The organism is Herbaspirillum sp. WKF16 (assembly GCF_028993615.1).
Taxonomy (GTDB): domain Bacteria; phylum Pseudomonadota; class Gammaproteobacteria; order Burkholderiales; family Burkholderiaceae_D; genus Herbaspirillum.
Genome location: NZ_CP118632.1, coordinates 2,942,319 through 2,998,013, shown reverse-complemented (window position 1 = coordinate 2,998,013; position 55,695 = coordinate 2,942,319). Strand labels below are relative to the sequence as shown.

The following is a 55,695-nucleotide window of genomic DNA, read 5'->3' as shown; positions in this document are numbered from 1 at the left end:
CTGCTCCTGCTGATGGCGCGCCTGCTCCTGTTGTTGACGGGCTTGTTCCTGTTGCTGGCGCTGCTGCTGTTGTTGCTGTTGCTGCTGCACCTGCCGTTGCTGGTCGCGCGCCTGCTGGGCCTGCTGCATCTGCATCTCATGCATCTGCTGCTGGCGTTGCTGCACCTGGCGCTCCTGGTTCTGCTGTTGCTGGCGCTGCTCATTGGCCATCTGTTCGCGCTGACGCTGCTGGTCGTTGATCATCTGCTCACGCTGTCGTTGCTGCTGCTGCGCCTGTTGTTCCCGCTGGCGCTGCTGCGTCTGGACTTCGCGCACCTGGGCCACCTGCTGCTCGCGCGCATCCTCCCTGCGTTCGCGATCCTGCTGCATGACGCGCTGCTGCTGCGCCGGCATCGGCGCCGGTGGAGCAGGGCGCGCCTGCGGCGCTTGCGCAACCGGCGGGGCGACGTGCGCCTGGGCTGGAGGCGGTGCGCCGCGCGGCGCTTCCGGGCGGCCGCCGGCCTGCTGGGCGTTCTGCGGCGCCTGCGGACGCGGATTGCCATGGCGGGCATCGTGATGCCACACCACCGGCCGCTGGTTGACGGTCACGTTGCGGTTGACCGTCACGTTGTTGTTGGTGACGTTGGTGATGCGGGTCTGCGTCACCATCACCTGGCGCTGGCGCCAATCGGGACGCGCATCGCCGAAGGCCGCGCGCATCACGCCGATGCCGCTGCCGAAGGTGATGCCGACGGTCACGCCCGGGTTATAGTGCGGCGGGCGATAGCGGGGCGGCGGCGCCCAGTAGACCGGCTGCGCCGCCGGCCACCACCAGCTGCCATACGCCACCACCGGGTTGTAGTAAGGCACGTAGACCACCTGCGAGTTGATCGGCTCGATCATGATCAGGCCCTCATCGGCCACCACCCGCTGCTGCGGGCTGGACTGCAGCGTGCCCGCCACCTGCGCGCGCTCGCGCAGGTTCTGCACGGTATCCATCACCGCGCCCTGCTGCGAGAGGAAGGCCTGGCCCATCTGCTGCATCCAGTCCAGGCGATCGTTCATCATCGCCAGCACCGAAGGAAACTGCACCAGCGCCTTCACGCTGGGATCCCACGGCATCGGCGCCACCGACCTCGCCAGGCCATCGCCCTGCAGGCCGGGACGAGCCTCGACGAAGCGCTGCGCCTGCACCACCTCCAGCGGATAGGTCGACGCCATCAGCACCTGCGCCAGCAGCGAATCGGGATACAGCGCCACCGGCGCCAGCATCTGGTCCAGCTGCTCCTGCGTGTAAGAGGCGGGCGGCGGCGGATAAGCGGGGTAATTGGATTGGGCCTGCGCGGCGGGCATGCCCGACACCAGCGAAAACACCAGGCAAGCGGCCCAGGCCAGCGTCTTCTTGTTCATGTCGTCTCTCCTGAATTATTTGCCGCGCCGGAAAAATAACGAAACCTCGGCGCAGGAACGGTGATCTTATGGTCGGCCAGGACGGCCGCGCGAGGTGTAACGGAATTGCAAGCGATGTTTCAATCGGCGGGCAGCCGGCACCGAAGTTGCCAGCGCGGCAATAATGGAAGGTGCATGCGGCCGGTCAGGTGCTGGCGCATCGCCGGAGCAAAAGTTAAACTGTTTCCACAACGACATTCAAACATTCTTTGACGCAAGGGAAGAGCATGAGCCAACACCTGATCTGGCGGCGCGATGACTACCTCATCGACACCGATCCCGACCGGCTGGATATTCCACTGATCCACAGCGTGCTGACGGCCTCCAGCTGGTCGCCCGGCATCGACTTCAACACCGTGCGCACGGCCGTCGCCAACAGCCTGTGCTTCGGCGTCTACCGCGGCAGCCAGCAAATCGGCTTCGCCCGCGTCGTCACCGACCACGCCACCTTCGGCTACCTGTGCGACGTCTTCATGGTTGAAGACCAGCGTGGCCAGGGCCTGGGCCGCTGGCTGATCGAATCCTGCAACCAGCACCCCACGCTGCAAAAGCTGCGCCGCGTGATGCTCACCACTTCAACTGCGCCGTGGCTGTACGCGCGCTGCGGGTTCGAAGCGATCAATCGCGGGGATTTCGTCTGGCACATTTCGCGGCCGGATATCTACCAGCAGGGCGGGCAGGGGAATTGAGTACGTCGGGGGAGAGGTGGCCTGCCCTAAGGGAATCGAACCCCTAACCTACGGCTTAGAAGGCCGTTGCTCTATCCGGTTGAGCTAAGGGCAGAGACGGAAGCCGCTTTTGTCGTGGGACTCTTTCGGTGTGGCTGAAAGAGCGGCAAAACAAAACGATTCCGGAAAAGAAAAACGGGCTGTCATCGACAGCCCGTTTCATGTGTGGTCGGAGTACAAGGATTCGAACCTTGGACCCCCTGGTCCCAAACCAGGTGCGCTACCGGGCTGCGCTACACTCCGAGAGGCGAGATAATAACAGCATACGTTCGCCCAGGTCAACTTACTCTTTGCGCAAGCTTGTTCGCCTCATGCGGCGGGAGCCGTTTCGGGCGTTTCCGCTGCGGCCAGCACCTTGATCTCGACCAGCAGCTTCTTGATCTCGGGTACGCAGGAGCCGCAGTTGCCGCCGGCCTTCAGGCAGGCTGTCACTTCGCCGACTTCCTTCAGCTTGCGCGCGCGGATGGCGTCGCAGATGGTGTTGCGGCCAACGCCGAAGCAGGAGCAGACGGTGGGGCCGGCGTCGGCGCCTTTCTCGATCGGTTGGCCGACCAGGAGGCCCACGCGGTCGGCGTCTTCCAGCTTGTCCTTGGCGAACAGCCCGGCCAGCCACGAGCGCGAGGGCAGGTCGGGGCGGGCCGAGATGAAGAGGCACATGTCGATGCGATCATCCACCACATGCACGGCGCGGTAGCTGCCGTCGCTGAGGTCTTCGTATTCCAGCCAGTCGGCTTCGAGGTCTTCCACACCCAGCAGCTTGCGCGCCCAGGCGGCGTGATCGCCGATGTGATTGCGCCCGGCCAGCTCGAAGCGGGTGAAGTCGCGGCCCTGCACGCGGGTCCAGTGCGTGATCTGATCCAACGCCAGGTCGTGGCGGGTGAGGATGAAGCCGTGCCAGGCCACGCGGAATTCTTCGATCGCCACCGGCGTGTGCTTGAACTCCGGCTCGCCCGAGACCGGGTCCACCACCGGGTTGACCAGTGCGCCCACGCGCGCGTCCGAGGCCGACTGGCCGTTCCAGTGGATCGGCACGAACACGCTGCCGCGGGGGATACCGCCGCCGTGCTGCACGCGCGCCACCATCGCGCCCCAGCGGCTGGAGATGCGCGCCAGGCCGCCTTCGCGCACGCCATACAGCAGCGCGTCCTGCGGGTGGATGTCGATGAAGGCTTCGGGAATGTGGCTGGCCAGCGTGGCCGACTTGCCGGTGCGCGTCATGGTGTGCCAGTGGTCGCGCACGCGGCCGGTGTTGAGGATCAGCGGATAGTCTTCGCAGGCCAGGTTGGCCGGGCCGCGCGGCGCGGTCGGGACGAAGCGGGCGCGGCCGTCGGGGTGGCTGAAGCGCAGGTCTTCCAGCACCCGCGCGGCGCCGGCCACGCTGCCGTCGGACAGGCGCTGAACCGGCCACTGGATCGGCTGCAGGGCGTCGTACTGCGGTCTGTCCATGCCGGTCAGGCCCGAGAGCTTGAACACGCGGCGCGCGCCGCTCTCGTCGTTGCGGTGGACGGAGAGCCGCGCATGCTCGTCGAAGATGGCGTGCGGGCCGTCGAAATCGAAGCCGTCGAAGCCCATGCTGCGCGCCACGTCGCAGATGATGCGCCAGTCGCCGCGCGCCTCGCCGGGGGCGGTGAGGAAGGCGCGCTGGCGCGAGATGCGGCGCTCGGAATTGGTGACCGTGCCGTCCTTCTCGCCCCAGGCCAGCGCCGGCAGCAGCACGTGGGCCAGGGCGTTGGTGTCGGTCTGTTCGACCACGTCCGACGAGACCACCAACTCGCACTTCTGCAGCGCGCGCCGCACCAGGTCGGCGTCGGGCAGGCTGACCATGGGATTGGTGGCCATCACCCATACCGCCTTGACGCTGCCGTCCTCGATCGCGCGGAACAGGTCGACCGCCTTCAGGCCGACCTTGTCGGCCATGCGCGGCGAATGCCAGAAGCCCTGCACGATCTCGCGATGGGCGGCGTTGTCCAGCTCCATGTGCGCGGCCAGCATGTTGGCCAGGCCGCCGACTTCGCGTCCGCCCATGGCGTTGGGCTGGCCGGTGATGGAGAACGGCCCCATGCCCGGCCGGCCGATGCGGCCGGTCACCAGGTGGCAGTTGATGATGCTGTTGACCTTGTCGGTGCCGGCCGAGGATTGGTTCACGCCCATCGAGAAGCCGGTGACCACCTTCTCGGTATCGGCGAAGGCTTCGTAGAAGGCCAGCAGGTCGACCAGGTCGACCTTGCAGATGCGCGCCACCGTGGCCGGGTCGGCGCATTCGGCGTCGGCCGTGGCCAGCGCTTCGTCGAAACCGCTGGTGTGCGCCTCGATGAAGCCGTTGTCGCGCCGGCCGCGGTGCGCGAGATAGCTCAGCAAGCCGTTGAACAGCCAGACGTCGGTGCCGGCCTTCACCGGCAGGTGCAGGTCGGCCAGTTCGCAGGTGGCGGTGCGGCGCGGGTCGATCACCACCAGTTTGGCGTTGGGGCGGGTTTCCCTGATCCTGGCGATGCGCTGGAACAGGATGGGATGGCACCACGCTGCGTTGGAGCCGACCAGCACCACCATGTCGGCCAGTTCCAGGTCTTCATAGCAGACCGGCACCAGGTCCTCGCCGAAGGCGCGCTTGTGGCCGGCCACCGCCGACGACATGCACAGGCGCGAGTTGGTGTCGATGTTGGCGCTGCCGATGTAACCCTTCATCAGCTTGTTGGCGATGTAGTAGTCCTCGGTCAGCAACTGGCCGGAGACGTACAGCGCCACTGCATCCGGGCCGTGCTCGGCGATGATGGCGGAGAATTTCGCGGCCACGGTGTCGATGGCCTCGTCCCACGCCACCCGCCGCATGTTGCCCTGGGCGTCGCGCATCTTGGGGTGCAGCAGGCGGCCGTCGAGGTCCACCGTTTCGCCCAGCGCCGAGCCCTTCACGCACAGCCGCCCCTTGTTGGCGGGATGCGCATCGTCGCCCTTGACGCCGATGCTGCCGTCTTCCTTCATCGAGGCCGACACGCCGCAGCCCACGCCGCAATAGGGGCAGGTGGTGCGGGTGGTCGCCACGGCGATCGCGATGGGGGTGTGGGACAGGTTCACGTTGCGTTTCCTCTTATGCGGCCTTCTGGCACATTGCTTCCCCGAAGGGCAGCTCGCGGCGGAAGCCTGAGATATCGCGGCCAGCCTGGATCAGCTCGAAGTACCACGGGCCGTCCTTGACGTCGCCGTACAGCACCGCGCCCACCAGCCGGTTGCCGCGCAGCACCAGGCGCTTGTAGACGCCGCGGCGCGGGTCGCGCACCACAAGGTCTTCGGTGTCGTCGCCGCCGATGAAGTCGCCCGCCGAATAGAGATCCACGCCGGTCACCTTCAGCTTGGTGGCGGTGGCCTGCTGCACGTAGCGGCGATGGCCGGCGCCGGCCAGGTGCGCGCCGGCCACCCGCGCCTGGTCCCAGATCGGCGCCACCAGGCCGAAGGTGGCTTTGCGGTGTTGCACGCATTCGCCCACGGCATAGACGCGCGGGTCAAAGGTCTGCAGCGTATCGTCGACGATGATGGCGCGTTCGCAATGCAGGCCGGCCGACTTGGCCAGCGCGATGTTGGGGCGCACGCCGGCGGTCATCACCACCAGGTCGGCCGGGATCTCCGAGCCATCCTTGAAGCGCACCGCGGCGACGCGGTCGGAGCCGGCGATTTCAGCAGTGTCGGCATTGAGCAGGAAGCGCAGGCCCTTGGCCTCCAGCGCCTTCTTGAGCAGGGCGGCGGCGGGCTTGTCCAGCTGCTGGTTCATCAGCGTATCGGAGACGTGCACCACGGTCACTTCCATGCCCTGGCGCATCAGGCCGTTGGCCGCTTCCAGGCCGAGCAGGCCGCCGCCGATCACCACCGCGTGGCGATGCCTGCGCGCCGCCTCCAGCATGGCGTCGACGTCCTGGATGTCGCGGAAGGCGATCACGCCCGGCAGCTCGTGGCCAGGCACCGGGATGATGAAGGGCGTGGAGCCGGTGGCCAGCAACAGGCGGTCGTACTTCACCTCGACGCCGCTCCTGGACTTCACCGTGCGGCGGCGGCGGTCGATGTGTTGCACCGGATCGCCGGCGTGCAGCGCGATGTTGTTCTCGGCGTACCACTCGCGGGTGTTGAGCATGATGTCGTCGATGCCCTTGTCGCCCGCCAGCACCGGCGAAAGCATGATGCGGTTGTAGTTGCCGTGCGGCTCGGCGCCGAACACGGTGATGTCGTAGAGCTCCGGCGCCAGCTTGAGCAATTCCTCGACCGTGCGCATGCCGGCCATGCCGTTGCCGATCACCACCAGCGAAGGCTTGCGCGCGTTGTCGGCCGGGGCGTGCATGTCAGGCGCCGATCCAGACGCGGCCGGCGTCGATGCGCGCCGGCCAGGCATGCACCGAGTTGGCCGGCTCTTCCAGGCACTCGCCGGTCTGCAGGTCGAAGTGGTGCTTGTAGATCGGAGAGGCCACCACAATGCGCTCGCCCAGGCTGCCGACCAGCCCGCGCGAGAGCACCGAGGCTTCCGAGTTGGGGTCGTAGTTGCCGATGGCGAATACGCGCGCTTCCTTGCCCGCGTCGGCGCCGTCGATGACGTGGAACACCGCTACCTGCTGGCCGCCGATCAGCGCGCAGACGCCGGTGTTGGGCACGATGTCATCCAGGTCGCAGATGGGGATCCAGTTCTTGATTTGTTGGTCGCTGTGCATTTTTTCTCCTTGGCGTCTTGCGTCTTGCAACTGTGCGTCTTCGATACGCCGCTTGCGCGGCTACTCAGTCCGAACGGGGCTCTGTCCATCGACGGTGTTCGGATCCTGGCTCGCCCAATCCGAATGGGACTCTGTTTATCAAGAGTGTTCAAATCCAGGTTGATCCAACCCCGTTCGGACTGAGTAGCGGCGCAGCCGCGTATCGAAGGCGCGCCGATACCTCATCTCAAACCGCTTCGGCCACTACCGCAATCTCCAGCAGCTTCTTCTCCGCCAGCGTCGCCGGGCGGATCTGGCCACGCTCTTCGACGAAGCGGATGTTGCCGTCGGCCGCGCGGCTGTTGACGAAGTGGCGGAAGCGCTTGCGCGTCTCGGGATCGGTCACGGCCTTCTTCCATTCGCACTCGTAGGTGTCGACCACGCGCTGCATCTCGGCCTCCAGTTCGGCGGCGATGCCCAGCTTGTCGTCGATCACCACGCTCTTCAGGTAGTCGATGCCGCCTTCCAGGTTCTCGCGCCAGGTGCTGGTGCGTTGCAGGCGGTCGGCGGTGCGCACGTAGAACATCAGGAAGCGGTCCACGTAGCGCGTCAGCGTTGCCTCATCGAGGTCGGAGGCGATCAGCTCGGCGTGGCGCGGCTTCATGCCGCCGTTGCCGCACACGTACAGGTTCCAGCCCTTGTCGGTGGCGATGATGCCGACGTCCTTGCCTTGCGCCTCGGCGCATTCGCGGGTGCAGCCGGAGACGCCGAACTTGATCTTGTGCGGCGAGCGCAGGCCCTTGTAGCGGTTCTCCAGGCGGACCGCGAAGCCGACGCTGTCGCCCACGCCGTAGCGGCACCAGGTCGAGCCCACGCAGGATTTCACCGTGCGCAAGGACTTGCCGTAGGCGTGGCCGGTCTCGAAGCCGGCGGCGATCAGCTCCTCCCAGATGTCGGGCAGCTGGTCCACGCGCGCGCCGAACAGGTCCACCCGCTGGCCGCCGGTGATCTTGGTGTAGAGGCCATATTTCTTGGCGATCTGGCCCACCGCGATCAGGCCGTCGGGCGTGACTTCGCCGCCGGCCATGCGCGGCACCACCGAGTAGGTGCCGTCCTTCTGGATGTTGCCCAGGAAGTAGTCGTTCGAGTCCTGCAGGCTGGCGTGCTCTTTCTTCAGCACGAAGTCGTTCCACAAAGAAGCCAGCACGTTGGCGGCCAGCGGCTTGCAGATGTCGCAGCCCAGCCCCTTGCCGTGCTTGGCCAGCAGTTCATCGAAGCTCTTGATCTGGCCCACGCGCACCAGGTGATGGATCTCCTGGCGCGAGTAGGGGAAGTGTTCGCAGACGTGGTTGTTGACGGCCAGGCCTTGCTTCTTCATCTCGGCCTTCATCACCTGCGTCACCAGCGGCACGCAGCCGCCGCAGGCGGTGCCGGCCTTGGTGCAGGCCTTGAGCTCGCCGATGCCGGTCACGCCCGCGGCCACCGCCGCGCACAACTGGCCCTTGGAGACATTGTTGCAGGAGCAGATCTGCGCCGACTCCGGCAGCGCGTCCACGCCCAGGCCGGGCTTGGACTTGCCATCCGATTGCGGCAGGATCAGGAACTCCGGCGACTCCGGCAGCTCGATCTTGTTCAACATCATCTGCAGCAGCGTGCCGTACTCGGCGGCATCGCCCACCATCACCGCGCCCAGCAGGTGCTTGCCGGATTCGGAGACCACGATCTTCTTGTAGATCTGGCGACGCTCGTCGGTGAACTGGAAGGAGCGGCTGCCGGCTTCCTTTCCATGCGCGTCGCCGATGCTGGCCACGTCCACGCCCATGAGCTTCAACTTGGTGCTCATGTCGGCGCCGTTGAACTGCGGCAGCTCGGCCGCCTCATCCATGTGCGACAGCAGGTGGCGCGCGGCGGTGCGCGCCATGTCGTAGCCGGGCGCCACCAGGCCGAAGATCTTGCCGTTCCACAGCGCGCACTCGCCCACGGCGTAGATGCTGGGATCCGAGGTCAGGCAGCTGTTGTCGATCACGATGCCGCCGCGGTCGCCCACCTTCAGTCCGGCCTCGCGCGCCAGCTCGTCGCGCGGACGGATGCCGGCGGAGAACACGATCATGTCGGTCTCCAGGTGCGAGCCGTCTTCGAAGTTCATGCGGTGCGTGTGGGCCTTGCCGTCGACGATTTCCACGGTGTTCTTCTGCGTGTGCGCGGTTACGCCCAGCTCTTCCATCTTCCGGCTCAGGATGCGGCCGCCGCTCTCGTCGATCTGCACCGCCATCAGGCGCGGCGCGAACTCCACCACGTGGGTGTCCAGCTGCATGTCGCGCAGGGCCTTGGCGCACTCCAGCCCCAGCAGGCCGCCGCCGATCACCACGCCGCTCTTGGAGCGCCGGCCGCATTCCAGCATCGCTTCCAGGTCTTCGATGGTGCGGTAGACGAAGCAATCACGACGCTGGTTGCCCGCCACCGTCGGCACAAAAGGGTAGGAGCCGGTGGCCAGGATCAGCTTGTCGTAGGCCAGCGTCTGCGCCACGCCGTCCACATTCACCAGCACGCTCTTGTTCACGCAGTCGATGTGCTGGGCCTTGGCGTTCAACTTGAGATCGAACTCGACCGGGCTCTTGCCCGCCTCGAAGAAACCGGGCGCCACCAACGACAGGTCGTCCGCGCTCTTGCCCGAGAAGAATTCGGAGAGGTGCACGCGGTCGTAGGCCGGGCGCGGCTCTTCGCACAGGATGGTGACCTTGAGCTTGGCCGCGCCGCTCTCGGCCAGGCATTCCAGGAATTTGTGGCCGACCATGCCGTGGCCGATGACGATGATGTTCATGGGTAATCTCCTCAGGCCGCTACTTTGTTGTCCACGAGCACCGGCTCGTCGTTCTTGTCCGTCGTGGTGAAACGCACCGCCGCCGCGCACAGCGCCGAGACGGTCACCAGCACGCCCAGCGCCGACAGGGTCTGCTGGGTATCGCCCAGGCCCTTCATCAGGAAGCCCGCCAGCACCGCGCCCACGTTGCCGCCGGCGCCGATGATGCCGGCCACGCCGCCCAGCGCGCGGCGGTCGATGAAGGGCACCAGCGCATAGGTGGCGCCGCAGGCCATGTGGGTGAACAGGCCGAAGCACAGCATGGCGACCACCGCGCCGGCGACGCTGCCGGCATGGGCGAACCACAGCAGGCCCAGGCCTTCGCCCAGCATCAGCACGAACAGCAGGGTGGCGCGGCGGTTCAGGCCGCCGGCCGCGGCCACCTTGTCGGAGATGAAGCCGCCCAGGGCGCGGGCGAAGAGCGCCAGCAAGCCGAAGCTGGCAGCGGCGATGCCGGCCGATTCCAGCGACAGCCCGAAGTGGTCAACGTAATAGATGGCGGCGATGTTGTGGATGAAGATCTCCACGCCGAAGCAGGCGCCGTAGGTCACGAACAGCATCCATACGCGGTAGTTGGCGGCGGCTGCCTTGAAGCTGCCCCAGCCGCCTTTCTTGCCGCTCTCGATGGTCACGCCGGAGGCGCGCAGTTCGTCGAAATTGCCTTCCGGGCAGTCCTGGGTAAAGCGCCAGTACACTGCGGCCATGACGATCATCAGTACGCCCGGCACCAGCAGCGCCGCGCGCCAGCCCCAGCCGTGCGACACGCCGAGCATGACCAGCGCCGCCATCAGCAGCGGCATCAGGCCCTGCGCCACGCCGCCGCCGGCATTGCCCCAACCGGCGGTAGCCGCATTGGCGGTGCCCACCACATTGGGCGCGAACATCACGGAGGTGTGGTACTGGGTGATCACGAAGCTGGCGCCGACCGCGCCGATCAGCAGGCGGAAGAACAGGAAGCTCTCATAGCTCTGGGCGAAGGCCACGCCGATCACCGGCACGGCGCCGGCCAGCAGCAGGCCGGTGTAGGTCTTGCGCGGGCCGAAGCGGTCGCACATGGGACCGATGACCAGGCGCACCAGGATGGTCACGGCCACCGCGGCGATATTGATGTTGGCGATCTGCCCGGCCGTCAGGTTGAACTCGCCCTTGATCACCGGCATCAGGGGCGCGCAGGCGAACCAGGCGAAGAAGCAGACGAAGAAAGCCATCCAGGTCAGATGGAAGGCGCGCATCTGCGGCGTGCGCAGCGAAAACAACGCGATACGGTTTGCTTTGCTCATGTCCCGTTTCCTAAAAAGCAAAAAGGCGCCCGCTCGATTCCGGGCATTACCCCGGGTCAAGCGGACGCCATTGTCCTTGTGCGTTGCAGATCCATCGTTAGATCGGCATCAGAATTGGTTGGATCGCCTTTGATCCTGATGCGATATGAGCAAAGCCCGTGCCAGCAATGCTTGCAAGCCGCAAAGCCTTGCCGGCAGCGGATTTTGGCTAAAAGGGATGGGGCGGTGCGGCAGCGGGGCTCACGGGCTGTGCCCGGATATATATCACCGCATGATGTATTGAAGTGCATGCTGCGCGCAGATGGTGCAGTGCATTGCACCAGTGCGGGCGCGGCGGTTTCTTGCCGGCAAGGCAAGCCTGCCGCCGGATGTTAGTCTTCTTCGCGGGAGCTGATGTCGGCGCGTTCGTGGTCGCTCTTGCGCATCCACTGGCGGTGCAGGGAGTTCTCGATCTTGCGGCCCACGGTAAACAAGATGAGGATCAGGGCGGTCGCCATCAGCGCCACCGGCCACCAGCCCACGCCGCACACGATGCCGACCGCGGCCGTGACCCAGATCGACGCCGCGGTGGTCAGGCCGCGCACTTTTTCGGTGGCCTGCTCGTGGATGATGACGCCGGCGCCGAGGAAGCCGATGCCGGTGATCACGCCCTGGATGGCGCGGCTCACCGCGTCATGGCTGTAGCCGTTGGCGTCGAGCGCGAAGTTCATGCTGGCCATGGTGGCCAGGGCCGAGCCCAGCGCCACCAGTCCCAGCGTCTTCATGCCGGTGGGCTTGCCGCGCAGGTTGCGGTCGATGCCGATGGCGCAGCCGATCAGCATGGCGATGAGGAGGCGGTAAAAGATTTCCAGGAGATCGGTCATGGCCCAGGGGAGGTTGCCGGCGCGCGCGCCGTGTGGGCCAGATTGTAACCTCCGCCGCGGCGGGCACAAAAAAGCCCCGTCGCTTCAGGACGGGGCAATCAGGCATGGCGGGAGTATTGGAGGCTGCGCCATGCCTCGCTCAATCAATCGTTCATCATGTCCGGCCGTTTAGCGGCCGCCCGTGCCGGAGCCGCCGGCTCCAGCGCCGCCTGCGGCGCCACCCGACGCGCCGCCTGAGGCGCCGCCGCTATTGCCTCCGCTATTGCCGCCAGGCGAGGTGCCCATCGGCCCATCCTTCATGTCGCGGGCGTTGGGATTGGACTGTGTGCTGCGGTCCTTTTCGGCCTTGCTCTTCTTCGGGGTCTTGTGGGAAGACTTGGCGCCGTCCTTGTTGTTGGACATGCCGCCCGAAGTCGGCGGCGCGCTGTCGGGCGGCGCGCCCGGCGTCGCTGTGGCCTGCGCCAGGGCGCCGGTGCTGAAGGCCGCCGCCACGATGGCGGCGGCCAGGAATTTCAGGTTCGGTTGCAATGTCATGCCGGTCTCCTTGTTGGTTGCTGGCGTCCCGCGTTGTGCGGATCGTTGAGACCATGCTAGGCCTTGCGGCCGCTGCCCGCAGTCGGACGCAGTTCGAAACGCATGTCGGCGCTTTCGTACCCGGATGACGGTGCTTGCCGCTGAGCTCGCGGGCAGGCGGCGGTCGCAAGCCGGTGCATTCCGGCCGCGCGGGGCGCCATTTTGAATCCCGGCGCCCGCAATCCGGGCGCGGCCGGATCCGGCATCGCCCCCGGCCCGCGTGCGGGAGTGGGCCTGAAACCCGCACGGGGAGCGCCTGTTGGCACTACTGGCTTAGCCCGGCATGGGGTCGGGAGGGCTTGGCACGAGTCATGCTTAATCGATGCATTATGCATTATGCATAATCTGATCAAGCAATTGCCTCATCCCGCCGCCAGGCCGGACCGGGCCCTTCCAGGAGCGCATGTTGGAGAACCGTCTTGAAGTCAGCAACCTCAGTCATTCCTTCATCAAGTCCAACGATGAAGAGATCCGCATCTTCCAGCATCTCAATTTCAGCGTCGGCAAGGCCGAGATCGTCGCGATCGTCGGCCGCAGCGGCGCCGGCAAGAGCACGCTGTTCAACCTGATCTCGGGCTTGCTCAAGCCGACGGCCGGCAAGATCTCGCTGGGCGTGCGCGACGACGGCCGTCCCGGCAGCATCGCCTACATGCTGCAGAAGGACTTGCTGCTGCCCTGGCGCACCATCATGGATAACGCCGTGCTGGGCATCGAACTGCACCGCAAGGTAACCGAGGCCGACCGCACCCGCGCCAGCGCCATGCTGGCGCGCTATGGCCTGGAGTCGGTGGCCAACGCCTATCCCCATTCGCTCTCGGGCGGCATGAAGCAGCGCGTGGCGCTGTGTCGCACGCTGCTCTCCGACCCCACCGTGGTGCTGCTGGACGAACCCTTCTCCGCGCTCGACTACGAGACCCGCCTGATGCTGGAGAACGACGTCATCAGCCTGACCCGCAGCGAGGGCACCAGCGTGATCCTGGTGACGCACGACATCGACGAGGCCATCGCCATGAGCAACCGCATCGTGGTGCTGGGCGGTCGGCCGGCGAAGATCATGCGCGAGGAACACATCGAACTGACGGTGGAGGGCAGCAACGGCGAACGCGACGCCATCACCGCGCGCGGCGCGCCGGAGTTCCCGCGCTACCACAAGGAAATCTGGAACGCGCTGCGCGCCAGCGACGTGGCCAACGCCGCCGTGAACGCCTGAGCGGGAGAGAACCTATGAAAACCAAAAATACCGGCGCCACCGCCATCGTCGCCACTATCCTGGTGGTGGCCGTGGTGCTGTGGCAGATGGCCGCGCAGGCCAACCTGATCAACGGCCAGCTGCTCGGCTCGCCGCTGGGCATCTACCGCTCGGCCGTGATCGGCTTCACGCAAGGCCAGCTGCTGTTCGACACCTGGGTCACCCTGGTCGAGACCCTGCTCGGGCTGGTGGTGGGCAGCGGCCTTGGCATCGCGCTGGGACTGGTGCTGTGGTTCTACCCGCGCACCTCGTCCATCGTCGAGCAGTTCTCCATCCTGTTGAACAGCATCCCCAAGATCGCGCTGGGGCCGCTGATCATCATCTGGTTCGGCTCCGGCATGGTGTCGAAGATCTGGCTGGCCGGCATCTCGACCTTCGCGGTGGCCATCATCTCCGCCTGCGCCGCGGCGCAGGAGGTCGACCGCGACCTGCTGAACCTGTTCAAGTCCTTCAAGGCGCAGCGCGCCAAGATCTTCAGCAAGCTGATCCTGCCGGCCTCGGTGCCGTGGATCTTCTCCATCTTCCGCATCAACATCGGTTTCGCGCTGATCGGCGCGGTCGTGGGCGAGTTCATCGCCTCCGAAAACGGTCTCGGACACGCCGTGTTCGTGGCCGGTTCTCTGTTTGACCTCAATACCGTCTGGCTGGGGGTGATCATCCTCACGCTCATGGCGGCCTTGCTCACCTGGGTTGTACAACTGACAGAAGAAAGGGTTATTTCATGGAAAGGCGAACAATGAAGTCCATCCGCAATACACTGGGCACCGCGCTCCTGGCTATCGGCTGCGCCGCGGCGGCGCCATCGATGGCGGCCGAGAAGGCAGTGATCTACCAGGCCTTCCAATCGATCCAGTACCTGCCGCTGTACGTGGCGATCAACGAGGGCCTGTTCACCAAGCGCGGCCTGGAGGTGCAGAAGGTCACCGCCGGCAGCGGCGCCCAGGGCGTGGCGGCGGTCATCGGCGGGCATGCCGACTTCTCTCTGCAGGATCCGATGACGGCGGTGCTGGCCAACCTGAAGGGCGCCTCGCTGATCAACGTCGCCATGGTGGTGGCCGGCGTGCCGGTGTGGACGGTCGCGCCGGGCAATTCGCCGGTAAAGTCGATCACCGACCTGAAGGACCAGACCATCTCCACCGCCATCCCGCCCACCACCAGCACCTACCTGCTGCAAAGCCTGCTCAAGCAGAAGGGGCTGGACGCCTCGGTGAAGCTCAACACGGTCGCCATCGGCACCGAGATCTCACCGGTCACGGCCGGGCGCGCGGCCGCGGCCACGCTGTACCAGCCGCAGGTCGAGCAGGCCCTGGCCAACGGCTACAAGATCGTGCACGACTTCGCCAAGCAGTATGACGGCGTGTATGCCTTCTCCACCATCGACACGCTGAAGTCGACCATCGAGAAGAAGCCGCAAATGGTGCAGAGCTTCGTCTCCGGCATCGCCGACGCCGAGAAGCTGATGCAGGCTTCGCCCGAGGTCGCCTACAAGGTCGCCATCGCCGAGTTCCCGCAGCTGGAGCAAAGCGTGGTGCGCGCGGCGGTCAAGCGCATGCTGGACCAGAAGATCTATCCGGCCACGCCGTCGATCTCGAAGGAAGCCTTCCAGGCCGGCCTCGACCTGCAGATCTCGATCGGCAACATCAAGGCCGGACAGGTAAGCTACGACAGCGCGGTCGACAACAGCTTCGCCGAGAAGGCCGGCAAGTAAGCGTGCAGTATCCACGGCGCGGCGGCCGCGACGGTCGCTGCGCCCCATGAGCGAACAGGAAACAGCATGAGCACATCCCAGCAAGACCACGGCGCGCAAGCTTCACCGCTGGCCGCCGCCATCGCCGCCGCCGAGCGGATCGACGGCCTCCTCAAGTCCTTCGTCTTCAGGCCCGCGGCCTACGCGGCGCCGGTCGACGCCACCGGGCCGCTGGCCGGCATCCCGGTCGCGGTCAAGGACCTGATCGACACCGCCGACATGCCCACCGCCTACGGCTCCAAGGTGTTCGAGGGACGCCAGCCGGGCAAGGACGCGTGGATCGTCGCCAAATTGCGCGCCGCCGGCGCCGTCATCTTCGGCAAGACCGTCACCACCGAATTCGCCTGGCGCGACCCCGGCGCCACCGTCAACCCGTGGAATACGGCGCATACGCCGGGCGGCTCCTCCAGCGGCTCGGCTGCGGCGGTCGGCGCCGGCATCGTCGACATCGCGCTGGGCACGCAGACGGTCGGCTCCATCATCCGCCCGGCCGCATACTGCGGCGCCTGCGGCTACAAGCCCACCTATGGCCTGATTCCCACCGAGGGCACGCACGAGTTGGCAGGCTCGCTCGACCACCTCGGCTTCATCACCTCCAGCGTTTACTGGGCCGCAGTGGCCCACGCCGTCATCGCGCGCGACGGCAAGGTGGCGCCGCCGGCCTCGCCCAATGCCTTTGCCGCCGGCGTCAAGCCGCGCAAGCTGGGCGTGTACCGCTCGTCGAAATGGCCCGGCGTGCAGGCCGAAGTGCAGCGCAACTTCGACGGTGCGGTGCGCCGCCTGGAAGCCCATGGCGTGCAGTGCGTGCCGGTGGAGCTGGGCGCCGACATCGCTGAATTGCACACCCTGATCAACGGCATCCTGGCCTACGAGGCGCGCGCCGCCATCGCCGGCGAGATTGCCGGCCGGGAGTCGCTGGCGGGGCAGAACATCCGCGAGCTGATCGCCATCGGCGCCGGCATCAGCCAGGCGCAGCACCTGGAGATGCTGGCCCGGCTGGCGGCCCTGCGCGGTGCGCGCGACCAGGCCTTCGGCGATCTCGACGCCATCGTCACGATCACCTCGCCGACCACCGCCTTGCCCGGTCTTGAGAAGACCGGCGACGCCATCTTCTGCACGCCGGCGACCTTGCTCGGCTTGCCGGCGGTGACGGTGCCGTCGGGTTTCTCGGACGACTTCCTGCCGTTCGGCCTGCAGCTGATCGGCCGCGGCGACCAGGACCAGGCCTTGCTCGACACCGCGCAGTGGGTCAGCACCATCCTGCCGGCCTCGCGTCCCGCGGCGCTGGCATAGGCGGCACAATCCGGCAGCAGGCTTGCGCGGCAATCCCATGCAAGCCACAATGTCGGCGCAGGCCCGGTCGCCCGGGCCACCAGACCAGAGCGGACGGGGCGGCCGGCATCGGCCGGCGCCCCAGTCCGCCGCCAGAGACAACTCCCGGTAGCCGCGCATGCCAAAAGCCTTCAAAACCATCGAGCAGCAGGTCCTGAGCCTGCTGCGCAACGACATCCTCTCCGGCAAGTACCGCCCCGGCGACAAGCTGCGGCAAGACGAGGTCGCGCGCCGCTTCGAGGTCAGCACCACGCCGGTGCGCGAGGCCTTCCGCGGCTTGCGCTCCGAGGGCCTGGTCACCATCGACGCCAACAAAGGCGTGGTGGTCAAGGGCCTGTCGGTGCAGGACGTGGCCGAGATCTACGAGCTGCGCATCGTGCTCGAGCCGCTGCTGGCCAGGAAGTCGGTGGCCACCATCAGCGAGCAATCCTTCCAGGCGGCCGCCGACATCCACGAGCGCATGTGCGCTGCCAGCGACCCGCACGAATGGGCGGCGCTGAACTGCGATTTCCATATCAAGCTGATGAAGAGCGAAGAGCATTCGCGGCTCTACGAGATGGTCAAGACCCTGCTGGTGGTGGCGGCGCCCTATGTCTCGCTGTCGATCTACATGCACCCGCAGATCCAGCAGACCGACAACGAGGAGCACGCCATGATCCTCGATGGCTACCGCAAGAAGAACGGCCGGCTGGTGGAGAAGATCGTGCGCCAGCACCTGCAGCAGACGCTGGAGACCATCGAGGATTCGGTCAGCGAGCAGACCCTGGGCCAGGCATTTTCATGATGGCAAGCTGATCAGCAACAGGCCTCGGGCGAGGCCGTTCCTTGCGTCCCGATCGCTCAGGACGGGGGGGCGACATGTTTCCTTTTTGTCATAAAAATCCTGCCTGTTCAGCTAAAAACAGGAACCTGGCGATCTTTTTCCGGAAACCCCTGTCTCATCAGCAACGATGGCGCAAAGACATCTTTTTGCGCCGCACCAATCAGCGGAGACTGCCCATGATCCTTCCCCAGAACGCAAACAGCAATTCCTTTCTCTCGACCGGCGTGGCCGGGCTCGACGACGTCCTGCGCGGCGGCCTGACCCGCGATCGCTTGTTCCTGATCGAAGGCTCGCCGGGCGCCGGCAAGACCACCCTCGCATTGCAGTTCCTCATGGAGGGCGCGCGGCAGGGCGAGCCGGTCCTCTACATCACCTTGTCCGAAACCTCGGTGGAGCTGCAGGCGGTGGCGCAGGCGCACGGCTGGTCGCTGGAAGGGATCAGCATCCACGAGGTGCTGCCCTCCGAAAGCATCCTCAATCCGGACGAGCAATACAGCATCTTCGCGCCCAGCGACGTTGAAATGGGCACCACCACCAAGGAGATCCTGTCGGTGGTGGAGCGCCTCAAGCCGACGCGGGTGGTGCTCGATTCGCTGTCCGAGCTGCAACTGCTGGCCTCCAACCCGCTGGTGTATCGCCGGCAGGTGCTGGCTTTCAAGCAGTTCTTCGCCAGCCGCGCCTGCACCACGCTGTTCCTGGACGACCGCACCGCCAGCGACGGCGACCTGCAGGTGCGCAGCATCGCCCACGGCGTCATTTCGCTGGAGCGCATGGCGACCGACTACGGCGGCACGCGCCGCCGCCTGGAGATCATCAAGTACCGCGGCATCGCCTTCCGCGAAGGCCTGCACGACTACAAGATCCAGTATGGCGGCCTGCTGGTGTTCCCGCGGCTGATTGCGGCCGAGACGCGCGAGAGCCTGGTGCCGGTGCAGTTCTCCAGCGGCATTGCAGAGCTGGACCAGATGCTGGGCGGCGGCATCGAGGAGGGCAGCAGCACCTTGATCGCAGGGCCGCCGGGCGTGGGCAAATCCACGCTGGCGGCGCAGTTCATCGACTCCTGCCTGAAGCGGGGCTTGCAATCCTCGTTGTTCCTGTTCGAAGAGTCGACCTCCAACCTGCTCAATCGCGCCGACAGCCTCGGCTTCTCGCTGCGCGCCGGCGTCCAGGATGGAAGAATGAACGTGCACCAGATCGACCCGGCCCAACTGACGCCGGGCGAGTTCGTCCACCTCGTGTGCCGCGCCGCCGACGCCGGCGCCAAGGTCGTGGTGATCGACAGCCTGAACGGCTTCATGCAGTCGATGCCCAATGAAAAGCTGCTGGCCATCCACATGCATGAGTTGCTCACCTACCTGGGCCAGCGCGGCGTGGTGACCATCCTCATCGGCGTGCAGCAGGGCATGCTGGGCAGCAACATGTCGACCTCGATGGACGCCACCTACCTGTCCGATAACGTGCTGCTGCTGCGCTACTTCGAATCGCAGGGCGAAGTGCAGCAGGCGCTGTCGGTATTCAAGAAACGGGGCAGCGCGCATGAGCGCACCATCCGTCGCATGACCATCTCGTCTCAGGGCGTGCATATCGGCCCCGTGCTCAAGCAGTTCCACGGCATCCTGACCGGTGTTCCCAAGCTTACCGCGCCCATCGGCACAGGCTCCCAGTGAGGGCGCGCATCGGCGCGCAGGCGCAACGCGTATTGATCTGCGCACCCTTCGGACGCGATGCCGAGCTTTCCGCCTCGGTGTTGAAAAAGGCTGGCCTGGAATGCTGCATCTGCAAGAACATCGCCGAGGTGGTGAGGGAGCTGGCCGCCGGCGCCGGCATGCTGCTGACGATGGAAGATGTCGTGGCGCCGGGGCGCGCCGCCGCGCTGGAGGATTTCATCGCCAGGCAACCGACCTGGTCCGATTTGCCGGTGTTGGTGCTGACGCGGGTGGCCAATGACGGCCACTGGAACAATGACGCCTACCGGCGCCTGCGCAATCTCACCCTGCTGGAAAGCCCGATTCGTCCCTTCACCCTGGTCAGCGCGGTGCGCGCCGCAATGCGCGCGCGCGAGCGGCAATACGAGGTGTTCGAGGCCGATCGCCGCAAGGACGAATTCCTCGCCATGCTGGGCCACGAGCTGCGCAATCCGCTGGCGCCGATCGGCGCGGCGGCGCAACTGCTCGGGCTGACCGCCGACAACGCCGGCAAGGTGCGCAGCACCAGCCAGATCATCGCGCGCCAGGTCAAGCACATGACCAGCCTGATCGACGACCTGCTGGATGTGGCGCGGGTCACGCGCGGCCTGATCACGTTGGACCGCGAGGTGGTCGGGATCGGGCAGATCCTGACCGAGGCGGCCGAGCAGGTCGAGCCGATGCTGCGCGCCAAGGGGCAGGAGCTGACGCTCAACCCGCCGGCCGAGAGGTTCAATGTCGAAGGCGACCGCAAGCGCCTGGTCCAGGTATTCGCCAATGTGCTGCAGAACGCCGTGAAGTACACGCCCAATGGCGGCCGGATCGACGTCTCGGCGCAGGCCGACGCGAACGAGGGATGCGTCCGGATCACCGACAACGGCATCGGCATGGCGCCAGAGATGGTGGATCACGTGTTCGACCTGTTCGCCCAGGCCGAGCGTTCCGCCGACCGCTCCCAGGGCGGCCTCGGGCTGGGCCTGTCGATCGTCGAGAGCCTGGTCAGGTCGCACGGCGGCGGCGTCGAGGCGCACAGCGATGGGCTGGGTAAGGGCAGCACGTTCACTATCAGGCTGCCGGTGCATGCCGGCGAGAGCCTGGCTGCCCGGGCGAGCGACGGCGAGGCCGGCGCGGCCGATGCCGCAGTGTCGTTACGCGCCATGGTGGTCGACGACAACCAGGACGCGGCCGACACCCTGGCCATGCTGCTGGAAGCCGGCGGTTACCAGGTCGGCGTCCACTACACCGCGCGCGAAGCGCTCGCCGCAGTCGGCGCGAGCCGTCCGCACATCTGCCTGCTCGACATCGGCCTGCCCGACATGAACGGCAACGAGCTGGCAAGGGAGTTGCGCCAGCTGCCTGAAACGGCGTCGGCGGTCCTCATCGCAGTGACCGGCTACGGGCAGCAAGAGGATAGGGACAACAGCCGCGCGGCCGGTTTCGACCATCACCTGGTCAAGCCGGTCGATGTGGATCAGTTGATGAGGATGCTGTCGCGGGTGCAGATTGCCCCGGCGTGAAAGCTGTGGCGCTCGCCACCGTAGTGGAGATGAAAAGGGCCTCGCAGATGAGGCCCTTTTTTTGATCTCTTGCGGGGCGCTTCCGAGGGCTTTCTCCATTGCATGCGCGCAGTCTCACGTGGCTCGCACCATGGGTGGCGAGAAGAACTCGCGATTGAAGATTCTTGTGCGGCGGTGGGCGTTTCTTCCATCTCGTGTCGCATCCGAAGTGGGGCTCCGGCTTGCACGGATACTGACAAATTGCTGACGCAATGCTGACGCTCAACGGCATTTTCTCTTATTTTTCTGGTAACAGGTCTTGCTCGTCTTGTTGCGAGCGGACAGGTGTGAGACATTTGCCGGAAGAGGAACCGCCGCATGTTGACAGGGGGTGAGCGGTTCTTGCGGATGATGCGAAGAAAGTGGGGGTGTCATCCGCTTCAATAATGCCGTCAGGAAAATTGATTAATATAATTTTTGACTCGCATTTTTACCGGCGTGGATGAGCGGTATAGAGAGCCAGCCAAGGCTCGCTCAAGTCATTGCCATAGTGGAAAAATATCCATCAAAGGGGGCGGGGAATGAACAAGAACGCAATGGGCGCGCTCGGGCTATCCGCAGCGCTGTTCGTCATATCCGGTACGGCTGCGGCTTATTGCCCGCCGACCAAGCCGGCGTCGCTGCAGCAGCAATGCCTGGATCGCGAAGAGCGGGAGCGGCAACGCGAACAAGAGGCCGCCGCCCGGGAACGCCAGCGCGAACAGGAGGCCGCGCGCGAACGTGAGCGCCAGCGCGAGCAGGAGGCGGCGCGCGAGCGGGAGCGCCAGCGTGAGCAAGAGGCCGTCCGGGGACGCGATCGCCAGCGCCAGCAACAGCAACAGCAGCAGCAGCAACAGCAACAGCAACAGCAACAGCAGCAACAGCAACAGCAGCAACAGCAGCAACATCAACAGAACGCCGCCAACGAGCGCCAGCGGGTGCTCGAACAACAGCGCCAGCAGCAGGACGCGCAAGAACGCCAGCGCAGGCAGCAGGAGGCCGAGCGGCAACGCGCCGCAGCCGAGCGCCAGGCGCCTCGGCCGTCCTCGACCGGTCCGGCGTCGCCCGTTCCCCAGCAGACGCAGCAGCACATGCCACAGCAAGCCGCTCCCGCAGCGCCGACCTTGCCTGCGCAGCCGGCGCGGCCTCCAGGCGCGGTAGTGCCGACGATCAATGCGCCGGCCGCCCAGCAGCATCCTGTGCCGCCGCCCTCGGCTGCGGGCGGCTCGCAGGCGCAATTGCTGCAACAACAGCGCACCGCGCAGACCGCATCCCCGGCGTCGCCGCCCGCTGCGCAAACGCGGCCGCCGGCTCCGGTGACGCTGCCTTCCACCAATGCCCCCGTCCAGCAGCGCCAGGCGGGCCAAGGGACGGCGACGCCGGTTTCGCAATCGCAACTGCTCCAGCAGCAGCGCAGCGCGCAGACCATTCCCATCGCGTCGACGTTGCCGGTCAATGGGACGAGCGCGCCGGCAGCCGCGCCGCCCCCTCCGGTCGATAAGCCGCCGGCCAAGGGCGGCGGCAAGGACAAGAAGGTCGAGTGGGGGCCGGTCCAGAAGGAAGCGGTGGCGATCTGCCGGCAACAGAAGAAGGGAACATGGCAATGCTTTGGCCCCCTGGACAACGACGTCCTGGGCGGCGACGCCACCCTGGAGGTCGCGCTGGCCCGGCAACACTGCGCGGGCGGGACCTGGGCCGCCGGCGGACCGACCTTGCACGACGAGCAGTTCGAGGCCTACCGCTGCGGGCATGCGCTGGGCGCCGGCGACTACGACCTGGTCAAGCGCTACAACCTCATCACGGCGCAACGCAGCTACATCTGCCCGAAGTACGCGCTGGGCGACGGACGTTGCACCACGCCCTACGATGGCCAGGACAAGCGCTGACCCGCGCCCGACGCCGAGAACGCCGACATGAAGGAACGATCGAACATGAATCCTCTACGCACATGGAACGCGGCCGGCCACGGCCGTTGGTTCACCCTCGCAGCCGGCCTGGTGCTGGCGGCGTTGCTGGGCTCGCTGGCGGGCTGCGCAACGCCGCCGACCGCGGCCGACACGCTCAACACCTATCGCGGCTTCAGCTGCGACACGCTGGACACCCTGGACAAGAACTTCAGCGCATCGATGGAGAAGGCGGCCAGCACGGCGGAAAAGGCCGTGTGGCTCCAATACCTCGGCTGGATACGCCAGGTGCAGACGGAGAAAAGCTGCCCCCGGAAGGCGATGCTGGGCGTGCGCCTGAATCCCATCGATCCCGTGCTGGTCAAGCAATTGGGCCTGGAGTCGGCGCGCGGCGCCGTCATCGCAGAGGTGGTCAAGGGAACGCCGGCCGAACGCGCCAGCCTGTTTGCGGGCGACATCATCCTCGGCTTCAACGGCGAAGGCATGGCGACACCTGCGGAGGTGACCGCGGCCATTGGCAAGCTCCCGCCCAACAGCAAGGCGGAAGTGCTGGTCTGGCGCAGCGGCAAGAAAGACATCATCGTGGTGGACTTCGCGCCCGAGTCCGCCAGTAAGGCCGCGCCTGCCGCTACCAGCCTGATGGATGCCGCCACCGCCGACTTCGACGCCGGCAAGTACGCCGACGCCGCGCGCAAGTACCAGCAGATCCTGCAGCAGTCTCCCGACGACGCATTGACCTGGTATTTTTACGGACAAACGATGGAAAAACTGGGCGACGTCATCGGTGCGCAAGAGGCCTATCGCCGCGTGCTGACGATCCAGCCCAAGGGGCAGGTGGCCGATTACGCGCGCCAGGCCTTGGCCCGGCTGGCGCCGGCCGCCGGCGGCAAGAAGGCGGCGAAGAAGAAATAAGGGCAGGGCGGGAGGATGCGGCGAGGGAGCGGGACTTGACCATGTTTTGGGCCTCCTGCTGCTCTCGCCGGGTCCCAAAGAAAGATGGGGCCGGGTTTGGCGACTCGAATTGAGAAGGTAGACGACCGCCCCAGGCGGTATTTTTACTTAAGATTATTCATGCCAGCTAAATCCGCCATCGATTATCTTTCCCTGCCATCATTCCGTCCATTCACGTGGCATCGCGCCAACGTCCTGCGCACCAATCAAATCGTGCTGGCCGAACACACCCACGACATCGGCAACGGCATCGCCACGCTGCTGGCGCTGATCGAATTCCACGAGTCGGAAGAGCAGGACGACGCGCCGTTGCTGTCGCCGCTGGACAAGGGCACGCTGCTGCGGCTGGCCATCGCCTCCAGCTGCTCCTATGTGCAGATTTCGAAGACGAATCGCGCCCAGCTGAAGAAGGACGCGGCGGGCGATTCGTGAGCCGCGCCATGCGGCGCGATCAACCGCGGCAAGCGTTCATTTCCGCGCGCTGATTTCCCTGATCGCGGCATCCAGGCTGGCGACGTAGTCGGCCCGGTTCCTGGCCGCCAATGCCGGCCACTCTTCGCGCGGCAGGCTCATCGGCGTATTTCCGGTGACCGCATCGGACGCGCCGGAATCAACGCCGCCGCCCTGCAGGTTGATCCAGCGCTGGTCGTAGTTGTAGGGCGTGGTCTCGTCCCATCGCACTGCCTGGCTGACGATCTTGCGCAGCCTGGGCAAGTCATCGAACTGCGCTCGCAACAGCTCGCGCGGCACCACGCTCATGATCGCCCGCGCCGCCGGCCGCGCCCCGGCATCGGCGCACCGCGCCGCATCGTAATTGGCTCGCAGCCGCGCCGCGCTCAACCAGAAGATCGCCTCGTCCGTCTTGCCCTGCTGGTAAAGCACCAGCGTCAGCGCCACCAGCGCCGGCGGCTGATAACTGCCGGCGTTCTTCTGGATTTCCACGATCAAGGCATCGTTCTCATGCCCGGTGGTCGAGGCCAGCTTCTCCAGCGCCAGCTGGGTACGGGCAGTGTCGATGGGGGAGCGGTCGTCTTGCGGAGTCGCTTGCGCCGCAGGAGCAGGAGCAGGAGCAGGAGCAGGAGCAGGGATCTCCGGTGCTGGCGGGACCGATGCTGCCGGCTTGCCGGCCTCGCACGGATAAGCGGCCTTGAATGCGGCAAGCGCGCTTTGTCCGCCGATCACGCCTTCCAGTTCCGGATGCGCTTGCTTGTACTGCGAGATCGCGGTGACATAGTCCTGGAATTGAGCGCCGGTGGGGACGCAGAACTCATTGCCGTTGTGGACCCTGACGAAATTCCTGAGCCAGCCGAGTTGTTCGTTGGACGACTGTGCCGCCGCTTCGGCGAGCGGCAGGGCAAGCAGCAGCGCCAGGCAGGCGTGAACGGCGCGATAAGATCTGAATCCAGCGAAACAGCGCATAGTGCGTCCCCGATTTCTTGTGATGTGGCGCATACGAAAATCAGCCGCCGGCATGGCGCGCTGGCAGGCCTCTCATGAGGCCTCGCATTTCCAGCCGAAGCCTAGCAAATCCAGTCCGGCGCCGCCAGGGGAAACAGGCGCTGCAAGATCTCAAGTTGCGGCGGCGATGGTATGCTCTCTCACTTGAATCCAAACATCAAGGGAAGCAATGAGCAACGTTCTGGCCGTGAATCTCTATGGCGAAAAAGTCCACGTTGTGGTGAATGTCAAAGAGAAGAAAGGCGGCACTTTTACCCTGGCGATCACCGTCAACGACAAGGCGCAATTCGGGCCGCAGGACGGATTCGCTTCACCTCAGGAGGCGCTGGACTACGCGGCAAGGCATTACACGGGATATCCGCTAAGCGGCTCCTACGTTGAGAGCGGCGTGGGCGAACTCGATGAAAGTGCGGCGACGGTTTTCGTCCAGAACATCACAGACCGGGACGCCAGGGCATTCAACAAGTTCTTGGCCGGCCTCCAGGCGCAATACGGCGTCGCTCTTGCGGACGAAGCCGAGCATCGGACAGCGCACGCAATCTGGGGAAACAAGGGAAAGCTGCTGGATGCGGTAATCGCCGTCAACAGGATTCGGAATGGCTTGAGGCCCTAGATGGACGCGTCCGGCGTGATGGACGCAGCTTCTCGGTAAAGCCGCTTACGGGCGGCTTTTTTATTGCCAGCGCTCAATGGAGTGGGCAATTCTGCGAGCCGCCAACAGCCAACAGCCAACAGCCAACAGCCAACAGCCAACAGCCAACAGCCAACAGCCAACAGCCAACAACCAACAGCCAACAGCCAACAGCCAACAGCCAACAGCCAACAGCCAACAGCCAACAGCCAACAGATGGCGAGCCATCTCGATATTGTCGCAATGCGGACCGTGCCTGTTCACCCCCTGATGCCAATAAATCGGGTGAATGCGGCGGGGCCGCCGACGCACTCACCGCCCTTGCACGATCTCTTCTCGCCGCTGTCTGGCCGCTTCCATCAAGTCTTCGATAAGCCGGCGCGCCGCCACCTTGCCGCGCAGGAGGGCGGCGTGCAGTGCGGGATCGATGGGCGCCATCGTCATCAGGTCTTTCATTGGCGCAGTGCTTTCATTGTATTTGATGTGCAATTGATGCTTTCTCGGTTTGAACAGGCAAACCCGCAGGGACCTGCGGATCATTCTTCCAATTGTTCCTTCTTCTGCTTTCCTTCTTCCACCAACACTCCCCCGGGGCCTGGCTTTTGGATGCCGGCCGGCGCGCTCAACGGCCGCTGACCTCCCATTGTGCCTTCACGATTCCTTGGTTCCTTTTCGTACTTCGTCTTGCTGGGGCTGCCTTCGGGGCGGTCGGGGTGAACAGGAGTCGCCATGATCTTTCTCCTTAAAATCCACAGCCTAGTCCGATTGCGGGAAAAGCGTCATCGGCGGGCAGCGCTGTTTGATGTAAGCCGATGCCGACACGGCCGTGTTGCCGCATTCGGATGTGGCCAAAAGGCACCCGGAACGAGCATCGGCGCAACTTATCCGCGACAATGCAAGACCCCTTTGGCCGCCTGCTGAGAATATGCAACGGCCGGGATGTAAAAATGTAAATTAATGAGAGTTGACGACAAGGCCTCAACTTACAATGTCGCCCTTGGGAATAAGGTAAAACAAGGGGAAACATGAAGTATTCGGATCTGAAGATTGGAGCGCGGCTGGCCATCGCATTCTGCGTGGTGTTGTGCCTGCTTTGCGTGGTGGCCATCGTGGGATGGCAATCCTTGTCGGCCAACAACAGGCAGGCCGAGGTCATCGTCGAAGAGAACAACGTCAAGATCGCCGCCGCCAACGCCATGCGCGGCTTCCTCAATACGGAAGTGCGCTCGCTACGCAACATCATCCTCTATACCGACGCCGAGACGCGTCGCGCCCAGAAAGACGTCGTGCTCAAAGCGCGCAAGCAATACGACGATACCTTCGCCCGGCTGCAATCGCTGCTCAAATCCGATGCCGCCAAGAAGCTGAGCGCCGAGATCGAATCGGATCGCGCCAAGATCAGGCCGAGCTTCGACAAGGTGATTTCGCTGGCTGAAGCGTCCAATGAAAAAGAGGCCGCGAGCTATCTCCAGACCTCGGTGCAGACGCCGCAAAGCCAGTGGTTCAGCGATATCCAGGCCATGATCGAACTGCAGGAAAAGCAGAACCAGCAAAGCATCACCACGATGCGCGCGGACTATGCCGTCACCCTGGAAATCCTGCTGGCCCTGACCCTGGCAGCGGTCGCCCTGGGTGCGTTCTCCGCCTGGTATGCGACGCGCAGCATCACCGCCCCGCTGGGCGACGCGGTGTCTTTGGCGCAGCGCGTCGCGGCGGGCGACCTGACCGCAGAGATCCGGGCGGCCAGCCGGGATGAGACCGGTATGCTGATCACCGCGTTGCGGACGATGAACGACAACCTGGCCGGCATCGTGCGCGAAGTGCGCAGCGGCACCGATACGGTCGCCACCGCATCCAGCCAGATCGCCACCGGCAATCTCGAACTCTCCTCCCGCACCGAACAGCAGGCCAGCTCGCTGGAAGAGACCGCGTCGGCGATGGAAGAACTGACATCGACTGTCGGCCACAACGCCGACAACGCGCGGCAAGCCAGCACGCTGGCCACGGAGGCCTCCGAGATCGCAGTGCGGGGAGGCAGCGTGGTCGGCGACGTCATCCAGAAAATGGCCGGCATCAACGAGTCGTCGAAGAGAATCGTGGACATTATTGCCGTGATCGACGGCATTGCCTTCCAGACCAACATCCTGGCGCTTAACGCCGCGGTCGAGGCGGCCAGGGCAGGAGAGCAGGGCCGCGGCTTCGCCGTGGTCGCCTCCGAAGTGCGCGTACTGGCGCAGCGCTCGGCGGCGGCGGCCAAGGAAATCAAGGAACTGATCGACGACTCCGTCAACAAGGTCGCCGACGGCAGCGCCTTGGTGACGCAGGCCGGCGCCACCATGCAAGAAGTGGTGAGCAGCGTCGGCCGGGTAACCGACATCGTGCAGGAAATTAGCGCCGCCAGCCGCGAACAGACCGAAGGCATCGGCCAGATCAACATGGCAATGTCGCAAATGGACCAGGTGACACAGCAAAACGCCGCATTGGTCGAAGAAGCCGCAGCGGCGGCAGGGGCGCTGGAAGACCAGGCGGCCAAGCTGCTGCAGACGGTCAGCGTGTTCAAGGTGAAGGGCGGCTGAAAGGCCGTCGTTACGACAAGCGCAGCGCGCTCAGCCGTGTGCGCGTTTGAAGGGACTCAGTCGTCAGAGCGGAAGACGCCGGGACCTTTTGCGATTTTGTTCATGGAAAATAAAAACGGGCCTCGATTGAGGCCCGTTTTTTTGCTGTTCTGGCGGAGGCTGTGAGATTCGAACTCACGGACGGATCACTCCGTCGGCAGTTTTCAAGACTGCTGGTTTAAACCACTCACCCAAACCTCCTTGTCGGCGGATGCCCGGTGAGGGAGCATCGCGAGGGGCGCATTATACATCACTTGCTTGGCGCCCAACTCTTTCCCGTATGAAAGTCGCCGGAGCCGGCTGCCTCAGAACGTGCCCGGGTAGGCGCCGCCGTCGAGCAGCATGTTCTGGCCGGTGATGAAGCCGGCCTGGGCGCTGCAGAGGTAGGCGCAGGCGTCGCCGAACTCGGCCGGGTCGCCGAAGCGGCCGGCGGGGTTTTGCTTGCGGCGTTCGGCCAGCACGTCGTCCACGCTCTTGCCGCTGTCGTTGGCCGCGCCCTGGGCGGTGGCGCGCAGGCGGTCGGTTTCGAAGGGGCCGGGGAGCAGGTTGTTGATGGTGACGTTGTGGGCCACGGTCTTGCGCGAGAGGCCGGCGATGAAGCCGGTCAGGCCCGAGCGGGCGCCGTTGGAGAGGCCGAGGATGTCGATCGGGGCGCGCACCGCGCTGGAGGTGATGTTGACGATGCGGCCGAAGCGGCGCGCGATCATGCCGTCGACCGTGGCCTTGATGAGCTCGATCGGGGTCAGCATGTTGGCGTCGACGGCGGCGATCCAGTCGTCGCGCGACCAGTCGCGGAAGTCGCCGGGCTTGGGGCCGCCGGCGTTGGTCACCAGGATGTCCGGGCTGGGACAGGCGGCCAGCGCCAGGGCGCGGCCTTCGGGCGTGGTGATGTCGCAAGCCACGGTGGTGATGGCGGCGCCGGTCTCGGCGCGGATCTCGGCGGCGGCCGCTTCCAGCGCTTCCTTGCCGCGCGCCAGCATGGTCACGGCCACGCCTTCGCGCGCCAGCGAGAGCGCGCAGGCGCGGCCCAGGCCCTTGCTCGATGCGCATACCAGCGCGGTTTTACCCTTGAGTCCTAAATCCATTTGTCTTCTTCCTTTGCATGAGGTGATTGGCGAATTGCGATGCCGCTTGTTGTGTGTGTTGTCGTTCGTGCTACGTCATGCATGCCATGCACACTTGAGGAGATCCGGCGCGGGCCGCTCCCAGCCTGTGACAGCGGGGCCGGGCTGCGCTAAACTGGCGAGCTTGGCGGCCGGGACGGGGAAGGTCCGCGGCCTACTTCTTGACCACCAGGTAGACAGCCAGCGCGATGATGGCGACCACGCCCATTTCCAACGCGAATACGATGGCGCCGCTCATGCCGGTCTCCTTTTCTGATTTGAACGCCGCGCAGTTCGCTTGCATGAGCCGCGCGGCAGACCCATAACTTTACACCGATGATGGATTCCTTGTTTTTGTCCAGCGTATTGAATTTCCTGCTGGGCGGTTTGCTGGGCGCAATGGGCGGCCTGTTCGGCATTGGCGGCGGGCTGATCGCCATTCCCGTGCTGGGCTATCTCTACGGCATGGACCAGCAGCTGGCGCAGGGCACCTCGCTGGTGATGATCGTGCCCAACGTGGTGATCGCCTTCTGGCGCTACAAGCAGCGCAACAAGATCGAGTGGAGCTCGGCGGCGATGATGTGCGTGCCGGCCGTGATCACCACCTACTTCTCGGCGCGCCTGGCCACCAGCATCGATGCGCGCAGCCTGCATTTCTGCTTCGCCGCCTTCATGGGCGTGCTGGCGCTGTACTACCTGTGGACCTTGCTGCGCAAGCAGCGCAGCGCCTCGACCCCGATCGTGCTGCCGCGCAAGTACATCTTCGCGGTGGGGATGTCGGCCGGCGCGTCGGCAGGCTTCTTCAGCGTGGGCGGCGCGATCGTCGCGGTGCCGCTGTTGACCGCCTTCTTCGGCGCCACGCAGACGGCGGCGCAGGGCCTGGGGCTGGCGATGGTCACGCCCGGCACGCTGGTGGCGCTGTGGACGTATGCGCAGGCCGGCCACGTCAACTGGGCGGTCGGCCTTCCGATGGCGCTGGGCGGCGTGCTCAGCATCTCCTGGGGCGTGGCGCTGGCCCACCATCTGCCGGAGCGGCGCTTGCGCATCCTGTTCTGCGGCGCGCTGCTGCTGCTGTCGGTGTGGATGATGATCGAGGGCTGATTCAGCAGTCTGCTCGTTGCCCGGCGGCTCTGCGGTGCGCAATTAACGCCACTGGGTTCCTGCTTTTGCAGGGACGACATTGCGGAGGAGGGCAAGACCGCCATGCCTTCAAGTTGCCTCCCTCCCTGTCGTTCGTTGCGCCGCGACGGCCGCGGCACGACACCGGGGGGGACGACGGTGAACAGGCGCGTGCGCTTTCACGCGCTCAAGCCGATTCAAGCGCCGTCAGGCGCTTTTCTTTTCCCGCGCGCTTTTCTTCTTCACGGCCTCGGCCAGCGCGGTGACCTTGCCGTCGTCGGTCGCCGGCAGGGCCATCTGCTCGCGGATGAAATCGACCAGGTTGCGCGCATGCGGCGACAGTGTGTCGATGTCCTGGAACACCATGCTGCGCTCGCGCACGCTCCAAGGTTCGGCCAGTTCCACGATGGCCAGCTGCATGGTCTGCTGGTGGCGTTGCGCGGCCGACAGCGGCACGATGCCGATGCCGACATTGGTCTCGATCATGCGGCACATGGCTTCGAAGCTGCGCACCTGGATGCGCAGCTTGAGGCGTTGGCCGTTCTCGGAAACGATCTTGTTGAGGAAGTGATGCAGCGTGCTGCCCTCATGCAGGCCGACATGCTCGTACTCCAGCGTGTCGCCGAAAGGCACGGCGCCGGCGCCGGCCAGCGGATGCTCCAGCGCGGTGGCCAGCACCAGGCGGTCGGTGGAGAAGTTGAGGATCTCCAGGCCGTCGCCCTGCACCGGGCCGGCGACGATGCCGATGTCGGCCGTACCCTCCTGGATGCCGCGCATGATGTCGTGGTTCAGCCTTTCCTCCAGCGCGACGTTGACTTGCGGATGCAAGGCCAGGAACTTGCCCAGGATTTCCGGCATGAACTCGGTCACGGCGGTGGTGTTGGCGAAGATGCGGATGTAGCCCTTGATGCCGTTGTTGTACTGCTGCATGTCGCTCTTCAAGTGCTCGACCTGCTGCATGAATTGCTGCGCGTGGTGCAGCAGCGTCTGCCCGGCCGGCGTCAGCTGCACGCCCTTGCTCTCGCGGTAGAGCAGCCGGGTGCCGAAGCGCGTCTCCAGTTCCTTGATGCGGTTGCTGGTGGCCGCCAGCGACAGGTTCATGCGCTCGGCGCTGCGCGTGAGGCTATTGAGTTCGGCGATCAGGATGAACAGCCGCAGGTCGGTCAGGTCGAAGAGCATGTCGTAGTCCGCTGAGGTGGGCGCCGATGTGGAAGTTGGCGGCCGGGATTGAGGCAACGCGAAGGGGAGGGGCGTTTCCGTCGGCGCTGCATGACGCGCTGCGCGGAAATTTCTGGTGTGGGCGTCTCCCTGTTTGGCCTTCATGTTACGCCGATTTCCCGATCGTGGCCCGGCGCTTGCGTGCTGCGCCGCCGCATGCGATGCGCGGGCCTGGCTTCACAATCGCGAAAGCCCCCCTTCCAAAAATACAGATTGTCCCTGCGTCAACACGGGCACAGACTTGCCTCCATTCCGACAAGAACAACGAGGAGCGCATGTCCAACCCCGACCTCGACCTGAGCATGCTGCGGCAATGGGTCGACAAGAGCGAACGCCGCGACGACCACATCAACCCGGCCTTCGCCTCGGCCCTGGCCGCCACCATCGACGGGCCGCAGCAGCCGCAAGCCGGCGACGCCTTGCCGCCGCTGTGGCACTGGATCTATTTCTGGACCGTCTGCGCGCAGTCGGAGGTCGGCGACGATGGCCATCCCAAGCGCGGCGGCTTCCTGCCGCCGGTGCCGCTGCCGCGCCGCATGTGGGCCGGCGGCCGCTTGCGCTTCGCGGCGCCGCTGCCGGTGGGCGCGGCCGCGCAGAAGACCTCGCGCATCGCCAGCGTCGACGTCAAGCAGGGCCGCAGCGGCGCGCTGGCGTTTGTCACGGTCAGGCATGAGATCGGCCACGATGGCAAGGTCTGCATCCACGAGGAACACGACATCGTCTACCGCGACCTGCCGCAGCCCGGCGCCGCGCCTGTCGCGCCCAAGGCGGCGCCGGCCGGCGCGCAGTGGAAGCGCCGCGTCGATCCCGACCCGGTGCTGCTGTTCCGCTATTCGGCGCTGACCTTCAACGGCCACCGCATCCACTACGACCGCAGTTACGTCACCGGCGTGGAAGGCTATCCCGGCCTGATCGTGCATGGTCCGCTGATCGCCACCTTGCTGGCCGACCTGCTGGCGCGCGAGATGCCGCAGGCGGTGCTGCGCGAATTCAATTTCCGCGCCGTGGGCAGCCTGTTCGACACCGAAGGCTTCGAGCTGTGCGGCAAGCTGGCCGCCGACGGAAAATCCGCCGAACTGTGGGCGCAGAACCTGCGCGGCGAGCTGGCGATGCAGGCCGAGGCCATCCTCGGCTGACACGAATTCAATTCTTCATCCATCTTATTTCCGGAGACCCAATATGTCGTATCAGGCGCCCAATGACGCTTATGGCGATTTGCGCGATGCAGTGCGCGATCTGTGCAATACCTTCCCGCCCGAGTACTGGCGCAAGGTGGACGAGGCGCGCGGCTATCCCGAAGACTTCGTCGACGCGCTGACCAAGGCCGGCTGGCTGGCCGCGCTGATCCCGCAGGAGTATGGCGGTTCCGGCCTGGGCCTGACCGAGGCCTCGGTGATCATGGAAGAGATCAACCGCACCGGCGGCAACTCCGGCGCCTGCCACGGCCAGATGTACAACATGGGCACGCTGCTGCGCCACGGTTCGGAGCAGCAGAAGCAGCTCTACCTGCCCAAGATCGCCAGCGGCGAGCTGCGCCTGCAGTCGATGGGCGTGACCGAACCCACCACCGGCACCGACACCACCAAGATCAAGACCGTCGCCGTGAAGAAGGGCGACCGCTACGTGGTCAACGGCCAGAAGGTGTGGATCTCGCGCATCCAGCACTCCGACCTGATGATCCTGCTGGCGCGCACCACGCCGCTGGACCAGGTGAAGAAGAAGTCGGAGGGCATGTCGATCTTCATCGTCAACCTGAAGGATGCGATCGGCCGGGGCATGGAAGTGCGCCCGATCCTCAACATGGTCAACCACGAGACCAACGAGCTGTTCTTCGACAACCTGGAGATCCCCGCCGAGAACCTGATCGGCGAAGAGGGCAAGGGCTTCAAGTACATCCTCGATGGCTTGAACGCCGAGCGCACCCTGATCGCCGCCGAGTGCATCGGCGACGGCTACTGGTTCATCGACAAGGCCGCGCAGTACGCCAAGGAGCGGGTGGTGTTCGACCGTCCGATCGGCATGAACCAGGGCGTGCAGTTCCCCATCGCCGACAGCTTCATCGAACTGGAAGCGGCCAACCTGATGCGCTACAAGGCCTGCGAACTGTTCGACGCCCACCAGCCCTGCGGCGCCCAGGCCAACATGGCCAAGTTCCTGGCGGCCAAGGCCTCGTGGGAGGCGGCCAACGTCTGCCTGCAGACGCACGGTGGTTTCGGCTTCGCCTGCGAATACGACGTCGAGCGCAAGTTCCGCGAGACGCGCCTGTACCAGGTGGCGCCGATCTCGACCAACCTGATCTATTCCTACGTGGCCGAGCACATCCTCGGCCTGCCGCGCTCCTTCTGAAGCGGCGCACAACAACAAGGAGACGCCCATGAGCCAGCCCACCGACAGCCCCTCCCGCACCCTGGCCGCCTTCCTGGCCGGCCTGCGCTACCAGGACATCCCGCCGGCCGTGATCGCCCGTGCCGAAGACCTGTTCCTCGACTGGTTCGCCTCGGCGCTGGCCGGCAAGGGCGCGCGCCAGATCGAGATCATCGAGCGCTATGCCGCGCTGATGGGGCCCAAGGACGGCCCGGCCACCATCCTGACCAGCCGCAAGTCCAGTTCGCCTTACTTCGCGGCGCTGGTCAACGGCGCCTCTTCGCACCTGGTGGAGCAGGACGACGTGCACAACGGTTCGGTGTTCCATCCGGCCGCCGTGGTGTTCCCGGCGGCGCTGGCGGCGGCGCAGGATCTGGGCAAGTCGGGCGCCGACTTCCTGGTGGCGGCGGTAGCGGGCTATGAGGCGGGGATCCGCATCGGCGAGTTCCTGGGCCGCTCGCACTACCGCGTGTTCCACACCACCGGCACGGTCGGCACGCTGGCCGCCGCGGTGGCGGTGGGCAAGCTGATGGATTTCGACACTGCAAAATTCCTGCATGCGCTCGGTTCGGCCGGCACGCAGGCGGCCGGCTTGTGGGAGTTCCTGCGCGACGCCGCCGACTCCAAGCAACTGCACACCGGCAAGGCCGCGGCCGACGGTCTGCTGGCGGCCTACCTCACGCGCGACGGCTTCACCGGCGCGCAGCGCATTCTGGAGGGCGCGCAAGGCATGGCGGCCGGCATGTCGTCGGATGCCGATCCGGCCAGGCTGACCGATGGCCTGGGTTCGCGCTGGGCCACCGCCGAGACTTCCTTCAAGTTCCACGCCTCCTGCCGCCACACCCATCCAGCCGCCGACGCGCTGCAGGTGCTGATGCGGCGCGAGGGCCTGCGCCACGACCAGATCGCGGCGGTCAATACGCGCGTGCACCAGGGCGCCATCGATGTGCTGGGACCGGTGGTCAATCCGCAGACGGTGCACCAGGCCAAGTTCTCGATGGGCACGGTGCTGGGCCTGATCGCGGTGCACCAGCAGGCCGGCCTGACCGAGTTCGAGCAGCAGGCGCTGCAGGACCCGCGCGTGGCGCAGTTCCGCGAGAAGGTGAGGATGACGCTGGACCACGAGGTCGACGGCGCCTACCCGGCGCGCTGGCTGGGCCGGGTCGAGGTCGAGACCACCGACGGCCGCAGCTTCAGCGCCGCCGTGGATGTGCCCAAGGGCGATCCCGGCAACACGCTCTCGCGCCCCGAGCTGGAGCACAAGGCGGCCAAGCTGATCGCCTTCTCCAGCGCCGCCAGCGAAGCCGAGACCCGCAACATCATCGCGCGCGCCTGGCGCCTGCATGAAGAGCGCGCATTGAGCGAATTGTTCTGAGCCGCCCAGGCTCCAGCCCCAAAGGAAACATGATGCTGCCATCCAACCGCCCCCTAGAGGGCATCACCGTCATCAGCCTGGAACACGCGATCGCCGCGCCGTTCTGCACGCGCCAGCTGGCCGACCTGGGCGCGCGCGTGATCAAGATCGAGCGCCCCGGCGTGGGCGACTTCGCGCGCGGCTACGATACCCGCGTCAACGGCCTGTCCTCGCACTTCGTCTGGACCAACCGTTCCAAGGAAAGCCTGACCCTGAACCTGAAGGACGAGGACGGCAAGGCCATCATCGGCAAGTTGCTGGAAGAGGCCGACGTGCTGGTGCAGAACCTGGCGCCCGGTGCGGCCGCCGGCCTGGGCCTGTCGGCGCAGGCGCTGCACAAGAAGCATCCGCGCCTGATCGTCTGCGACATCTCCGGCTACGGCGAGGACGGGCCTTACCGCGACAAGAAAGCCTACGACCTGCTGATCCAGAGCGAGGGCGGCTTCCTCTCGGTCACCGGCACGCGCGACGACATGGCGAAGGCCGGCTGCTCGATTGCCGACATCGCTGCCGGCATGTACGCCTACTCCAACATCCTGGCCGCGCTGATCAAGCGCGGGCGCGACGGTCGCGGCAGCCACATCGATCTCTCCATGCTGGAAGCGCTGACCGAGTGGATGAGCTTCCCCATGTACTACGCCTACCAGGGCGCCTCGGCGCCGGTGCGCTCGGGCGCCGAGCACGCCACCATCTATCCCTACGGCCCGTTCGCCGCCGGCGACGGCAAGGTCGTGATGCTGGGCCTGCAGAACGAGCGCGAGTGGAAGGTGTTCTGCGAGGTGGTGCTGAAAGACGCGTCGCTGGCCGCGGACGAGCGCTTCTCCAACAACTCGCGCCGGCATGAGAACCGCGACGCCTTGCGCGCGCTGATCCTGCAGATGTTCGCCGGCATGACGGCCGCGCAGGTGGTGGCGCGGCTGGACGAGGCGCAGATCGCCAACGCCCGGGTCTCCACCATGCAGGACATCTGGGAGCACCCGCAGCTGGCCGCGCGCGGCCGCTGGGCCGAGGTCGGCTCGCCGGCCGGCGCGCTGCCGGCGCTGCTGCCGCCGGGCGTCAACGACACCTACGAGTACCGCATGGATGCCGTGCCGGGCCTGGGCCAGCATACCGACGGCATTCTGGCGTCGCTGGGATATGACGCCGACAACATCGCGGCGCTGCGCGAGCGGGGAGCCGTCTGATGACATCGCGCGTGGCCTCGGCCAGCACCTACCTGTTCGTACCGGCCAATCGGCCCGACCGTTACGCCAAGGCCTTGGCCAGCGGCGCGGACGCGGTGATCGTCGATCTCGAAGACGCGGTGGCCCTGCCGCAGAAGGACGAGGCGCGCGCCACGCTGGCGCAATGGATAGCCGACAACGGTGCGCAGCAGCGCCTGTGGGTGCGCGTGAACGCCGCCGATACCGTCTGGCACGCCGGCGACGTGCAGGCCTTTGCCGCGCTGCCGGTGGGCGGTATCGTGCTGCCCAAGGTCGAGACGCCGGCGGCGGTGTCGGCGATTGCCGCGCGCCTGCATCCCGGCGCCGGCGTGATCGCCTTGATCGAGAGCGCGGCAGGGCTGGCCGCCATGCGCCAGATCGCCGCCGAGCCCGGCGTGGTGCGCCTGGCCTTCGGCTCCATCGATGCCCAGGTCGACCTGGGCATGCAATGCGGGCCGGAAGAAGAGGAGCTGCTGCAGTTCCGGGTCGAGATGGTGCTGGCCTCGCGCCTGGCCGGGATCGCGCCGCCGATCGACGGCGTCACCACCGCCTTCGACGACGCCGGCTTCCTGGCGAAGATGGTGGCGCGGGCGCGCCGGCTCGGTTTCGGCGCCAAGCTGTGCATCCATCCGCGCCAGGTGGACGAGGTGCGGCGCGGCTTCATGCCCACGCCGCAGGAACTGGCGTGGGCGCGCGAGGTGATGGCCGCGGTGCGCGCCGGCGACGGCGGCGCCATCTCGCTCAAGGGCAAGATGGTCGACAAGCCGGTGATCATGCAGGCCGAGAAGTTCCTGCACCAGGCGGGAGAATTGCAGCACTGAAGAAACAGAACCAGGGAGCCGGCGACATGCCGGCCGATACGCCAAAGCAATGCGCGCCTCGCGCCCGCATGACGACCAGAAATGTCGTGCCGTAAAGCTGAACGGAAGCAGAACAACAAAGCGCAGCAATAACGCGCAACAACGAAGCGCAACAACAGGCAGTTGCAGCAAGGCAGTTGCAGCAAGGCAGTGCGGAGCGAGCAAGAGACGGCGCGCGCCGGTTCAACCCAGCAAAACAAGAGCGTAAGCGATAGACAGCCGCAGATGCCGCAGGGCGTGGGCCCCGGGTAACTGCAATCCATCACCTGGAGGAGATATGTTCAACAAGAAAATCATCGGCGCGATGCTGGCCGCGGCATCCGCGTTCGCCTTTTCGCAGGGCGCATTCGCGCAGGCCAAACCGGCCGAACTGAAGATCGGCATCACCACCTTCACCTCGGGCCCGGCCTCGGTGTTCGGCGTGCCGGCCAAGCAGGCGGCCGAGCTCTACCTGGAAGACCTCAATGCGAAGGGCGGCATCAACGGCGTGAAAGTGACGCCGACCTTCATCGATGAAGGCGTGGGCGGCGACAAGCTGCTTTCGGAATACCGTCGCGTGGTGCAGGAGCAGAACGTCAAGGTGATGCTGGGCTCGATCTCCAGCGGCAGCTGCAACACGCTGGCGCCGGTGGCCGAAGACCTGAAGGTCTTGAACATCCTGTGGGACTGCGGCACCGAGAAGGTGCTGGAAGAGCGCCGCTACAAGTACGTGGTGCGCACCCAGGCCAACGCCACCACCGAGATGGTGGCCAGCGTGCTGTACCTGCTGCGCCAGAAGCCCAACTTCAAGACCATCGCCGTGGTCAACCAGGACTACGCCTGGGGGCGCGATTCGTGGGAGCTGTTCTCGCAGACGCTGAAGATCCTCAAGCCCGACGTCAAGGTGGTGGCCGAGCTGTTCCCCAAGTTCGGCGCCTCCGACTTCTCCACCGAGATCAGCCGCCTGCAGGCGCTGCGCCCGGACGTGATCCTCTCTACCTCGTGGGGCGGCGACCTCGATACCTTCGTGCGGCAGTCGGCCCAGCGCGGCCTGATCAAGAACGCGCAGTTCGTGCTGCCGCTGGCCGAAAGCTCGCTGGAGCGCCTGGGCACCACCTTGCCTGACGGCGTGATCATCGGCGCGCGCGGCGACCACTACTTCCTGCATCCGGTACTGAAGGACGACCCCAAGCTGAAAGGCTTCGTCGAGAAGTTCAAGGCCAAGACCGGCGCCTATCCGATCTATTCGGTGTACCACATGATCCAGGCGCTGGATGGCCTGGTGGCCGGCTACGACAAGGCGATCAAGGCCAACAAGGGCCAGTGGCCGAGCACCGAACAACTGGCCGAAGCGATGCACGGCCTGAAGTTCCGCGGCCTGACCGACGAGGTGAAGATCCGCGAGGACGGCCAGGGCCTGGAAGACCAACTGCTGGGCACCACCAGGAAGACCGCCGCCTATCCGTTCCCGATCCTCGACAAGATCGAGATCTACCCGGCTGAAATGGCGATCGCGCCGGTCGGACAGAAGTCGGTGGACTGGGTCAAGACGATCAAGCCGGAGATCCTCAAGGATCCGCGCATCAAGACCTTCCCTCCGGTGAACTGAGCGGACGCCGGCCATGAATCAGGAATTGTTCCTGCTGGCGGTGCTTGACGGCATCTCCTACGCCGCGCTGCTGTTTCTGGTGGCGCTGGGCATGACGCTGGTGTTCGGCGTCATGCGCATCCTCAACATGGCGCACGGCAGCCTTTATGCGTTCGGCGGCTACTTCGCCGCCACGCTGGGGCTGTGGGCGGTCTCCAAAGGGCTTTCGCCGGCCTGGTCGTTCCTGTGGCTGGTGCTGGCGGCGCTGGTGATCGGCGCGCTGCTGGGCACCGTCATGGAGGTGCTGCTGCTGCGCCGGATCTATCACAAGGAACAGATCCTGCAATTGCTGGTGACCTTCGCGGCCTTCATGATCTTCGAAGACCTGCAGCGCATGATCTGGGGCGCCCAGCCTTATTTCGTCTCCGACATCGTGAACTACCTCGGCGTGGCCGAAGTGCTGGGCATCACTTACACCCGCTACCAGCTGATGGTGCTGCCGGGCGTGGCGCTGGTGGTGTTCGTCGGGCTGCGCTGGTTCCTCAAGTCCAGCCGCACCGGGCGCCAGATCGTGGCGGTGGCGCACAACCGCGAGGTGGCTACCGCGATGGGCATCGACGCCAAGCGCATCTGCCTGTTGACCTTCGTGGCCGGCTCCATGCTGGGCGCGCTGGGCGGGGCGCTGGCCTCGCCCACCACCTCGCTGGTGCCGGGCATCGGCGCCGAGATGATCGTGCTGTCCTTCGCCGTGGTGGCCACCGCCGGGCTGGGCCAGATCGAGGGCACGCTGGTGACGGCGCTGCTGATCGGCCTGGCGCGTTCCTTCGCGGTCTACCTGCAGCCGGAGATGGAGGTGCTGGTGCCTTACCTGATCATGGTGGCGGTGCTGCTGTTCCGTCCGCAAGGACTGTTTTCCGTGGCGCAAGCGAGGAGGGTGTGATGACGCGAGCCAATCTTGCCGGCCTGCTGCTGGCCTTGGTCGCGCTGGCCGCGCCGCTGGCCTGGCCCTGGCTGAAGACGCCGGTGGTCATCGCCGCCAGCTTCGGCGTGGCCGCGCTGGGGGTGTCGATCCTGATCCGCGCCGGCCAGTTGTCGTTCGGCCACGCGATGTTCTCCTGCGCCGCCGGTTACGCCGCGGCCTTCCTGGCGCGCGCGGTGCCGCGGCTCGACAGCGCGTTGCTGCTGCCGGTGGGCGCGCTGTGCGGCGCCGCCATGGGCATGCTGATCGGGCTGTTCGTGGTGCGCTACCGGGCGATCTTCTTCGGCATGCTCAACCTGGCGTTGTCGATGGTGCTGTTCTCCATCCTCGGCAAGTTCTACAGCTGGACCGGCGGCACCGACGGCATCCGCGTGGCGCGCTCGACCTTCTTCGGCATGCAGCTCGACCGCGACGGCTTCGAGACCGCCTTGCTGGTGGTGGCGGTGGCCTGTTCGGTGGCGCTGGCGCTGGCGGTGCAGCGCTACCAGCAATCGGTGGCCGGCCAGGCGCTGGCGGCGGTGAAGACCAACGAGACCCGGCTGGAATACATCGGCCTGTCGGCCAACAAGGCGCTGTGGATCGGCTACGTGTTCTCGGCCGCGCTGTGCGGCCTGTCGGGCGCCATGTTTGCGCTGATGCAGGGCCTGGTGACGCCGGAGATGGGCTATTGGGTGCGTTCGGGCGAGATCGTGTTCATCTCCATCCTGGGCGGCGTTGGCCATCCGGTCGGCGCCTTCCTGGGCGCGGTGGTGTTCGAGTTCATCAAGCTGTATTCGGCCGCGCTGTTCACCGGCGCCTGGCAGATGGTGTTGGGCTTCGTGCTGATCGGGCTGGTGTTCTTCGTCCCCAGCGGCCTGTCCGGATTGCTGTTCCGCAAGGCCGCGCCGGCCCAGGCAAGCGAGGCCCGGCCCTTGATCGGGGAGGTGCGTTCATGAGCGCGCTGTTACAGACCAGCGGCCTGCAACTGGCCTTCGGCGGTGTGGTGGTGGCCGACAGCATCGACTTCGCGCTGCACGAGGGCGAACGCCTCGCCGTGATCGGCCAGAACGGCGCCGGCAAGACCACCTTCATCAATATCTGCACCGGCTTCATCCGGCCCACCGGCGGCAGCGTGCATTTCGACGGGAAGGACATCACACGGCTGGCGCCGCGCGCCATCGTCCAGCGCGGCATCGGGCGCTCCTTCCAGCTGCCGCAGTTGTTCCTGGAGCACACGGTGCGCGACTGCATCCGCCTGGCGGCGGCCGGACGCACCGGCGCGCTGCGCATATGGGCACCGCTGGCGCGCGTGCTGCCCGAGGCCGAGATCGACCGCATCCTCGACCTGGTCGGCCTGCGCGAGCGCGCCGGCGAGCTGTGCGCGCTGCTGCCGGAAGGCCAGCGCAAGCTGCTCGACATCGCCATGGCGCTGGTGCTGCAGCCCAAGCTGCTGATCATGGACGAGCCTACCAGCGGCGTTTCCAGCGAGGAGAAGCACGGCCTGATGGCGATCATCATGCGGGTGCTGAACGAGCAGAAGATCACCTCGATCTTCGTCGAGCACGACGTCGACATCGTCACCCGTTACGCCACCCGCGTGGCGGCCTGGATTTCGGGACGCATCGCCGCTGACGGCAAGCCGGAGGATGTCCTGGGCAATCCGGAGATCCGTCGCAATGTGATAGGGGAATGAGATGCTGAAGATCGAGAAGATCAGCGCGCGCATCGCCGGCATCACGGTGCTGCGCAAGATCGACACCGAGTTCCCGGCCGGCAGCCTGCTGGCCGTGGTGGGGCGCAACGGCGCCGGCAAGACCACGCTGCTGCGCGCCGTGATGGGCTTGATGCCGCTGCAGGAAGGCCGCATCAGTTTCGACGGCCGCGACCTTGCGCAAGTCCCCGCGCATGGTCGCGCCGGGCTGGGCATCGGCTACGCGCCGGAAGACCGGGTGATGTTTCCCACCTTTACTGTGGAAGAGAACCTGCGCCTGCCGTGCGACGTGCTGCGCCTGTCGCGCGCCGAGATCGACCGCCGCCTGGAGAAGGCGGTGGCGGTGGTGCCGCAATTGAAGGAGATGCTGCCGCGTTCCGGCGCGGCGCTGTCCGGCGGCCAGGGCAAGATCGCCGCGCTGGGCCGGGCGCTTATGGCCGGCACCCGTCTGGTACTGCTGGACGAGCCGTTCCAGGGGTTGGCGCCGGTGCTGGCCTCGCAATATGCCGAATCGCTGCGCCGCCTGCATGAACTCGACAGCGAGGTCTGCGTGGTGGTGACCGAATCCAACCGCAGCCTCCTGCGCGACTTGCCCGACGGCACGCTCACGCTGGAACGCGGCGAGCTGACGGCGGCGCAGGCGCACGCATGAGCACCCCAGCTATTTTGACGAATCAATGACAGGACCCTGACATGACTTCCCCCAAGACCCTATTGATCGACGGCCGCTGGCACGCGGCCCGGGACGGCCAGGCGATCGACGTCATCGATCCCAGCGACGCCAAGGCGTTCACCCGGATCTCGCGCGGCGGCAAGGCCGACATCGACCTCGCCGTGGCGGCCGCGCGCCGCGCGCTCTCCGGCGACTGGGGCCGGCTGACCGCCACCGAACGCGGCCGCCTGCTGGTGCGCCTGGGCGAGCTGATCCTGGCCAATGCCGAAGAGATCGCGCAGCTGGAGGCGCGCGACACCGGCAAGCCGATCACCGTGGCGCGCAACGACGTCAAGGTGGTGGTGCGCTACTTCGAGTTCTACGGCAGCGCCGCCGACAAGATCCACGGCGAGACCATCCCTTACCTGGAAGGCTACAACGTCAGCCTGGTGCGCGTACCGCACGGCGTGACGGCGCACATCATTCCCTGGAACTATCCGGCGCAGATGTTCGGCCGCTCGCTGGCGCCGGCGCTGGCCATGGGCAACGCCACCGTGATGAAGCCTTCGGAAGACGCCTGCCTGTCCGGCATCAAGCTGGGCGAGCTGGCGCTGGAGGCCGGCTTCCCGCCGGGCGCGTTGAACATCGTCACCGGCTACGGCCATGAGGCCGGGGCCGCGCTGACGGCCCATCCCGGCATCGACTTCGCCACCTTCACCGGTTCGCCCGAGGTCGGCGTGATGGTGCAGGAGGCCACCGCCAAGAACCATATCCCTTGCGTGCTGGAGCTGGGCGGCAAGTCGCCGCAGGTCGTGTTCGACGATGTGGATGTCGAGAAGGCGCTGCCGGCGATCGTCAGGGCCATCACCCAGAACGCCGGCCAGACCTGCTCGGCCGGCAGCCGCCTGCTGGTGCAGGAGAGCATCTACGACAGCTTCGTGGCGCAGGTGGCGCAGCGCTTCGCCCAGGTGCGCGTGGGCACGCCGGAGATGGACCTGGATTGCGGCCCCATCGTCAACCGCAAGCAGCGCGACCGGGTGCAGGCCTTCATCGACGAGGCGGTGGCCTCGGGCATCCCGGTGCTGGCGCAGGGCAGCCTGGGCGAGGGCGTGCCGGCCGACGGCTACTTCGTCAAGCCGACCCTGTTCGGCCGCGTGCCGCGCGATCACACGCTGGCTTGCCGCGAAGTCTTCGGCCCGGTGCTTTCAGCCATGCCGTTCAAGGATGAGGAGGACGCCATCGCGCTGGCCAACGCCACCGAATACGGCCTGGCCGCCGGCATCTGGACGGAGAACGGCGGACGCCAGGCGCGGCTGGCGCAGCGCATCCTGTCGGGCCAGGTGTTCATCAATTGCTATGGCGCCGGCGGCGGCGTGGAGCTGCCTTTCGGCGGCGTCAAGAAGAGCGGCCACGGCCGCGAGAAGGGCTTGCTGGCGCTGGAGGAAATGAGCACCACCAAGACCATCGTCCACTATTACAAATAAGGCGCGCCGCATGCCGCAACTTGCAGGCGAGGCGCATCGTTGCGGGCGCTTCGCAGTTCTTGAGCGGCATGGCGGCCCGGGTGGACTGCGGTCGTGTAATCTGGGCGTTGCGCAAATCCATCAACCAACGAAGCAACCACAGGGAGCGAGACATGAAAATCCAGGCCGCCGTTTTGCGGGAAATGACCGATGTGCATCCGTTCGCGCAGAGCCAGCCCTTGAAGATCGAAGAACTGGAGCTGGACCCGCCCGGCCCCGGCGAAGTGCTGGTGAAGATGAAAGCCGCCGGCCTGTGCCATTCGGACCTGTCGGTGATCACCGGCGTGCGTCCGCGCCCGGTGCCCATGGCGCTGGGGCATGAGGCCTCGGCCGAGGTGGTCGAGGTGGGCAGCGGCGTCACCGACCTGCGCGCCGGCGACCTGGTGGTGCTGGTGTTCGTGCCCAGCTGCGGCCATTGCATGCCGTGCATGGAAGGCCGTCCGGCGCTGTGCGAGCCGGGCGCGGCGACCAATACCCTGGGCGAGCTGCTGTCGGGCCAACGCCGCTTGCATACCCGGCAGCAGCATGTGAACCACCACATGGGCGTGTCGGCCTTCGCCGACCACGCCGTGGTGTCGCGCCGCTCCTGCGTGAAGGTCGAGGCCGACATCGACCCGGTGGAGGCCGCGCTGTTCGGCTGCGCGGTGCTGACCGGCGTGGGCGCGGCGGTCAACACGGCCGAGGTCAAGGCGGGCACCACGGCGGCCGTGCTCGGCCTGGGCGGCGTCGGCCTGTGCACGATGCTGGGCGCGCTGGCCTCCGGCGCGCGCGAGGTGATCGCAGTCGACCTGCACGACAGCAAGCTGGAACTGGCGCGCTCGCTGGGCGCCACCGCCACGGTCAACGCGCGCGATCCGGACGCGGTGGAGAAGGTCAAGGCGCTCACCAAGGGCGGGGTCGACTACGCCTTCGAGATGGCCGGCTCGGTGCAGGCCATGGAAGCCGCCTACCGCATGACGCGTCGCGGCGGCATGACGGTTACCGCCGGGCTGCCGGCGCCGGAGCACAAATGGCCGCTGCAGCAGGTCAGCCTGGTGGCCGAGGAACGCACGATCAAGGGCAGCTACATCGGTTCCTGCGTGCCGCTGCGCGACATCCCGCGCTACATCGGCCTGTACCAGGCCGGCCGCCTGCCGATCGACCGGCTGATGGGCGAGCGCATGGCGCTGGCCGACATCAACCGCGGCTTCGACCGCCTGCATACCGGGGAAGGACTGCGCGACCTGATTGTCTTTTAACGCCTTTGCTCGAAGGCATCACAAGGAGGAGACACAGCATGACCACAATAAGATTCAACGGCACGAGGCGACGCATCCAGGCCGCCATCGCCATCTCCGGGCTGGCGGCGCTGGCGCTGCATTCGTCGCTGGCGTTCGCGCAGCAGCAGATCGTCATCAAGTTCAGCCACGTGGTGGCCAACGACACGCCCAAGGGCAAGGGCGCCGAGCGCTTCAAGGAACTGGCCGAGAAAGCCACCAAGGGGCGCGTGAAGGTCGAGATCTATCCCAACAGCACGCTGTACAAGGACAAGGAAGAGCTGGAAGCCCTGCAGCTGGGATCGGTGCAGATGCTGGCGCCCTCGCTGGCCAAGTTCGGCCCGCTGGGCGCCAAGGAGTTCGAGGTGTTCGACCTGCCGTATATCTTCCCCAACACATCGGTGCTCAAGCGCGTGACAGAAGGGCCGGTCGGCCAGGGCCTGTTCCAGAAACTGGAGAGCAAGGGCATCAAGGGCCTGGCCTACTGGGACAACGGCATGAAGGTGATGACGGCCAACAAGCCGCTGCACAAGGTGTCGGATTTCCGCGCGTTGAAGATGCGCATCCAGTCCTCCAAGGTGCTGGACGAGCAGTTCCGCGCGCTGAAGGCCAACCCGCAGGTGCTGGCCTTCTCCGAGGTCTACCAGGCGATGCAGACCGGCGTGGTGGACGGCAGCGAGAACACGCCTTCCAATGTCTACACGCAGAAGATGCATGAGGTGCAGTCCAACCTGACGGTGTCAGACCATGGCTACATCGGCTACGCGGTGATCGTGAACAAGAAGTTCTGGGACTCGTTGCCGGCCGACGTGCGCACGCAGCTGGAGGGGGCGATGAAGGAAGCCACCACCTACGCCAACACCATCGCCCAGAAGGAAAACGACGATGCGCTGGCCGCCATCAAGGCGAGCGGCAAGACCAAGGTGTACTACCTGACCGACGCGGAAAAGACGGAGTGGCGCCGCGCGCTCATGCCGGTGCACAAGAGCATGGCCTCGCGCGTGGGCCAGGACCTGATCGATGCGATCTACAAGGAGAGCGAAGCCGCCGGCGTGAAGATGAACTGAGCGCGCCGGATTCCCGGCAGGTGATAAGGCATTGAAAACGAGACGGCCCGCAGCGATGCGGGCCGTTTGTTGTTGCGGCTTGCTCCGGCCGGATTATTTCTTGCGGGCGACGACGTATTTCTCGGCCGCGGTCACCGCATTTTGCAGGGCTTCCATCTTGGTCTTGCCGGGCAGGAAGTCGCCGAAGTCATGCGTGGTGCGGTCGGGGAAGTCGATGTGCACGAAGGCTGTCCATTTGCCGTCGGTGCGCAGCACCGGGGTAAGGTTGATGGTGGCGCCCATGTATTTTTGCGCCACTTTGCCGATTGGTCCTGACATGTTGCCTTGGTGGAATGTAATCAGAACTCAAGCTCATCGGTGACGTGAGCCATTTCTGAAATGGATGCGAAAACCGCAAAGGAGGGATGATGCCACAGCCCGGAAGTTCTTGCTGGCTCTGGTTTTCAAGGTTTGCAGACAGGAAACAAAAATGGCGCCGCATGCGACGGCGTCATCGGCAAGGTGAGGGCCCGGGAGGGCGTATTTTCTAAGACTTGAGCGCATCGCGCAACGCCGCCAGCCACAAGGCCACCGCATGCGCGCCGGGATCGGCGTGGCCGATCGCGCGCTGGCCGATGTAACTGGAGCGGCCGCGGCGCGGCGTCATCGACGCGGTGGCCGCCGCCCCTTGTTCGGCTGCCGCGGCGGCGGCGGCGAGCGCGGCCGCGCTGTCTTGATGCGTCGATAACGCCGCTTGCAGCGCATCGGCCGCCGGCAGCAAGGCATCGATCATGGTGCGGTCGCCGGCCTTGGCGCCGCCCAGCTCCATCACGCCCTTGACCGCCTCGGCGAAGGCGGCCGACCAGGCGGCCGCATCGCCGCGGCCGCGTTGTTCGAGCGCTGCGGCGCCGCGCATGAGCAGGATCGCGTAGAGCGGGCCTGAGGTGCCGCCCACCACGCGCCGCACCGTGGCCGACATGGCGCGCAGCACCGCCGCCGGATCCTGTTCCGAGGGCCAGCGGTCGATGTCTTCGCGGATGCCTTGCGCCGCGCGCGCCATGCTGATGCCGAGATCGCCGTCGCCGACCTTCTGGTCCATGTCGGTGAGCAGCGCTTCGGATGCTTGCAGGCAGGCGCATACCGCGTCGATTGCCCGCCGCAGGGGCGCCTCGGCCGAGAGCCGGGCGCCATGATCGATGGCGGGCGCGGATGGCGCCGGCGGCACCGCGCGGGCGGCGGCGATGCGGCCGCCGGAAGCCGGCCAGGCCGGCGCCTGGGTGGCGGCGTCGAGCAGGGCCAGGCGCGCGTCGTCCACGCGCAGCAGCGTGAGCGAGATGCCTGCCATCTCCAGCGCCGACAGGAAAGTGCCGGCCCAGGCGCGTTCCACCACGATGCCTTGCCGCGCCAGGAAGGCGAGCGCGGCGCCGGCGACGATGTCCAGTTCGCTGGCCGGCGTGCCGCCGAGATTGTTGACCAGCAGGGCCACGCGCGCGCCGGCCTGCAGTTTCAGGTCGCCGATGATCTGGCGCAGCAGCCGCGCGACGGCGTCGCCGGCCGGCACCAGTCGGCCGCGTTCGACGCCGGCTTCGCCGTGGATGCCCAGGCCCCATTCGATCTCGCCTTCGCCCAGCGTGAAGCCGGGCTTGCCGGCGGCCGGGACGGTGCACGGCGTGAGCGCCACGCCCATGGTGCCCAGCGCGGCGGCGGCATCGCGCGCGGCCTGCGCCACTTGCGCCAGCGAAGCGCCGCCGGCCGCAGCCGCGCCGGCGATCTTGTGCACCAGCACGGTGCCGGCCAGGCCGCGCCGTCCCGCATGGTCGCCGTTGGCCGACAGCGCGACATCGTCGGCCACCACCACCATCTCCACCGGGATGCCTTCTGCGCGCGCGATTTCCGCCGCCAGGCCGAAGTTGAGGCGGTCGCCGGTGTAGTTCTTCACGATCAGCAGCACGCCGGCGCTGCCGCCGACGGCGCGGATCGCATCCAGCACGGCGTCGGTAGAGGGCGAGGTGAACACTTCGCCGGCCACCGCGCCGCTGAGCATGCCGTGCCCCACATAGCCGCCGTGCGCCGGTTCATGGCCGGCGCCGCCGCCCGAGATCAGCGCCACCTCGCCGCGCGCGGCGGCCTCGCGGGCGTCGGCCCGGAGCACGATGTTCTTGCCTTGCAGCAGGGCCAGTCGGGGGTGCAGGGCGGCCAGGCCGGCCAGCATGTCGGGCACGACCTGCGCGACGTCGTTGATGAGTTTTTTCATGGGTCTCCTTGCTCGTGGTCGGGAGCGGCCGGCGCGTGGAATTCTGTTTGTTGTGGCGCCCGCGGCGATGCGACGATTTTAGTCGATATGCGCCCGACACTCAGGATTCCCCTGATGGAGACGGGCGCGCGATGCGCCTATGCTGCTCATCAGCAGGGGGAGAACATCATGTGCACAAACGCGCAAAGCATTGCCGGCCGCCATGTCCAGATCATCAGGCGGCTGGGAGAGATGTCGCGCAACGAGGAGCGGGTGGAGGATCTCGTCAGGTCCACCGTCAGGAACTGTTTCACCGCGATGCGAACGGCAGGCACCGACGCCGCCGAGGCGGTGGAGATCATCTGCGAGTTGATAGAGGAGGAGCTGCGCCAGTGCGCGGCGACGGATGAGAGATTCCGGGACGTCCTGGCGTCGGCCGGGATGCATGCGGAATACCTGCTGCTCACCGAGCCGCGCTCGCTGCACTGAGCGGCGGAAAAAATCGAGAAATGAAAAAGGCCGCCGGTGCATCACCGGCGGCCTTTTTTTCATGGCAGGCGAGCGTTGGTTCAGGCCCCGCGCAGCATCAGGTCGAGGTTCTGCACCGCCGCGCCGGAGGCGCCCTTGCCGAGGTTGTCGAACACCGCGCACAGCAGCAGGTGGCCTTCGTCGTCGTTGCCGAATACGCCCAGCGTCATGTCGTTGCTGTTGTTGTGGATGGTGGGGTCGAGCCTGTCGGTGGCGGCCGCCTGCTCGGCCGACAGGACCGTCACGTGGCGCGCGCCGGCGTAGTGGCGCGCCAGCGCCGCGCGCAGCGTTTCCTTATCGGCACCGTCCGGCAGCAGGCGCGATTGCAGCGCGATGGAAAGCACGATGCCCTGGCGGAATGCGCCGTACGCCGGCACAAAGATGGGACGCTGCGAAAGGCCGGCGTGCAGCTGGATTTCCGGCGGATGCTTGTGCTTGAGCGCCAGGCCGTAGACGGTGAAGGGCGCGGCGTGCGCCGCTTCGGGACCTTCGTATTGCTCGACCTGGGCGCGGCCGCCGCCGGAGTAGCCCGACACCGCGTGGATTGCCGCCGGGTAGTCGGGCGGCACCAGCCCGGCGCTCACCAGCGGACGCAGCAGCGCGATGGCGCCGGTCGGGTAGCAGCCGGGATTGGTCACGCGCGAGGCCGCGGCGATGCGCGCGGCCTGCTCGGTCGACATCTCGGGGAAGCCGTAGGTCCAGCCGGCGTCGGTGCGATGGGCCGAGCTGGCGTCGATCACGCGCACCTTGGGGTTCTCGATCAGCGACACCGCTTCGCGCGCGGCGGCGTCGGGCAGGCACAGGACGGCGATGTCGGCGGAATTGATCGCCTCGGCGCGACGCAGCGCATCCTTGCGCTCGGCGGCCGGCAGCGTCAGCAGGCGCAGGTCGGTGCGGCCGCGCAGGCGTTCGTGGATCTGCAGGCCGGTGGTGCCCTGGTCGCCATCGATGAAGATAACCGGAAGATTGCTCATGGAAAACTCCTTGGTGATGCCGCCGCTGCGGCCGAGTTCAGTGCTCAGGTGGGCATGATGCGCCAAGTCGTATAATTGGAAAAGTTGAATATCATGAAGATATGATTCAGTTTTCCTGAATCAACGTTCCTGCTTTTTTCATCGGAGCCGCCATGCGCGAACTCAATCTCGACCGCCTGCGCACCCTGGTCGCCATCGTCGACCAGGGATCCTTCGCCGCTGCGGCGCGCGCCTTGCACCTGGCGCCGCCCACCGTGAGCCTGCACATCAGCGAACTGGAAAGCCGTATCGGCGCCGCATTGCTGCTGCGCCAGCGCGGCCAGGTGCGGCCGTCCGGCGTGGGGGAGACGCTGGTGGCGCGGGCGCGCCAGTTGCTGGCCGACGCCGAGCAGGCGCTGGAAGAGGTCAGGCGGCAGGTGCAGGGGCTGGCCGGACGGGTGCGCCTGGGCGCCTCGACCGGCGCCATCGCCTACCTGTTGCCGCAAGCGTTGGAGGCGGTGGGGCAGGCGCATCCCGGCATCGACGTGCAGGTGATGGTGCTGACGTCGGAGGAAACCCTGGCGCGCCTGTCCGGCGGCACGCTGGACATCGGTCTGGTGGCCTTGCCGCAGGCCGCGGTGGATGGCCTGGAGGTCAAGCCGTGGCGGCGCGATCCGGTGATGGCCTTCGTGCCGGCCGGCTGGGAGGCGCCGCGGGTGGTGACGCCGCAATGGCTGGCGGCGCAGCCGCTGATTTTGAACGCGCCCAACACGCGCCTGTCGCGCCTGACCACGGAGTGGTTCGCCGCCGCCGGCGAGCATCCGGCGCCGCGCATCCAGCTCAATTTCAACGATGCGGTGAAGAGCCTTGTCGCGGCCGGTTACGGCGCCACGCTGCTGCCGCACGAGGCCAGCGAACAGCCTGCCGCGCAGCCCGCAGACAGTCGCATCGCGATGCGGCCCTTGCGGCCGAAACTGTGGCGTCCGCTGGGCATCGCCTGCCGCGCCGGCCAGCCGGAGCCGGCCACGCGGCATGTGCTCGATGCGTTGTGGCGGCTCAAGCAGCTGAAGTAGCGGCGGTGGCCAGCGCCAGCCGGAAGGCCAGCAGGCTCTGGCGTTGCCGGCCCTCGCTGTCGAAGTTGGCGGGATCGAGCCAGCGCTCGAACGCACCCTGCAGCACCGGCCATTCGCCGTCGATGATGGAGAACCACGCGGTGTCGCGGCTGCGCCCGCGATACACGACGGCCTGGCGGAAGATTCCCTCGAAACTGAAACCCAGGCGCTGCGCCGCCTGGCGCGACGGCGCGTTGAGGCTGTCGCATTTCCATTCGTAGCGGCGATAGCCCAGCTGCGCGAAGACATGGCGCATCAGCAGGAACTGCGCCTCGGTGGCGACCCGGGTGCGCTTGAGCTGGCGCGACAGCGCAATGTGGCCGACCTCGATTGCGCCATGGCGCGGTTCGATGCGCATCAGCGCCATGGTGCCCACGGCGCGGCCGCTGGCGAGGTCGACGACGGCGTAGTGCAATGGGTCGGCGCTGCGTTGCAGCGTTTCGGCATAGGCCAGGTAAGCGGCCAGGTCGGCGAAGGGGCCGCTCATCATGTAGGTCCAGTCGCTGCCGTCGGGCGCCTGGGCGTAGGCGGCGAACAGGTCGGCGCCATGGCGCGCGGCGTCCACCGGCTCCAGCCGGCAATAGCGGCCTTCCAGCGCGACGCCTTGCGGGCGTGGGCGCTCTTCCCAGCCCGGCAGCGGGGCGCCGACCGGTTGCTTCCATTCATTGAAGGCGGGTTTGGCTTGTTCTGTCATGGCGGTGATCCGAGTGGTTGTCATGGGCCAGAAGATAGCGGTTTCGTGGCATCATAAAAAGTGCCACCTTACCTTGTTCTGATGGTGCCACGATTGGCGCCATGACTTTCCGGACCGCCATGATCGACTCGCTCATCCATTCTCCCTTGTCCATCGCGCCCGGCGCGCCCTCGCGCCAGCAGCAGTTGCTGGCGCGTTTCAAGGACGCCATCCTGCGCGGCCGCCTGGCCGCCGGCGGCAAGCTGCCATCCTCGCGCGCGCTGTGCGAGGAGTTGCAGGTGTCGCGCAATACGGTGCTGGCGGTGTATGAGCAACTCGTGGCCGAGGGTTATGCGCAGGCCGATCGCCAGGGCACGCGGGTCGCCGCCCTGGCGCTGTCGCCGGCGGCGGTGAAGGCGGCGCCGGCGATGGTGGCGAGGATGGCAAATCCCAGGCAATCGCGCCGGGTCGCCACCATGACGCCCACGCGCGACGCCGGCGACCGCACGCTGCCGCTCACGCCCGGCATGCCGGCGCTGAGCCGCTTCCCCATCAACGCCTGGCTGCGCGCCCAGGAGCGCGCGCTGAGGCAGGCGCCGCCGCAGGTGCTGGGCTACGGCGATCCGCTGGGCGAGCCGGCCCTGCGCGAGGCGATCGCGCACTACCTGCAGGTGGCGCGCGGCGTGCGCTGCGATGCCTCGCAGGTGGTCGTGACCGAGGGGGCGCAGGGCGCCTTGTCTTTGTGCGTGCGGCTGTTTTCCAATCCGGGCGAGACGGCGTGGATGGAAGACCCGGGCTACGGCGGCGCGCGCGCCGCCTTCCATGCCGGCGACCTGAAGACGCTGGCCATGCCGGTCGACGCGGAAGGCATCGTGATCGCGCCCCGGCTGTGGCGCAGGCGGCCGGCGCGGCTGGTGCACGTGACGCCGTCGCACCAATATCCGAGCGGCGCGGTGCTGTCGCTGGCGCGGCGGCTGGAGCTGATCGCGCAGGCGCGCGAGGCCGGCAGCTGGATCATCGAGGACGACTACGACAGCGAGTTCCGGCACCGCGGCCACCCGGTGCCGGCCATGCAGGGCCTGGTGCCGGACGCGCCGGTGCTGTACGTGGGGACATTCAGCAAGACCATGTTCCCGGCCTTGCGCATCGGTTTCCTGGTGCTGCCGGCCTCGGCCGGCGAGGGCGCCAGGCCGGCGCTGGCGGAGATGCTGCGCGGCGGCCACCGGCTGGAGCAGCTGGCGCTGGCCGAGTTCATCGCCGGCGGGCAATTCTCGCGGCACCTGGGGCGCATGCGGCGCCTGTACCGCGAGCGGCAGCAGGCCTTGCGCGAGGCCTTGCAGGCGCACCTGGATACGGAGCATGAAGTGCTGGGCGGGGATGCCGGGCTGCACCTGGCGGTGCGCTTGCCCTTGCGTCATGAGGACGTCGCCATCAGCGCGGCGGCGCGGGCGGCGGGGATGAACGTGGGCGCGTTGTCTTCGTTTTCGGCAAGGGGCCGGCAGGCCGATTGCAACGGCCTGGTGATCGGTTACGGCAATACGTCGCAAGAGCAGTTCGCGCCGCTGATGCGGCGCCTGGCCCGGATCGTGCGGGCGACGGCCGAGGATGTCAGTGCACCGTCTCCTGCAGCCGCGACTTCACGCAGGAGGTGATGCTGCGCATGTATTCGCGCGGGTCGTCGGATTTGGCGGAGTACCAGATACGGCTGTCCTGGTCGAGGCTGAAGTCGCTGCCCAGCGGCGAAGAGGTGAACAGCACCAGCGGGATATGGGCGACCGCTTCGTAGACGCACAGCGTGCGCAGCAGTTCGTAGCCTTCCGCGCCGGGAAAGTGGCGCGGATCCAGCAGGATCAGCGCCGGCAGGTCTTTCGACCGGCACAGCACGCGGGTCAGCAGCGAGGCGTTCGCCAGTTCGGCGTCGTCGAACCATTCGAAGCTGCATTCGGGCGCGCTGCGCCAGAGCGCGAAGCGGGCGAGTTCGATGGCGTCCAGATCGGGATCGATCATCAGGATCTTGGGGCGGGGTGCGGACATGGCGGCCTCCTTGCTGAGTTGGCTCCATCTTCCCAGAGCCCGTCGCAGGCGGCCATCAGGGCCTTCCTGATAGCGCATCGGCAACGAAAAACGGACGCCGTGGGCGTCCGTTTCAGGTGGCGGTTCAGGCGGTTCAGCTTTGGTTCGAGCTGCTCGCCTCGAACTGCTGGCCGTACTCGGCGCGGCGCGCCTGGTCCGATTCGATCAGCAGCCGGTAGCGCGTTTCCGACACGCGCTGCTGCAGCACGGCGGCGTAGCGCTCGCGCTGCAGCCATTCGATGATCAGCGAGGCGGTGGCGATGATGACGGTATAGACCAGGATCATGAACAGGTCCTTGTCGTTGATCCCGTCCATCGTATAGAAGGGCTTGCGGAAGAAGAACATCGCCGTGGGGATGCTGATGGCCAGCAGGCCCAGCGAATACAGGTAGCCGAACAGGTAGCTGATGACGATGCAGTTGACCGCGAAGAACAGCATCGACAGCGACTCGTCGACGAAGGGCGCCAGCGCGTAGCGCAGGCCGAACGCGGCAACGAAGCCGATGGCGCTGGTATAGAGCGGGCGCAGGCCCTGAGGGCGCCAGCTCTTTGCGTTTTTCAGTTTGATCAGGCTCATGATGGCTCTGGAGGAGGTGCGCGTCATATCCATCTTCACTTCCATTGCGCGCTTGCGCAATATTCACATGTTAAGAACGTTGTCTGTCAGAACACTTACTGCCGGGCATGCCCCGCGGCGCGGTATGCCACGGCCGGCAGCCTTACTGCCGGCGATCCTTCAGCGGCGAGGAATGGGCGAGGTACTTGCGCGATATTTCATTGCCGTGGATCTCGATGCTGCGCTTGATGAACATCACGGTCTCGTTGGTCACGATCTCGCGCTCGTTGTCCACCGTGATGATGTGGTAGCAGTCGCCCAGCCAGATCACCTTGCGCACTTCCGCGCCGATGTTGTGCAGGATCACCTCGGCATTGCGCGGCGAGGCGGTTTCATCGTCGATGGAGTGGATGATCAGGGTGTCGGTGCGCACCAGCGGCAACGCCTCGCGCACATAGGAGATCATGCGCAGCGCTGCGCGCAGGTGGCGGGCGGGGATCGATGCGGCGCCGACCGCCGCCACGCCGTCTTTCTCCAGGGCATTGGCTACGCGGCGGCGCATGTCGAAATTCTTGATGCCGTAGGGCTCGCTTTCCTTGTAGGACCAGTTGCGGATGCCGAGGTCGTAGACCACCGTCAGCAGCTTCTGGTACCAGGGCACCGACCAGCCGTCGTACTGCAGCACCGGCGAGAGCAGCACCACCGAGAGCAACTGGCTGCTGCGCGCGGCCACGGCCAGCGCCAGCGTGGCGCCCATGGACAGGCCGCACAGCGAGACGGTCCTGAATTCTTCCTTGAGGCGTGCCACGCGGCTTTCGACCACGGCGCACCATTCTTCCCAGTTGGGCGAGACGCGCGGATTGGTCAGCGAAGCGGAATAGTTCTCGATGGTGAGGGGGATGACGGTGCAGCCGGCCTTCTTCAATTGCTTGGGGATGGAACCCATTTCGAGCTGCGAGCCGCACAGGCCGTGCAGCAGGATGACCGCGTGGTCTTTGTGCGGGCCGCCGTGGCGTTCTTCCGCCAGCGTTTCGCTGGGGGGATTGATACTATCCGTGGATGACAATGAGTCCATAAATCTATAAAACTGCATTCGAGCCGGCAAGCTCTTCTGGCGAACCGTTCGCCCCCGTGGTGTATGGGACCCGGCGGCGTTGCGTGACGCTCGCTCTGTGTTCCCGATGCATTATTTGCTGTCCGCGCATGGCATTGCGGTCGTGCATCTTTGCAAAAGTCTAACCTTCCGGC

General features: G+C 66.3%; 52 protein-coding genes and 3 tRNA genes (1 of these 55 cut by a window edge). 30 read left to right on the top strand and 25 right to left on the bottom strand.

The window, feature by feature from the left end; all coding sequences use genetic code 11:
- Nucleotides 1–1,389, bottom strand: the 5' portion of a protein-coding gene (locus tag Herbaro_RS13625; protein WP_275010169.1) for a DUF3300 domain-containing protein. The gene continues 48 nt to the left of window position 1, outside the view; 1,389 of the gene's 1,437 nt are visible here — the first part of the coding sequence; its start codon is at nt 1,387–1,389; its stop codon lies beyond the left edge, outside the window.
- Between the two features lie 266 nt (nt 1,390–1,655).
- On the opposite strand from Herbaro_RS13625, the gene Herbaro_RS13620 reads away from it, so the two are divergent.
- Nucleotides 1,656–2,117, top strand: a complete 462-nt coding sequence (locus Herbaro_RS13620) for a GNAT family N-acetyltransferase (protein ID WP_275010168.1) — start codon at nt 1,656–1,658, stop codon at nt 2,115–2,117.
- A gap of 17 nt (nt 2,118–2,134) precedes the next feature.
- On the opposite strand, the gene Herbaro_RS13615 is transcribed toward Herbaro_RS13620, so the two are convergent.
- From Herbaro_RS13615 to Herbaro_RS13575, 9 genes are all read right to left on the bottom strand, one after another.
- Nucleotides 2,135–2,211: transfer RNA gene (locus Herbaro_RS13615), tRNA-Arg, on the bottom strand.
- Between the two features lie 111 nt (nt 2,212–2,322).
- A tRNA-Pro gene (locus Herbaro_RS13610) sits at nt 2,323–2,399 on the bottom strand.
- Nucleotides 2,400–2,465: 66 nt separating this feature from the next.
- Complete coding sequence (locus Herbaro_RS13605; RefSeq protein ID WP_275010167.1) at nt 2,466–5,225, bottom strand: nitrate reductase; 2,760 nt, start codon at nt 5,223–5,225, stop codon at nt 2,466–2,468.
- A gap of 13 nt (nt 5,226–5,238) precedes the next feature.
- A complete protein-coding gene (locus Herbaro_RS13600; protein WP_275010166.1) occupies nt 5,239–6,477 on the bottom strand; it encodes an NAD(P)/FAD-dependent oxidoreductase in 1,239 nt (412 codons plus the stop codon).
- Between the two features lies 1 nt (nt 6,478).
- On the bottom strand, nt 6,479–6,841 hold the full coding sequence (nirD, locus tag Herbaro_RS13595) for a nitrite reductase small subunit NirD (protein ID WP_275010165.1): 363 nt from the start codon (nt 6,839–6,841) through the stop codon (nt 6,479–6,481).
- A gap of 226 nt (nt 6,842–7,067) precedes the next feature.
- A complete protein-coding gene (gene nirB, locus Herbaro_RS13590) occupies nt 7,068–9,641 on the bottom strand; it encodes a nitrite reductase large subunit NirB (protein WP_275010164.1) in 2,574 nt (857 codons plus the stop codon).
- A gap of 11 nt (nt 9,642–9,652) precedes the next feature.
- The gene (locus Herbaro_RS13585) at nt 9,653–10,960 is read right to left on the bottom strand and encodes an MFS transporter (protein ID WP_275010163.1); all 1,308 of its coding nucleotides are present in this window, start codon (nt 10,958–10,960) and stop codon (nt 9,653–9,655) included.
- Between the two features lie 371 nt (nt 10,961–11,331).
- Nucleotides 11,332–11,823, bottom strand: coding sequence for an MgtC/SapB family protein (locus Herbaro_RS13580; protein ID WP_275010162.1), 492 nt, complete (start codon nt 11,821–11,823; stop codon nt 11,332–11,334).
- Nucleotides 11,824–11,991: 168 nt separating this feature from the next.
- Entirely contained in the window at nt 11,992–12,357 is a 366-nt protein-coding gene (locus tag Herbaro_RS13575) for a hypothetical protein (RefSeq protein WP_275010161.1), read from the bottom strand.
- Nucleotides 12,358–12,799: 442 nt separating this feature from the next.
- Here Herbaro_RS13575 and Herbaro_RS13570 point away from each other — a divergent pair, with 442 nt between their 5' ends.
- From Herbaro_RS13570 to Herbaro_RS13540, 7 genes are all read left to right on the top strand, one after another.
- Nucleotides 12,800–13,606: an ABC transporter ATP-binding protein gene (locus Herbaro_RS13570; protein WP_275010160.1), complete on the top strand. Its 807-nt coding sequence runs from the start codon at nt 12,800–12,802 to the stop codon at nt 13,604–13,606.
- A 14-nt stretch (nt 13,607–13,620) separates the two neighbouring features.
- On the top strand, nt 13,621–14,385 hold the full coding sequence (locus Herbaro_RS13565) for an ABC transporter permease (RefSeq protein ID WP_275010159.1): 765 nt from the start codon (nt 13,621–13,623) through the stop codon (nt 14,383–14,385).
- The gene (locus tag Herbaro_RS13560; protein WP_275010158.1) at nt 14,382–15,353 is read left to right on the top strand and encodes an ABC transporter substrate-binding protein; all 972 of its coding nucleotides are present in this window, start codon (nt 14,382–14,384) and stop codon (nt 15,351–15,353) included. Before Herbaro_RS13565 ends, Herbaro_RS13560 begins: the two co-directional genes overlap by 4 nt.
- A gap of 66 nt (nt 15,354–15,419) precedes the next feature.
- A complete protein-coding gene (locus Herbaro_RS13555) occupies nt 15,420–16,685 on the top strand; it encodes an amidase (protein ID WP_275010157.1) in 1,266 nt (421 codons plus the stop codon).
- A 157-nt stretch (nt 16,686–16,842) separates the two neighbouring features.
- Nucleotides 16,843–17,508: a GntR family transcriptional regulator gene (locus tag Herbaro_RS13550; protein WP_275010156.1), complete on the top strand. Its 666-nt coding sequence runs from the start codon at nt 16,843–16,845 to the stop codon at nt 17,506–17,508.
- A gap of 215 nt (nt 17,509–17,723) precedes the next feature.
- Complete coding sequence (locus tag Herbaro_RS13545) at nt 17,724–19,214, top strand: ATPase domain-containing protein (RefSeq protein ID WP_275010155.1); 1,491 nt, start codon at nt 17,724–17,726, stop codon at nt 19,212–19,214.
- Nucleotides 19,211–20,749, top strand: coding sequence for an ATP-binding response regulator (locus Herbaro_RS13540; RefSeq protein ID WP_275010154.1), 1,539 nt, complete (start codon nt 19,211–19,213; stop codon nt 20,747–20,749). The genes Herbaro_RS13545 and Herbaro_RS13540 overlap by 4 nt, the downstream gene beginning before the upstream one ends.
- A gap of 590 nt (nt 20,750–21,339) precedes the next feature.
- On the opposite strand, the gene Herbaro_RS13535 is transcribed toward Herbaro_RS13540, so the two are convergent.
- Nucleotides 21,340–21,870, bottom strand: a complete 531-nt coding sequence (locus tag Herbaro_RS13535; protein WP_275010153.1) for a hypothetical protein — start codon at nt 21,868–21,870, stop codon at nt 21,340–21,342.
- Between Herbaro_RS13535 and Herbaro_RS13530 the strand changes: the two genes are divergently transcribed.
- From Herbaro_RS13530 to Herbaro_RS13520, 3 genes are all read left to right on the top strand, one after another.
- Entirely contained in the window at nt 21,859–22,653 is a 795-nt protein-coding gene (locus Herbaro_RS13530; RefSeq protein WP_275010152.1) for a hypothetical protein, read from the top strand. The genes Herbaro_RS13535 and Herbaro_RS13530 overlap by 12 nt on opposite strands.
- Nucleotides 22,654–22,698: 45 nt before the next feature.
- Complete coding sequence (locus Herbaro_RS13525) at nt 22,699–23,583, top strand: PDZ domain-containing protein (protein ID WP_275010151.1); 885 nt, start codon at nt 22,699–22,701, stop codon at nt 23,581–23,583.
- A 159-nt stretch (nt 23,584–23,742) separates the two neighbouring features.
- A complete protein-coding gene (locus Herbaro_RS13520) occupies nt 23,743–24,054 on the top strand; it encodes a hypothetical protein (protein ID WP_275010150.1) in 312 nt (103 codons plus the stop codon).
- A 36-nt stretch (nt 24,055–24,090) separates the two neighbouring features.
- On the opposite strand, the gene Herbaro_RS13515 is transcribed toward Herbaro_RS13520, so the two are convergent.
- On the bottom strand, nt 24,091–25,074 hold the full coding sequence (locus Herbaro_RS13515; RefSeq protein WP_275010149.1) for a Rap1a family protein: 984 nt from the start codon (nt 25,072–25,074) through the stop codon (nt 24,091–24,093).
- Nucleotides 25,075–25,249: 175 nt separating this feature from the next.
- Between Herbaro_RS13515 and Herbaro_RS13510 the strand changes: the two genes are divergently transcribed.
- Nucleotides 25,250–25,693, top strand: coding sequence for a hypothetical protein (locus Herbaro_RS13510; RefSeq protein WP_275010148.1), 444 nt, complete (start codon nt 25,250–25,252; stop codon nt 25,691–25,693).
- A 330-nt stretch (nt 25,694–26,023) separates the two neighbouring features.
- On the opposite strand, the gene Herbaro_RS13505 is transcribed toward Herbaro_RS13510, so the two are convergent.
- Nucleotides 26,024–26,167 (bottom strand): hypothetical protein, encoded by a 144-nt coding sequence (locus Herbaro_RS13505; RefSeq protein ID WP_275010147.1) that lies wholly within the window; start codon nt 26,165–26,167, stop codon nt 26,024–26,026.
- An 80-nt stretch (nt 26,168–26,247) separates the two neighbouring features.
- Nucleotides 26,248–26,442, bottom strand: coding sequence for a hypothetical protein (locus Herbaro_RS13500; protein WP_275010146.1), 195 nt, complete (start codon nt 26,440–26,442; stop codon nt 26,248–26,250).
- 294 nt (nt 26,443–26,736) lie between these two features.
- Between Herbaro_RS13500 and Herbaro_RS13495 the strand changes: the two genes are divergently transcribed.
- Nucleotides 26,737–28,287, top strand: coding sequence for a methyl-accepting chemotaxis protein (locus tag Herbaro_RS13495; RefSeq protein ID WP_275010145.1), 1,551 nt, complete (start codon nt 26,737–26,739; stop codon nt 28,285–28,287).
- 150 nt (nt 28,288–28,437) lie between these two features.
- Here the strand turns inward: Herbaro_RS13495 and Herbaro_RS13490 are convergent.
- The 3 genes from Herbaro_RS13490 to Herbaro_RS13480 form a co-directional block, all read right to left on the bottom strand.
- Nucleotides 28,438–28,527: transfer RNA gene (locus Herbaro_RS13490), tRNA-Ser, on the bottom strand.
- Between the two features lie 104 nt (nt 28,528–28,631).
- On the bottom strand, nt 28,632–29,411 hold the full coding sequence (locus tag Herbaro_RS13485) for an SDR family oxidoreductase (protein WP_275010144.1): 780 nt from the start codon (nt 29,409–29,411) through the stop codon (nt 28,632–28,634).
- 193 nt (nt 29,412–29,604) lie between these two features.
- Nucleotides 29,605–29,733 (bottom strand): hypothetical protein, encoded by a 129-nt coding sequence (locus Herbaro_RS13480; RefSeq protein WP_275010143.1) that lies wholly within the window; start codon nt 29,731–29,733, stop codon nt 29,605–29,607.
- 32 nt (nt 29,734–29,765) lie between these two features.
- Between Herbaro_RS13480 and Herbaro_RS13475 the strand changes: the two genes are divergently transcribed.
- Complete coding sequence (locus tag Herbaro_RS13475; RefSeq protein WP_275010142.1) at nt 29,766–30,530, top strand: sulfite exporter TauE/SafE family protein; 765 nt, start codon at nt 29,766–29,768, stop codon at nt 30,528–30,530.
- A 225-nt stretch (nt 30,531–30,755) separates the two neighbouring features.
- Here the strand turns inward: Herbaro_RS13475 and Herbaro_RS13470 are convergent, their stop codons facing one another.
- Nucleotides 30,756–31,727, bottom strand: coding sequence for a LysR family transcriptional regulator (locus Herbaro_RS13470; RefSeq protein WP_275010141.1), 972 nt, complete (start codon nt 31,725–31,727; stop codon nt 30,756–30,758).
- Between the two features lie 314 nt (nt 31,728–32,041).
- On the opposite strand from Herbaro_RS13470, the gene Herbaro_RS13465 reads away from it, so the two are divergent.
- The 13 genes from Herbaro_RS13465 (at nt 32,042) to Herbaro_RS13405 (ending at nt 46,340) form a co-directional block, all read left to right on the top strand.
- Entirely contained in the window at nt 32,042–32,902 is an 861-nt protein-coding gene (locus Herbaro_RS13465) for an HTD2 family dehydratase (RefSeq protein WP_275010140.1), read from the top strand.
- A 43-nt stretch (nt 32,903–32,945) separates the two neighbouring features.
- Nucleotides 32,946–34,112: an acyl-CoA dehydrogenase family protein gene (locus Herbaro_RS13460; protein WP_275010139.1), complete on the top strand. Its 1,167-nt coding sequence runs from the start codon at nt 32,946–32,948 to the stop codon at nt 34,110–34,112.
- Nucleotides 34,113–34,140: 28 nt separating this feature from the next.
- Nucleotides 34,141–35,505 carry an MmgE/PrpD family protein gene (locus Herbaro_RS13455; RefSeq protein ID WP_275010138.1) on the top strand — a complete coding sequence of 455 codons (1,365 nt, stop codon included), beginning with the start codon at nt 34,141–34,143 and terminating at the stop codon, nt 35,503–35,505.
- Between the two features lie 32 nt (nt 35,506–35,537).
- On the top strand, nt 35,538–36,728 hold the full coding sequence (locus Herbaro_RS13450; protein ID WP_275010137.1) for a CaiB/BaiF CoA transferase family protein: 1,191 nt from the start codon (nt 35,538–35,540) through the stop codon (nt 36,726–36,728).
- Nucleotides 36,728–37,567: an HpcH/HpaI aldolase/citrate lyase family protein gene (locus Herbaro_RS13445; protein ID WP_275010136.1), complete on the top strand. Its 840-nt coding sequence runs from the start codon at nt 36,728–36,730 to the stop codon at nt 37,565–37,567. Before Herbaro_RS13450 ends, Herbaro_RS13445 begins: the two co-directional genes overlap by 1 nt.
- A 316-nt stretch (nt 37,568–37,883) precedes the next feature.
- A complete protein-coding gene (locus Herbaro_RS13440) occupies nt 37,884–39,194 on the top strand; it encodes an ABC transporter substrate-binding protein (RefSeq protein WP_275010135.1) in 1,311 nt (436 codons plus the stop codon).
- Nucleotides 39,195–39,207: 13 nt separating this feature from the next.
- Nucleotides 39,208–40,113, top strand: a complete 906-nt coding sequence (locus Herbaro_RS13435; protein WP_275010134.1) for a branched-chain amino acid ABC transporter permease — start codon at nt 39,208–39,210, stop codon at nt 40,111–40,113.
- Nucleotides 40,113–41,087 (top strand): branched-chain amino acid ABC transporter permease, encoded by a 975-nt coding sequence (locus tag Herbaro_RS13430; protein ID WP_275010133.1) that lies wholly within the window; start codon nt 40,113–40,115, stop codon nt 41,085–41,087. The genes Herbaro_RS13435 and Herbaro_RS13430 overlap by 1 nt, the downstream gene beginning before the upstream one ends.
- Nucleotides 41,084–41,824, top strand: a complete 741-nt coding sequence (locus tag Herbaro_RS13425; protein WP_275010132.1) for an ABC transporter ATP-binding protein — start codon at nt 41,084–41,086, stop codon at nt 41,822–41,824. The genes Herbaro_RS13430 and Herbaro_RS13425 overlap by 4 nt, the downstream gene beginning before the upstream one ends.
- A gap of 1 nt (nt 41,825) precedes the next feature.
- Nucleotides 41,826–42,494, top strand: coding sequence for an ABC transporter ATP-binding protein (locus tag Herbaro_RS13420; protein ID WP_275010131.1), 669 nt, complete (start codon nt 41,826–41,828; stop codon nt 42,492–42,494).
- Nucleotides 42,495–42,535: 41 nt separating this feature from the next.
- Entirely contained in the window at nt 42,536–43,978 is a 1,443-nt protein-coding gene (locus Herbaro_RS13415) for an aldehyde dehydrogenase family protein (protein ID WP_275010130.1), read from the top strand.
- Between the two features lie 152 nt (nt 43,979–44,130).
- The gene (locus Herbaro_RS13410) at nt 44,131–45,255 is read left to right on the top strand and encodes a zinc-dependent alcohol dehydrogenase family protein (RefSeq protein ID WP_275010129.1); all 1,125 of its coding nucleotides are present in this window, start codon (nt 44,131–44,133) and stop codon (nt 45,253–45,255) included.
- A gap of 38 nt (nt 45,256–45,293) precedes the next feature.
- Nucleotides 45,294–46,340: a TRAP transporter substrate-binding protein gene (locus tag Herbaro_RS13405; RefSeq protein ID WP_275010128.1), complete on the top strand. Its 1,047-nt coding sequence runs from the start codon at nt 45,294–45,296 to the stop codon at nt 46,338–46,340.
- A gap of 93 nt (nt 46,341–46,433) precedes the next feature.
- On the opposite strand, the gene Herbaro_RS13400 is transcribed toward Herbaro_RS13405, so the two are convergent.
- Nucleotides 46,434–46,658 (bottom strand): hypothetical protein, encoded by a 225-nt coding sequence (locus tag Herbaro_RS13400; RefSeq protein WP_275010127.1) that lies wholly within the window; start codon nt 46,656–46,658, stop codon nt 46,434–46,436.
- Nucleotides 46,659–46,866: 208 nt separating this feature from the next.
- Nucleotides 46,867–48,573, bottom strand: a complete 1,707-nt coding sequence (gene dhaL, locus Herbaro_RS13395; protein WP_275010126.1) for a dihydroxyacetone kinase subunit DhaL — start codon at nt 48,571–48,573, stop codon at nt 46,867–46,869.
- A gap of 114 nt (nt 48,574–48,687) precedes the next feature.
- Between dhaL and Herbaro_RS13390 the strand changes: the two genes are divergently transcribed.
- Entirely contained in the window at nt 48,688–49,041 is a 354-nt protein-coding gene (locus Herbaro_RS13390) for a hypothetical protein (protein WP_275010125.1), read from the top strand.
- Nucleotides 49,042–49,121: 80 nt separating this feature from the next.
- Here Herbaro_RS13390 and argC read toward each other — a convergent pair whose 3' ends face one another.
- Complete coding sequence (gene argC, locus Herbaro_RS13385) at nt 49,122–50,054, bottom strand: N-acetyl-gamma-glutamyl-phosphate reductase (protein WP_275010124.1); 933 nt, start codon at nt 50,052–50,054, stop codon at nt 49,122–49,124.
- 152 nt (nt 50,055–50,206) lie between these two features.
- On the opposite strand from argC, the gene Herbaro_RS13380 reads away from it, so the two are divergent.
- The gene (locus Herbaro_RS13380) at nt 50,207–51,106 is read left to right on the top strand and encodes a LysR substrate-binding domain-containing protein (RefSeq protein ID WP_275010123.1); all 900 of its coding nucleotides are present in this window, start codon (nt 50,207–50,209) and stop codon (nt 51,104–51,106) included.
- Here the strand turns inward: Herbaro_RS13380 and Herbaro_RS13375 are convergent.
- Nucleotides 51,090–51,839 (bottom strand): GNAT family N-acetyltransferase, encoded by a 750-nt coding sequence (locus Herbaro_RS13375; protein ID WP_275010122.1) that lies wholly within the window; start codon nt 51,837–51,839, stop codon nt 51,090–51,092. The two genes, Herbaro_RS13380 and Herbaro_RS13375, sit on opposite strands and share 17 nt — an antisense overlap.
- 101 nt (nt 51,840–51,940) lie before the next feature.
- On the opposite strand from Herbaro_RS13375, the gene pdxR reads away from it, so the two are divergent.
- Nucleotides 51,941–53,470, top strand: a complete 1,530-nt coding sequence (gene pdxR / locus Herbaro_RS13370) for a MocR-like pyridoxine biosynthesis transcription factor PdxR (RefSeq protein WP_446719270.1) — start codon at nt 51,941–51,943, stop codon at nt 53,468–53,470.
- Here pdxR and Herbaro_RS13365 read toward each other — a convergent pair.
- The 3 genes from Herbaro_RS13365 to Herbaro_RS13355 form a co-directional block, all read right to left on the bottom strand.
- The gene (locus tag Herbaro_RS13365) at nt 53,427–53,852 is read right to left on the bottom strand and encodes a response regulator (protein ID WP_275010121.1); all 426 of its coding nucleotides are present in this window, start codon (nt 53,850–53,852) and stop codon (nt 53,427–53,429) included. The two genes, pdxR and Herbaro_RS13365, sit on opposite strands and share 44 nt — an antisense overlap.
- 133 nt (nt 53,853–53,985) lie before the next feature.
- On the bottom strand, nt 53,986–54,468 hold the full coding sequence (locus Herbaro_RS13360) for a DUF4118 domain-containing protein (RefSeq protein WP_275010120.1): 483 nt from the start codon (nt 54,466–54,468) through the stop codon (nt 53,986–53,988).
- Between the two features lie 142 nt (nt 54,469–54,610).
- A complete protein-coding gene (locus tag Herbaro_RS13355; protein WP_275010119.1) occupies nt 54,611–55,522 on the bottom strand; it encodes an alpha/beta hydrolase in 912 nt (303 codons plus the stop codon).
- Nucleotides 55,523–55,695: the final 173 nt, after the last annotated feature.

Excerpts from the sequence above, each read along its gene's own strand:
- Herbaro_RS13565 (WP_275010159.1), top strand. The coding sequence starts at position 13,621 with ATGAAAACCAAAAATACCGGCGCCACCGCCATCGTCGCCACTATCCTG.
- Herbaro_RS13485 (WP_275010144.1), bottom strand. The coding sequence starts at position 29,411 with ATGGATTTAGGACTCAAGGGTAAAACCGCGCTGGTATGCGCATCGAGC.
- Herbaro_RS13520 (WP_275010150.1), top strand. The coding sequence starts at position 23,743 with ATGCCAGCTAAATCCGCCATCGATTATCTTTCCCTGCCATCATTCCGT.
- Herbaro_RS13365 (WP_275010121.1), bottom strand. The coding sequence starts at position 53,852 with ATGTCCGCACCCCGCCCCAAGATCCTGATGATCGATCCCGATCTGGAC.
- Herbaro_RS13510 (WP_275010148.1), top strand. The coding sequence starts at position 25,250 with ATGAGCAACGTTCTGGCCGTGAATCTCTATGGCGAAAAAGTCCACGTT.
- Herbaro_RS13475 (WP_275010142.1), top strand. The coding sequence starts at position 29,766 with ATGATGGATTCCTTGTTTTTGTCCAGCGTATTGAATTTCCTGCTGGGC.
- Herbaro_RS13620 (WP_275010168.1), top strand. The coding sequence starts at position 1,656 with ATGAGCCAACACCTGATCTGGCGGCGCGATGACTACCTCATCGACACC.
- Herbaro_RS13435 (WP_275010134.1), top strand. The coding sequence starts at position 39,208 with ATGAATCAGGAATTGTTCCTGCTGGCGGTGCTTGACGGCATCTCCTAC.
- Herbaro_RS13410 (WP_275010129.1), top strand. The coding sequence starts at position 44,131 with ATGAAAATCCAGGCCGCCGTTTTGCGGGAAATGACCGATGTGCATCCG.
- nirB (WP_275010164.1), bottom strand. The coding sequence starts at position 9,641 with ATGAACATCATCGTCATCGGCCACGGCATGGTCGGCCACAAATTCCTG.
- Herbaro_RS13555 (WP_275010157.1), top strand. The coding sequence starts at position 15,420 with ATGAGCACATCCCAGCAAGACCACGGCGCGCAAGCTTCACCGCTGGCC.
- Herbaro_RS13505 (WP_275010147.1), bottom strand. The coding sequence starts at position 26,167 with ATGAAAGACCTGATGACGATGGCGCCCATCGATCCCGCACTGCACGCC.
- Herbaro_RS13450 (WP_275010137.1), top strand. The coding sequence starts at position 35,538 with ATGCTGCCATCCAACCGCCCCCTAGAGGGCATCACCGTCATCAGCCTG.
- Herbaro_RS13550 (WP_275010156.1), top strand. The coding sequence starts at position 16,843 with ATGCCAAAAGCCTTCAAAACCATCGAGCAGCAGGTCCTGAGCCTGCTG.
- Herbaro_RS13500 (WP_275010146.1), bottom strand. The coding sequence starts at position 26,442 with ATGGCGACTCCTGTTCACCCCGACCGCCCCGAAGGCAGCCCCAGCAAG.
- Herbaro_RS13525 (WP_275010151.1), top strand. The coding sequence starts at position 22,699 with ATGAATCCTCTACGCACATGGAACGCGGCCGGCCACGGCCGTTGGTTC.
- Herbaro_RS13415 (WP_275010130.1), top strand. The coding sequence starts at position 42,536 with ATGACTTCCCCCAAGACCCTATTGATCGACGGCCGCTGGCACGCGGCC.
- argC (WP_275010124.1), bottom strand. The coding sequence starts at position 50,054 with ATGAGCAATCTTCCGGTTATCTTCATCGATGGCGACCAGGGCACCACC.
- Herbaro_RS13360 (WP_275010120.1), bottom strand. The coding sequence starts at position 54,468 with ATGAGCCTGATCAAACTGAAAAACGCAAAGAGCTGGCGCCCTCAGGGC.
- Herbaro_RS13600 (WP_275010166.1), bottom strand. The coding sequence starts at position 6,477 with ATGCACGCCCCGGCCGACAACGCGCGCAAGCCTTCGCTGGTGGTGATC.
- Herbaro_RS13545 (WP_275010155.1), top strand. The coding sequence starts at position 17,724 with ATGATCCTTCCCCAGAACGCAAACAGCAATTCCTTTCTCTCGACCGGC.
- Herbaro_RS13480 (WP_275010143.1), bottom strand. The coding sequence starts at position 29,733 with ATGCAAGCGAACTGCGCGGCGTTCAAATCAGAAAAGGAGACCGGCATG.
- dhaL (WP_275010126.1), bottom strand. The coding sequence starts at position 48,573 with ATGAAAAAACTCATCAACGACGTCGCGCAGGTCGTGCCCGACATGCTG.
- Herbaro_RS13355 (WP_275010119.1), bottom strand. The coding sequence starts at position 55,522 with ATGGACTCATTGTCATCCACGGATAGTATCAATCCCCCCAGCGAAACG.
- Herbaro_RS13455 (WP_275010138.1), top strand. The coding sequence starts at position 34,141 with ATGAGCCAGCCCACCGACAGCCCCTCCCGCACCCTGGCCGCCTTCCTG.
- Herbaro_RS13460 (WP_275010139.1), top strand. The coding sequence starts at position 32,946 with ATGTCGTATCAGGCGCCCAATGACGCTTATGGCGATTTGCGCGATGCA.
- Herbaro_RS13390 (WP_275010125.1), top strand. The coding sequence starts at position 48,688 with ATGGAGACGGGCGCGCGATGCGCCTATGCTGCTCATCAGCAGGGGGAG.
- Herbaro_RS13585 (WP_275010163.1), bottom strand. The coding sequence starts at position 10,960 with ATGAGCAAAGCAAACCGTATCGCGTTGTTTTCGCTGCGCACGCCGCAG.
- nirD (WP_275010165.1), bottom strand. The coding sequence starts at position 6,841 with ATGCACAGCGACCAACAAATCAAGAACTGGATCCCCATCTGCGACCTG.
- Herbaro_RS13430 (WP_275010133.1), top strand. The coding sequence starts at position 40,113 with ATGACGCGAGCCAATCTTGCCGGCCTGCTGCTGGCCTTGGTCGCGCTG.
- Herbaro_RS13570 (WP_275010160.1), top strand. The coding sequence starts at position 12,800 with ATGTTGGAGAACCGTCTTGAAGTCAGCAACCTCAGTCATTCCTTCATC.
- Herbaro_RS13440 (WP_275010135.1), top strand. The coding sequence starts at position 37,884 with ATGTTCAACAAGAAAATCATCGGCGCGATGCTGGCCGCGGCATCCGCG.
- Herbaro_RS13530 (WP_275010152.1), top strand. The coding sequence starts at position 21,859 with ATGCCACAGCAAGCCGCTCCCGCAGCGCCGACCTTGCCTGCGCAGCCG.
- Herbaro_RS13425 (WP_275010132.1), top strand. The coding sequence starts at position 41,084 with ATGAGCGCGCTGTTACAGACCAGCGGCCTGCAACTGGCCTTCGGCGGT.
- Herbaro_RS13445 (WP_275010136.1), top strand. The coding sequence starts at position 36,728 with ATGACATCGCGCGTGGCCTCGGCCAGCACCTACCTGTTCGTACCGGCC.
- Herbaro_RS13405 (WP_275010128.1), top strand. The coding sequence starts at position 45,294 with ATGACCACAATAAGATTCAACGGCACGAGGCGACGCATCCAGGCCGCC.
- Herbaro_RS13380 (WP_275010123.1), top strand. The coding sequence starts at position 50,207 with ATGCGCGAACTCAATCTCGACCGCCTGCGCACCCTGGTCGCCATCGTC.
- Herbaro_RS13495 (WP_275010145.1), top strand. The coding sequence starts at position 26,737 with ATGAAGTATTCGGATCTGAAGATTGGAGCGCGGCTGGCCATCGCATTC.
- Herbaro_RS13420 (WP_275010131.1), top strand. The coding sequence starts at position 41,826 with ATGCTGAAGATCGAGAAGATCAGCGCGCGCATCGCCGGCATCACGGTG.
- Herbaro_RS13580 (WP_275010162.1), bottom strand. The coding sequence starts at position 11,823 with ATGACCGATCTCCTGGAAATCTTTTACCGCCTCCTCATCGCCATGCTG.
- Herbaro_RS13575 (WP_275010161.1), bottom strand. The coding sequence starts at position 12,357 with ATGACATTGCAACCGAACCTGAAATTCCTGGCCGCCGCCATCGTGGCG.
- Herbaro_RS13465 (WP_275010140.1), top strand. The coding sequence starts at position 32,042 with ATGTCCAACCCCGACCTCGACCTGAGCATGCTGCGGCAATGGGTCGAC.
- pdxR (WP_446719270.1), top strand. The coding sequence starts at position 51,941 with ATGACTTTCCGGACCGCCATGATCGACTCGCTCATCCATTCTCCCTTG.
- Herbaro_RS13375 (WP_275010122.1), bottom strand. The coding sequence starts at position 51,839 with ATGACAGAACAAGCCAAACCCGCCTTCAATGAATGGAAGCAACCGGTC.
- Herbaro_RS13400 (WP_275010127.1), bottom strand. The coding sequence starts at position 46,658 with ATGTCAGGACCAATCGGCAAAGTGGCGCAAAAATACATGGGCGCCACC.
- Herbaro_RS13515 (WP_275010149.1), bottom strand. The coding sequence starts at position 25,074 with ATGCGCCACATCACAAGAAATCGGGGACGCACTATGCGCTGTTTCGCT.
- Herbaro_RS13560 (WP_275010158.1), top strand. The coding sequence starts at position 14,382 with ATGAAGTCCATCCGCAATACACTGGGCACCGCGCTCCTGGCTATCGGC.
- Herbaro_RS13470 (WP_275010141.1), bottom strand. The coding sequence starts at position 31,727 with ATGCTCTTCGACCTGACCGACCTGCGGCTGTTCATCCTGATCGCCGAA.